This is a genomic window from Tautonia sp. JC769, from assembly GCF_040717455.1.
In the GTDB taxonomy this organism is placed as follows: Bacteria; Planctomycetota; Planctomycetia; order Isosphaerales; family Isosphaeraceae; genus Tautonia.
Genome location: NZ_JBFEFH010000020.1, coordinates 1 through 57,671 on the forward strand (window position 1 = coordinate 1; position 57,671 = coordinate 57,671).

The following is a 57,671-nucleotide window of genomic DNA, read 5'->3' on the forward strand; positions in this document are numbered from 1 at the left end:
GCGTCCCGGGTTCGGCGCGATCGGCTCGGCGGTCGGGTGCTCGTCTCAGTCGTTCCAACCCTCCCAGGTCAGGCGGAGCGTCTCGGGCAGGACGCGACCGGCGGCCTGGTAGCCGTGATAGCTGTCGTCGGTGACGAAATCGACGTCGTAACCGGTCTCCGACAACGCTTCGTGCATCCGGACGTTGGCCTCCCACCAGTTTCCGAAGCGGTTGATCAGGTCGTTGCGGCCATCGTGCAGGACGACCTTGACGAGCGGCTTCCGCTCGGCCTGCCGGACGATCTCCGGATACGCCCCGCCCCCCCGGATGTCCGTGAAGCTGCCGATATGCGAGCAGACCCGGCCGAACAGATCCGGGCGTTCCCAGGCGACCGTGAACGCGCAGATCCCGCCCGACGACGCCCCGCCGATGGCGCGAGACTCCGGGTCGTCTCGCAGGTTGAACTCCGACTCCAGCCGAGGGAGGACCTCATCGGCCAGGAACGTGGCGTAGCGATCGCTCAGGGTGTCGTACTCGATGCTCCGGTTGCGCGAGCCGTCGTCGTTGACCCCCGGATTCAGCAGGGCCAGGATCGTGACGGGCATGTCCCCGTCGGCGATGAGGTTCTCCACCACCGTGCCGACATGTTCTCGCTTGTAGGCGTCTCCGTCCTGGAAGACCATCACGGCGGCCGGCTCGGCACCATCGTAGGCGGCGGGGACATAAATCCAGCCGGTGCGGTCGTTGTCGAAGACCTCGCTCCGGAAGCTGAACTCGCGGAACGTGCCGTAGTCCTGCCCGGGCCGCTTGGACGACTCAAGGGGATAGGCCCACCCCGGCATCTCGATCGACCCGCCGCCGATTCGGTCGCCTCCCAGGGTGAGCTCATAATTGAACTTCTGGTCATTGGCGACCTCCAGCACGATCGCCCACAGGCCGGACTCGCCGATCGGCTTCAGTTCCCGGCCCTGCTGCCTCGTGACCATCCCTTCGAGCCGGGGGGCGGGGTCGGCCTCGCTCGGCGCGGCCGCGACGAACGCGGCCAGCCCCTCGTCATGGAACGCGGCCCCCCGAGCCGGGTCGGCTCCCTCCGGGAGGCGTTCGCGGATGCGGGCGGCCAGCCGCGCGCCCTCGTCGGCCGCGATCGGTCCCTGCAAGGCGTCTCGCAATTCGGCCGCGGTGATCGGGTCGGGATTCAGCAGCATCGCGATCAGGAGGGAGAGGATCATGGGGGGATCTCGCACGCCCACTGGGCGGACAGGTCACGGGCCTCCTCGACGGCGCATGACCAGATACGCCGGGACGCCCGCGAGGATGATGCCGAGCCCGACGATCGACTCGGCGAATGTCTCCTGGAGCATGTTCCCGAGGAGCAAGGCCGCCCCCGCCAGGTAGATCAACGGCGTGATCGGGTAGCCCCACGTCCGGTACGGACGCTTCAGGTCGGGCCTCGTGCGCCGGAGGACGAAGACGGACGCCACGGTCAGGGCATACATGAACGTCGCGCCGAAAATCACGTAGGAGAACAGGACATCATAGAGCGGTGTCTGATTGAGCTTGACCCATGCGTCCCGGAACCAGACCGGCAGGCCGCTCTCCGAGCCCGGCGCCTCGATCACCAGGAAGATGGCGCCGGCGGCCGTCAGGAGCGCCGCCCAGGCGGTCTGGATGATGATCGCGTTGGCCGGGGTGTGGAACCTCGGATGGACGTGGCTGATCGCGTGCGGCAGCAAGCCGTCTCGGGCCATGGCGAAGTACGCCCGGGGCCCGGACAGGGCATTGCCGTTGAGCGCGATGAAGATCGACCCCATCACGACCAGGGCGATGAGCCAGGCGCCGGGGAGGCCGAACAATCGGACGAAGAACGCCCCCGCCACGTTCCGGCCGTCGGGCGGCTGGGCGACGTCGGCCATCGGCAGGACGAGGTGATAGGAGAGCGTCACCCCCAGGTACACGCCGATCAGGGTCAGGGTCCCCAGGATCGCCGCGCGCGGGATGTTCCGCTCGGGCTCCCGGATCTCCTCGGCGAGCGCAGTGATGTTGATCCAGCCGTCGTAGGTCCAGAGCACGCCGACCATCGCCGCCAGCATGGCCCGCATGAGCGACCCGCCCAGGTCGGTCGGCCAGACGGGAGACAGGTTCTCGGCCCGGGCCACCCCCATCACAAACGGCAGCGGGAGCAGGATCATGGCGATCATGGTGCCCACCTTCAGCACCGTGCCGAGGACCTGCACCCCCCCGCCGACCCGGGCACCCAGCACGTTCAGGACCGCCAGCGTCGTCATGGCCAGGATCGCCACGCCCGCTTCCCAACCGGCCTTGGGAATGCCGTCGGGGGGCGGCACCACCTCGCCGAAATAGAGGGCGAATCCGGCCGCCAACGCCGCGACCGAGCCGGATCGGATGACCAGGAATTCGGTCCAGCCGAACAGGAAGCCCGCGAGCTTCCCGAACGCCTCTTTGAGATACACATACGGCCCGCCGGCCTGCGGGAGCATCGCCCCCAACTCGGCGACCGTGAGGGCGCCGGCCAGCGTGAGCAACCCGCCGGCGACCCAGATGGCGATGATCAGGCTGATCGACCCGAGGGTCCCCGCCACCCGCGCCGGCACGATGAAAATGCCCGATCCGATGACCGATCCGACGATCGCGCTGTACGCGGTCGCCGGCCCCAGCACGCGGGGCAAGATCGGGCGGTCGGCCTTCCGAGGATCGGTTGACATCCGGGCGTGCTCTCTAAGGATGGAAATCGGCGGGAGTCGGGAACCAAAAAGTCAGGAAAAACGCACTTCTGTGAGCGGTCGAACGCCTCAGTTCGCGTCCCGGGCGGCGTCGGCCGCTTCGGACATGACGGCGATGGCCGCCTCAATTCGATCGATCAAAATGGGGATCTGTTCGTCCAGGACGTCTTGATCGGTTTCTTCGATCCCCTGTCGGACGCCCGGCAGGGGCCAGCTCGCATAGCCGGTCGTCAGCCCGGGGGCGTAGATCGCGTGGCGAAAGAAGGGCCGGCCGGGGAGCCCCTCCTCGATCAGGAACGCCCGCTCGACGCGCATCAAGGCGTCATTGACGCGGCTCAGGGTCGCTTCATCGGGCCGATCCTGCCGATCGGCCAGCGCGGCCGTGGCCTCGTCGAGTGTCGCGGCCTGCTGTTGGAAGTCTCGGATCGTCCGGCCGAGCCTGGCCAGGCCATCGACCCGGATCGGCGGCTCGTCGGGGTTCGCCAGCGATTTCCGAGCGACCATCTCGCGGAGCCTGTCCAGCTCCTCTTCCAACGCCTCGCCATAGGGCCGGAAGGTCAAGGGGGCGACCTCGGCCGAGGCGGCTCGGAAAAGGATCAGGGTATAGAGCTTTGCCGCGGTGGTGTGCCTCGTGAATCCGGGGTCGCCGAACCGTTCCATCCAGAAGAAGTTGTCATAAATGGAGTGATACACCCCGTAACGACCGCCGAAATCGACGTTCAGGGCGGGAATGCCCAGGTGGTCGAGGAAGGCCGTGTAGTCGGACCCCGAGCCGAGCGGATTGAGCCGAGCGGAGAAGCTCGGCAGCTCGGGCATGGGGTCCTCGGCGTCGAGATCGGGCATGTTCAATCGAGTCGACTTGGCCCACGCCGATCGCTGTTCGTCGAGCCAGACATCCCGCAAGGATCGGCCACTCGACGGCTCGACCACGTCGGCGGCGGCCGACAGCATCAGGTCTCGGAGCGACGGCACGCCGTCCACGTCGAGATTCGGCCCGGAGACGGCCGAATCGACGTTGAGCATCATCAGGGCCCTGGCGTCGAGTTCGTTCCGGTGCTCGTCGGCCCATTCGGTCGAGCCGACGAGGCCGTATTCCTCCGCGTCCCAGCTCGCATAGACGAGGGTGCGCCTCGGCCTCCAGCCGTCCTTGTAAGCCTCGCCCAACGCCCGGCAGGCTTCGAGCGTGGCGGCACTGCCGCTCCCCGGATCGACCGCGCCGTAAGTCCAGGCGTCGCGGTGATTGCCGACCATCACCCAGCGGTCGGGCTCGACTGCCCCCGGCAGGGTGGCGATCACGTTGTGGATCGTCTTGAGGCTGTATTTCGTCCGAACCGCCAACCGAACTTCCACCGGCCCCGGGCCGACGTGATACGCCAGGGGCAGGCCCCCTTGCCACCCTTCGGGGACCTCGGGGCCGGCGAGGGCCTCGAAGATGGGCAGGGCCGCCTCGTAGCTGATCGGCAAGGAAGGGATGGCGGCGAAGTACTCGTCGCGGTCGAGCCCGGTTTCCTCCTCCCAGGCGTCGACCAGATGCGGCAACACCGAATAATTCATGCTGGGATCGTCGAGCGACATCGGCGCCTTGCCCGCCAGCGGGAAGCCGAAATGGCGGTCGAACGGCAAGCGATCGGCCCCCTTGACCGACGGCCCGTGCGGCGTCGAGGGGTCTCCCGGACCGAGCGAGAGGAACTGGACGCTCCCGCGCTGGATGGCTGAGGGGGGCCGGAACGGCCCGTTCGGATAGACGTCGCCTCGGGCGTAGCCGTCGTCGATCGGATCGGAATACATCAACACCCCGATCGCCCCCCGACGCTGGGCGTTCAGGACCTTCAGGCCCCGGAAGATCGCCCCGTAGCGGGCGAGGACGATCTTGCCGGCCACGTCGATCCCCAGGTCCTCCAGCGCCTTGAAATCGGCGACGGTCCCATAATTCGCATAGACGATCTGCCCGGTCACGTCTCCCGAGATCCCGTAGCCGTGGAAGGCGGGCCAGGCGACCGGGCTGCTCGAGTCCTTGTCGAGCGGGTTCGGATCCTCGATCACCTTCAATTCGATCGGTTCGGGGCGGACGATCGAGACCGAGGTCAGGCCGTCGGGTTCGTTCAGCAAGACCTCGTACTCGGCGAACTCGGCGTCCCAGCCCCACTCGCGGAGCGATTCTCGGACAAAAACGGCCGTCTCGTACCCCGCGACGGTCCCGGCCTCGTGCGGTTCCTCGGTCAGGCGTCGCAGGATCGACCGCGCGGAGTCCGGGTTCGGGACCGTCAGCGCCCGGGCCTCCACCCCGGCCAGCGCGTCCGCCTGGGGTGCCGAATACCCCGGAGGGCGAGGGTCGTCGTCCCGGGCGGCAGCGGGGGCTGCCAGGAGCACGAGCAGCGAGACTCGCCGGACGATTCTGGACACCGAGGGGTTCCGATGCATCGGCGCAACGCTCCGAAACGGCGGGGCGACTTGACAGGGCACGCCGCGAGGGGGCATCCTCAGTCCGACGAACCGAGACGCGGCGCCCGTGATTGTGAGCAGGATACGGCCCGCCTCGGACCAACGCCAGACCCTCCGGCCGGATCGTCGGCGCCGGCGATGCTCACGAGCCGGCTGATCCCCCGGCCGATTCCGTCGAGGCTCATGCAGATGTCGATCGTGCCGTTGCTTGCGGGAATCGGGCTGCTTGGCACGCCTGGCTCTCAGGCCTCACCGGCCGAGGGAGAGGTCATTCAGGCCCGCTACGAGGTCGACCTCCTGGGCAGGAGTCGGGTCATCTTCGCCTTGCCCCCCGGCCCCCGGACCATCACGGCCTTCCGGTGGGTGCCGGACCCGGATTCCCCGGATTCCTGGGAATCGGCCCGTCTTCGCCTCGTCTGGGACGGCGACGACCCGGAGCGTGCCGGTGTTGACGTCCCGCTCGGCCAGTTCGCCCGCACCGACGACGATCGCCCCGGATCCTTCGTCAACGACCGAGCAATGCCCTACCGTCGCCTCGGCCGACTGGTGCTCGATGCCGAAGGTCCCGTCCGCGGCTCCCTCCGGCTCGAGACCGTCCCGGAGGCGACCATCCTCGACGATCGGGGCTACCTCAGGGCGACGCTCCGGGCCGAAGCCGACGAGGCGGGACGGGAGCCGCCGTTGAATTCGGAGAACGTCGGGGAGAATCACGAGCGCGAAATCGATCCCGCCGTGCGATACTGGTACGCTCGCGATCCCGGGCCGGTTGCGTCGCGCCGGTAGGTCGTCGATCGTGGTCGGAACGGCCTGGTTTCCCCTTTCCCGCGTCTCCAGTCGTGCGTCGAGGTGTCTCGAAGGCCCCATCGTCCGGCTCGCCCTCCGAGGAGCCGGGGGAGAAGTACTCATGCCGCTCTCCGTCACCGTTGGTGGTGCGAAAGGAACCTTCTCGGATCAGCTCGGGGGCGAGGTGGCTCGGGTGCTCGACCGGGCATTCGGAGCCGAGGGGGACTGGGAAGGGGTGCCCGTGCGCCACTTCGGCGAACTGACGGTCGATCTCCTCGCCGAATTGCACCGCCGAGCCGTCGAGCAACTGGGCGACGATGCCGTGCCGAACCTCTCCGGCATCGTTGGGGCGCGGACCGGCGTGTTCCTCCCAGCCCACGTCCAGGCAATCACGCTCCCCCTCTCGGAACTCGGGCCGCTTCACTGCGCGAGCCTGCCGGGCCTGCGGGACGAACTGGCCGACCTGGCCAACTGCTGGGATCTCCCCCTCGACGACGCCGCCTTGCTCGACCTGCTCCGCGTGGTCGACGACCCGGAAGACGGCCCGGTCTGCGAGCCGATCGAGGTCATCACCTTCGCTCGGCTGGCGCTGGCGGCCAACGAGGCCGTCCGACGCGACTGCCCGCTCTGGCTGCTCGATCGGGTCCCCCTGGCCGTCCCGTGCGGTTGACGGCTCGGCGGATCTCGGTCCCCTCAGAACGCATACCGGACGCCGCAATACGGGAGCGACCGGCGCAAGAGCGACTCGAACTGCGTGACGAGCTCCCGCTTCAGCCCACGCCGATAGCGGACATTGCGGCCGCCGGTTTCGGAGACCTTGGCTTCCTGAAGGTCGGGCACCCAGAGCAACTCCTCGGCCTTCGGATGCCAGCGCAGGTTCACCTCGTGCAGGCCGTCGTGATGGGTCAGGAAGATGACCTCGGCCCGCAATTGCCGACGCGCCCTCGGGCCGATCGCGTCGTCGATCCTCGAGAACAGGTCCGCATAGTCGTCGAGCCAACCCTCGTAGTAGATCACCGGGCTGAAGTTCAGGTGGACCTCGTACCCGGCGGCGACGAACTCGTCGATCGCGGCGATCCGATCGGCGATGCTCGACGTGCGAATGTCCAGGAGCTTTGCCACGATGGGCGGCATCAGGCTGAACCGGATCCGCGTCTTGCCGCACGGGTCGTAGTCGAGCAATGCCCGGTTCACGAATTTCGTGGCGAACGACGCCTTCGCGTTCGGCAGGCGGCGGAACAACGCGACGAGGTCCCGGAGGTTGTCCGAGATCAGGGCATCGACCGAGCAATCCCCGTTCTCGCCGATGTCGTACACCCATTGCCAGGGGTCGACCTGGTTCGGGGAGACCTTTTCACCCTGGCGGATCGCATGGTGCTCGATCGCCCGGCTGATCGCGTCGAGGTTCACGAAGGTGCTGATCGGGTTGGCGTATCCCTTGCGCCTCGGCACATAACAGTAGGAGCAAGCCATCGCGCAACCGTTCGAGAACCCCGGCGCGATGAAGTCGGCCGATCGGCCGTTCGGACGGATTTCCATCCCCTTGCGAACGCCCAGCACCAGCGTCGATTTCTTGATCCGAAGCCAGTCCTCGGCCATCCCTTCATTGCCGTGCAGGCCGGGGATGTTCCAGTGCGACGGCACCACGACCCGCTCGGCCTTCGGGAACCGGTCGAGGATCTCCCGGCCCCTGGGGACATCCGGGACCGACGGTTCCAGATAGATCGTCCCGACCTCGAGGATCGAGGCCGGGACCACGGGCTCGGATCGCGTGGGCATCCTTCGGTTCCTTCATCCTTGAAACCGATTTGGATCGGGGCGCAATGCCGGGCCCAGACCAGACGCCCCGGTCGGCCCCGCCGCCGCGTCTGATTGTAGACAGGCGTCCAGATGTCGTCGAGGCGTCGGCGGTCCTCAGTCGGCATTCGCCCCCCGCCGGGGGAGATTCCGGGGGACCGGGCTCGGTGCCGTGATTGTGACCTCCGGGGAGGCGTTCAGCAGATGAGCACTGCTGTAACCCGACTGGATGGTGTCGAAGTGGACCGGGTGGGAGTGCGGGGGCAGCGGGTTGCTCCGTTGCCGGAAGCGGTGCGCCAGTTCCTCGCTCCTGGAGCGTTCGCGGGCCCGTCGCTTCTGAACCTCCAGCGCCTGCATCATGGCCATCCGGGGACCGCCCCCCCCCACGTTCGCGTAGATCTGCGCCTGCCTCGTGTTGTGCATGGACCAGTAGACGCCGTACAGATTGTCCGGCGTCCGGTAGATCACCTGCTGTTGCATCCCTCGCATCGTGGTCTCGCGATTGGCGAGCATCGACTGGATCATCGCGTTCGTGCGGTTGACCGACTGGATTGCCCCGGTCATTCCCAGGTTCCCACCTCCGGATGATAGGCCCGGCGGGTTCATGGACGAGATCATCCCGTTGGTCCGGACGATCGACCGTTGCGTCGCGCCGAGGTATCGGTCGGCCCCCCCCGCGGTCTGGGCCTCGGCGACCGACGCCGACAGGGCGGGAACCATCAGCGATGCCACGATGATCGGCAGCGTTCGGGCAGTTGTCATGGCGAGTCTCCGGGGAATCGTCCCGATCGGCCAGGACCCGGGCGAAGTGTCGATGCAATCATGATTCTACGACCTGGCGGCACGGGGACGCAAGTCATCTGTGCGTCGGGACGCGATGATGGATCGATCGGGTCGGGCCGAGAAGGGCCCCCGGCGACGTGTTCGATCGCCGAGGGGTCCGAACTCCTCCGCTTGCCGGGCCGGCGGGGATCTGCTACGACACGGGCCGAATCGTGAAGAACGTGCGGATCGAACCTGCAATGCCCGGGCCGGGGGTGATCTCGTGGTCGCGAATCAGATCGATCTGGCCTTCTCCGGCGACCTGACCGACCCCTGGGTCGTCGCGCTCCGAGACGCGATCCGAACCCCTTCGCTCCGGGCCATCGGGGAGGAGCTGCCCGAGCGATGGCCCGCCGGGCCGCCGCCGTCGGTCCTGGTGCTGCACCGGGCGACGCTCTCGGTGGCCGAGGCCGATCGCCTGCGCCGGCTCAGGGACGCTGAACGTGCCCCCCGCGTCATCCTCGTGGCCGGGCCTCATGCGAGGTATCACCAGATCATGGCCTGGTCGGGCCTGGTCGACGTCCTCTTGCCCGAAGCCACCGCCGGCGAGACGATCGCGCGACATCTCGGGCAAGCGAACGCCCCTCGCGTCGCGCCGCAGCGGCCCGTCCCGATCGCGCTGGCCTGTCGTCAGTGGGAGTTGGGCCGCTTGCTCGAAGACGCGCTCGGCCCGGCCGGCTATGCGCCTCGACGTGAGCGGGACGACCCCCTCCTCGGGCCGGAACCCTGGGTCGCGTGGGACGTCCCGGTCCTGGATCCGGACTGGTCGACCCGGCTGGCGATGGCCGCGCAGCGTCGCGGGGTCATCGCCCTGCTCGGGCTGGCCGATCGGCGGACGGTCGCCACGGCCCGGGCCGCGGGGGCCATCGCCTGCCTCGACCTCCCGATCGATCCCGATGACCTGATCTTCGTCCTGGATCGACTGACCGCCGCGAGGCGATCGGTCCCATCGCGGCGCGATTCGTCGCACCCGCACCGCCCTCGGTCGTTCGATCGGCAATCACGCGTCCGGACCCCATGACCTCGGGCCGGACATTTCTCTTGGGGCCTGACACGGGGCGAAAGGACGCTGGCGGCAAGGCGCCGGTTGGGATAGGCTTTGCGAGAGGTTCGCCCGCGGGAGCTCGCCACGCCGATACGCATCACGGAGACGCACTGGAATGACCCCTCGCCTTTCGAGACGATCGCTGTTCGGGGCCGCCTCGGCCCTTGGCCTGACCTGGAGTGGTTCGAGGGCGAACGGGGCCTCGGCCGACGCCCAACCGGCGATCCTCGGCGGGACCCCCGTGCGGACGGCTTCCTTTCCGAGGTGGCCGATCTTCGGGGACGAGGAGATCTCGGCACTCGTCGACGTGCTGCGATCGGGGGCCTGGTATCGGGGCAGTGGCAATCGGGTCGAGCAGTTCGAGTCCGCCTGGGCCGAGCGCCTCGGGAGTCAACACTGCGTGGCCACGGCCAACGGAACGAGCGCGCTGATCACCTCGCTCAATGCGCTCGAGGTCGGGCCGGGAGACGAGGTGATCGTCCCGCCCTATACTTTCGTCGCGACGATCAACGCCGTGTTGATCCAGCATGCGTTGCCTGTCTTTGTTGACGTGGACCCGGAAACCTCGCAGATCGATCCGAGCAAGATCGAGGCGGCCATTACGGAGCGGACCCGGGCCCTGATGCCGGTGCACATCGGCGGCTCGCCGGCCGACATGGACGCGATCATGGCCATCGCCTCGAAGCACGGCCTCCCCGTCATCGAGGACGCCTGCCAGTCGCACCTGGCCGAGTGGCGCGGCAAGAAGGTCGGCACGATCGGCGACCTCGGCTGCTTCAGCTTCCAGGCGAGCAAGAACCTCAACTCGGGCGAGGGGGGGGCCGTGATGACCCAGGACCCTCGCCTGCAGGCCGAGTGCATGAGCTTCCAGAACAACGGGCGATCCGGGCCCGGGATGCCCGGCCTCTTCGCCCGCAACGGCGCCAACCTCCGCCTCACCGAGTTCCAGGGGGCCCTGCTCCTGGCGCAGATGACCCGGCTCGACGCGCAATCGAAGCAACGGGAGCAGAACGCCGCGATCCTCACCGAGCAACTGGACGACATCCCGGGCGTCACCCCCGCCCGGATGTACGAAGGCTGCACCCGGAACGCCTATCACCTTTACATGTTCCGCTACGACCCGGATCAGTTCTCGGGCCTCCCCCGGTCCGGATTCCTCAAGGCGCTCGCGGCCGAGGGGATCCCGGCCTCCGGGGGTTACGGGCCGCTCTACGACGAGCCGTTCCTCCGCCGGGCGCTCGACTCCCGGGGCTTCCGCGCCGTCTACTCCACCCAGCAGCTCGCCGAGTATGAAGATCGGATCGACTGCCCCGGGAATGAGCAACTTTGCCGGGAAGCCGTCTGGTTCACCCAGACGACCCTGCTCGGCGGCCGCGAGGACATGGATCAAATCGCCGCGGCCATCCGCAAGATCCGCGAGCACTCCGGCGCCATCGCCGCCCTCTGATCGACCGACCTGCAGCAGATGCCCGGGGGCCTCGAAACGGGGCGTTGCCCGCCCTCAGCCCGACATCGGGCGGGCAACGCGATCACGAGAACGCGGGGGGATCGACCACCGAATCCACGACGTACGACGAATTCCTGTTGCGATTGATGGTGTCGTCCACGGCCTGGACCACACTCTCGCCGAGCCCTTTCTGGCGGATGCTCTCGATCCTGTCCCGGCAGGCGAACATGGCGTCGACCACGTCCGGATCCCACTGGGTCCCGGCCCCCTGGCGGAAGATGCGGTCGATTTGCTCGGTCGCCAGCCGGCGGCGATACGGCCGGGTGCTCGACATGGCATCGAAGGCGTCCGCCACGGCGAGGATGCGGGCAATCTGCGGGATCTGGTTCCCGGAGAGCCCGTCCGGATAGCCGGATCCGTCGAAGTTCTCGTGGTGATGCGCGACCCCAGGCAGCAGATGATGCAGCTTCTTCAAGTCGGATAAGATCTGCACCCCGATGGTCGGATGGCGCTTGATCTCGCGGAACTCCTCCGGCGTCAGGGGGCCGGGCTTCTGCAAGGTCGCGTCACAGATCCCGATCTTGCCGATGTCGTGCAGCAGGCCGCACAGGTACAGGTCACCCCGCTCGTTGGGCGACAGGCCCAGCTCCTCCCCGAGCAGGGTGGCGATCCGCCCCACGCGCTCCGAATGCCCCAGCGTGTACGGGTCCTTCGCGTCGATGGCCGCCGTCAGCGATCGAATGATGCCGAAGAGCAAGTCTTTCAGCTCGGTGAAATGGCGGGCGTTGATGCGCTGCGTGGCGATCAGGTTGGCGACCGGGCGGAGCAGGTCGGCCTCATCCTGACCGAGAGGCCGCCCGTCGGTCGGGTTGACCGCGACGACCCAGCCGGCCCGCACCCCCTCGGAGTCGGAGGAGATGGCCAGGGCCTGCCGAACGCCCTCGAGGCCGTCCTGGGCGTCGTCCGCCCAGTGGCGTTCCCCCTGGTCGCTCCTGCTGGGGATCAGGGCGCGGAAGCCCTCGGGACTCAGCCCCGCCACGTCTCCGTCGATGACCACCGCCTCCCGGCGGCTCCGGGGGACCCAGGCCACGGCTTCCACCTGGAGCGCCTCGCGCATCGATTCGACCGCCAGGCGCTGGAACCGTTTCGGCGGCTCGGCGATGGACATCTCCCGGGTCAGCCGGTCGGGGATGCGAAACTGAGTTCGTCTCGACCTGAGCGACGACGACTCGGCCTTCCTCGACGATCCCCGCCTCGTGCCGAGCCGCTGGGCCACTTCCCGCCCCCAGGCCAGCAACGCCTGGGCGGGGGTCGCGGGTCCCCAGGTCCGAGTCCCGCCGCGCTCCCCCAGGCTCGTCAGCGCGAAGCCGATCCAGATGGTGAGATCCTTCCCGAACACCTCCTCCATCTCCTCGAGATGCAGGATCAACCAGAGGTGATCGTCGGCCGGGCTGGCGAGCCAGAGCGAGGCCCCTCCCGGTTCGCGATCCAGGTCGATGGCCGTGCCCGCCGCCCGCGACGGATCGGGCCAGCGGACGCCGTCGGAACCTTCCTGCGCCAGCCAGAGGGGTTGGTTGTTCAGGTCGGTGCCGAGCAGGCCGACCGGGGCCGTGAACTCCAGTCGCAACGCACGAGCCAGCCCCTGGGCCTGGTGCTCGGGGCTTTCCACCACCTGCTGAGCGTCCAGGTGGATCGAGAACGGATCGACCGTACTGCCGGCGTGCATGGTTCCTCCTGGATTGCAAGACGATCCCGCCGCCCCGGGCACGCCCTGCCCGGCATTCGGTGACGGTCCAAGGAGAACGCTAGGTCGTGGCCGGACTTCGTGCAACTCGGACCGCGGTTCCCGGCCCCGACGGTCCGGGACGGGGCGAGGAAGCCTCCCGATCGCCCGATCGGGAACCGTGCCCCTGGCCCATCTGCAGGATCCGCCGGTGACCGCGTTGCAACAGACCTCCCCCGACGCCTCGCCGGGCGCCTGATTGATGATTCTGGGAGACATTCGGGGTCATTCTCGAAGCCTCGCGCCCCGATCTCGGCCCGAAGAAACCAGGGGTGTCCTACAGTTCATTCGGGATTCCGCGAAGGTTGGGGGTGTTGAGGGGGCGGCCCGGATTCCCCTCAGGGAATCGGTGCGGTCCGGTCCTCCCCGCCGGCTCGGAGGAGCAACGGAGATGGATGATCGGGGATCGTCGTTTCAGGACGACTCGCTGGAGTTCGACCCGGCCGTGGGCTGGAATCTCCGTCCCGAGTCGTTCACGGAGTCCGACGCATCGCAATCGTCATTCTCGCCCTCCTCCGACCCCCTCCACGCGCCGTCCGATCGGTCCTCGCCGCCCGGAGAGCCGCAGGCGGATCTCGATTACTCCATGCATCTCCGCCCGAGCGACGGGTCGATCCCGACGCCCGACGCGGCCGGGGCCCCGCCGAGGGGGTCGGCGTCTCCGGGGCAGGGGAAGTGGCGCTATCCTCGAACCGGCGAGCACCTGGCCGGCTTTCGGATCGTCGGAGAGCTGGGCCGAGGGGCGTTCGCCCGGGTCTACCTGGCCGAGCAGGAGAACCTGGCCGACCGGCAGGTCGCCCTGAAGGTCTCGAATCAGCCGGTGGGGGAGGAGTCGCAACTGCTGGCCCGATTGCAGCATTCGCATATCGTCCCCATCCACTCGGTGCACGAGGACGCGGCGTCGGGCCTCCACCTCATCTGCATGCCCTATCTGGGCGGGGCGAACCTGGCCCAGGTCCTCGAGGCCGCCGCGGCCGCCTCGGGCCCCGCCTCTCGCGACCCGGGGGGGAGCCTGATCGAGGCCCTCGACCTGGTCTGCGGGCCGCTCCCGTCGCTGCCGGCCAGCCGGATGGAGGGAGGCCACCGGCACCCCTCCCGGGGGTTGTCCGCGTCCAGGATCAAGGCCGCCTCGATCGATCCGGCTCACGCGATCCCCCGGTCGATCGAGGCCGCGGTCGTCCCGCTCTCCCGACTCCGGGCGCTCTGGAACCGCTCGTGGCACTGGATCAATGGCGGGAACCCCGATCTCGACGAGGGGCCTCGCCCGGTCGTCGCGTCCGATCGCGCCCAGCCGGCCCGCCATTTCCTCAGGCATGCCAGCGCCGTCCAGGCCTCCGTCTGGATCGCGGCCCGGCTGGCCGAGGGGCTCGAACACGCCCACTCCCGGGGGCTCCTGCACCGCGACCTCAAGCCGTCGAACATCCTGATCACCGCCGACGGCATGCCCATGATCCTCGACTTCAACCTCTCGGCCATCGCCGATCCGGGGGACGAGGGGAAGCGGGCCCGGATCGGCGGCACCCTGCCCTACATGGCTCCCGAGCATCTCGACGCGTTTCACCCTCGGGGATCGACCCCCGCCTCCGCCGTCGATGAACGCTCCGACCTGTACTCGCTGGGCCTGATCCTCTTCGAGATGGTCGCCGGCCGCCAGCCGTTCCGCGAGCCTCCCGAAGGCCCCCCCATCGCCGAGGTCCTCGACCAGATGATCGTCGAGCGGCTGACGGCACTCCCCTCGGCCCGGGCCATCAATCCCGCGGTCCCCTGGAGCCTCGACGCCCTGCTGCGCAAATGCCTCGATCCGAATCCGAGCAAGAGGTATCAGCACGCCAGCGACCTGGCCGAAGATCTCCGCCGTTTCCTGGAAGACCGCCCGGCCCGCCACGCGCCCGAGCCGAGCCTTCGCGAGCGGTTCAGCAAGCTCATGAGGCGCAACCCCCAGTTGAAAAGCTCGACGACGGTCGGGGCCGTCGCCATGATCCTCCTGGTCTCGATCGCCCTGATGTTCCTGGCCGTCAGGGAACGATGGCAGGGCGACGCCGCCCGCCTGGCCCTGCGGGATTTCGAGAACGACTTCACCCGCTGCCAGATCCTCCTGAATTCCTCGACCGACCCCAGCCTCGTCTCGAACGCCGACCTGAAGCGCGGCCTCCGCCGCGCCCGGATGGCCCTGGCCCGCTACGAGGTCGATCGCCTCGGCCCCGCCTGGGTCGATGGGCCGATGGTCCGGACCCTGCACCCCTTCGATCAGCGGGCGTTGATCGACCAGGTGGTCGAGCTGCTCATGCTCGAGGCGAGGGCCTCGATCGTCGTGGCCCGAGACGGCCCCGAGGCCGACTACGCCGCCGCCCTGATCCGGGCCGTCCAGCGGCTCGACCTGGCCGAGCAGGTCGATCCCCGGCCGCCGTCCACCCTCTTCGCCGAGCGTGCCACCTATGCCGCCGCGCTCGGCCTCGGCGACCAGGCCGAACGCGACCGCCGGCGGGCCGACGCGATCCCCCCGGAAACCGCCCGCGATTACTACCTCAGGGGGACCGCCGCGCTGGCCAATGGGCAGATCGATCAGGCCGAGGCGCTGCTCGACCGGGCCACCGGGCTCGACCCGAGACGCTTCTGGTCCTGGTTCGCGCTCGGGCTGTGCCACTTCGAGCAAGGCCGCTACGACGTGGCCGCCTCCGACTTCGCCATCTGCACGCTCCTCAACGCGCGGTCCGCCCAGGCGTTCGCCAACCGGGGGCTGGCGCTGGCCATGGACGCCCGGCCGGCCGAGGCGCGGAACGCCTACAACGAGGCCGTCTCCCTCGATCCCGACCTGATCCCGGCCCGGGTCAACCGCGCCCTGGTCTGCCTGGAGCTGGAAGATCCGGGCCAGGCCGCGAATGACCTGCAATACGCCATCGAGTCGACCCGCAGCCGCGACCCCGCCCTGCTGGCGACCTGGGCCGAGGCCCTGGCCCGATCCGGCCGCAGGGTCGAGGCCGACCACCGCTTCGGCGAGGCCCTGAAGGACCGCCCCGGCGACCCGGTGATCCTCGTCGCCCGGGGGTTCGTCCGCCTGCCCGGCGCCCCCGAGGCCGCTCGCGACGACTTCGAACGGGCACTCGCGACCGACCCGAGATCCCCCCGCGCCCACCTCGGGCTCGCCCACGTGCTCCGCGCGGACCGTCCGAGCGAGGCCCTGGCGCACCTCGATACCGCCCTCGCGGCCGAGCCGAACCTGGTCGACGCGGTCCAGCTTCGAGCCCTGGTGCGCGCCCGGCTCGGCATGCGATCGGCCGTGGCCGATGTCGATACCCTCCGACGCTTCCCGACGGCCCATCGCCTCTACAATGCGGCCAGTGCCCTGGCCATCCTCTGCGAGGCGACCGAGGACGGCTCGTTGAAGGACGACGCCCTGGCCTTGCTCCGCCGCGCGATCGACGCCGGTTTCGACCCCGGGTTCGCCGCCACCGACCCCGACCTCACCTGCCTTCGACCGCTCCCCGCCTTCCAGAAGCTCGTCCAGCCGCGGTGAGCGGGCGGTCCCGAGCCGGCCCGAGCCGCGGCCGAAGGCGCGACCGGGACCTATTCCTCGGCGTCGACCTCATCGACCGGAAGCCGCCCGGCCCCCTCATCGATCCGGATGTGCAGGCGGAGGGCGTCGACGACCCTGGCGAGACTCTCGCTGCTCATCGCCTCGGGGGCCCGAATCCGGACGACCTTGCCCGCGTCGCTCCCCCAGAGCAACAGGTCGATGCGGACTCCCGGAGCGACGGCCTCGCTTCGCGTCGCTGCTCGGGGCGGGGGGGGCTGCTCGGGCGGATTGGGTTCGTTTCGGACGGGAGGCCGGAGGGCCTCGATGGGCGGCCGGGCCGGGGCGGCGCCCTCCGGCCTGAGCACGCCGTCGTCGCCCAAGGCCCCGGCGAACCGCGCCGACTCCACGAACGCCTCGGCCGCCGCCAGCTTGGCCGAGGCCGTGATCTGGTAGCTGTGATAGAGCAGGTTCGCCAGCCGTTCCGGGTCGGGCATCCGCCGGTCGGCCAGGCGGACGAGCAGGTCGGAATAGAGCGGCGGCGTCTTCAAGGCCTCCCGATAGAGCCGGGGCAGGTCGGCCGGTTCGACCGGGTGGAGGATCGACCGGGAGAGGGGAGAGATGCGGTAGCCCGAGCCTTCGAGCGTCAAAAGGCCGAACTGCCGGGCCGCGCTCAGGCGGGTCGAGAAGGTCCGCGTCTTGATGCTCTCGAAGCCCAGCGAGGCCGCGATCGCCTCGGCCGAGGTGCCGTCGAGCCCCTGGTCATCGACGAACCGGGCCAGTTCGATCGCCTCGGGGAGCGGGGCACCGGGATACCGGGCGCTGCGCTCCCGACGCGCCCGGGCGGCGGGAGTCTCGGGATCGTCACTCACTGGGCACCCCCGACGACTCTCGCCTCGCCAGCACGAAGGCCGCCGCCAGCACGGCCGCCAGGAAGACCAGCACCGCCGCGGCCCAGATCCAGTCTCGCCCCGCCAGCGCCGCCGCGACCGCCAGCGCCGCCGCGGCCAGGAGCAACGGCCGCCACGGTCGGAGCCGGAGACTCAGGCGGAGGATCATCCTCAGGATGCGGAGGCCGTCCCGGAATGCGTTGAGCTTGCTGTGCGTCCCGGCGATCCGGGGGCGATACGGCACCGGATCCTCGACCACCCGCAACCCCCGACCGACGGCCTCTCCGGCCAGCTCGGTCTCAATCTCGAACCCTTCCGATCGCAGCCGCATGGTCCGCATCGCCCGGGGCGAGAAGACGCGGTAGCCGGAGAGCAGATCCGTGGTCCCCGGCCCGACGAGCACCCAGAACCCGACCCCGATCAGCAGATTCCCGAGGCTCCGGACCGGCGACATCGCCCCCGCTTCGGCGATCGGCCGGCGGATGCCGACCGCCATGTCGGCCCGACCCTCTAGGACGGCCGCCAGCAAGGGGCCGACGGCCGAGGCCGGATAGGTGCCGTCGCCGTCGATCATCACCACCGCGTCGCGGTCGGCCAGTGCGGCGAACATCGTGCGCACGACGCAGCCCTTGCCCTGTTCCGGCACCGGGATGACCGTCGCCCCGGCCTCAGCGGCCACGGCGGCGGTCCGGTCGGTCGAGTTGTTGTCGAAGACCGCAATCTCGGCCTCGGGCAGCTCCCGACGCCACTCGGCGACCACGGCGCCGATCGCCGCGTCCTCGTTGTAGCAGGGGATCGCCACGGTCACCCGGGGTGACGTTGACGGCATTGGATCACTCAACGGACTTCCATCGGCCTCGCGCTGGCATTCGTCAAACCTCCCGACCCGGGGTCACGATGCCCCATTGTTCCCCCAACCGCCTCGCGAGGCAACGCGGAGTCAGCCCCCTCGGCGGACATTCCTCCCGTTGTCCTCCCCCGGGCCCGGCCGATATGATTGAGAACCGATCGGCCCGCGTCCGTGTCCGTCACGGAGGCGGGTCGATTCGTTCCGCGTCCGGATGACCTCGTCCGCCGGTCTGCTCCGCAAGGACTCGGCGAATCGCCTCGAATTCCCAAAGGATTGCTCCCCAACGGGCCAAAGGAGATGCGTTCGTGACGAGCCGCCGGGTGATCAGCAACGGGGTGGCCTTCCTGATCGTCTTGACGTTGGTGCACCTGATCATCGATGCGTTCGCCGCGTCGGTCCACCCGCTCTGGCCCGACCTGCAGAAGCGGCTCGGCGGCGGCGCGGCCATGATTCAGGCGGCCTTCCTGTTCTGGAGCCTCACGACCTCGGCCAGCCAGCTCGTCTTCGGCTACTTCGGCGACCGCTACCGAGGGGGCTGGATGCTCTGGGCCGGCCCCCTGGTGGGGATCGCCTGCATGGGGGCGGTCGGCCGGGCCGAGTCGCTGCCGGTCCTCGTCGGGCTGTTGATGCTCGGCGGCCTCGGCGTGGCGGCCTTCCATCCGGAGGCGGCGGCGGCCGTCGGCCACGCCCTGCCCGAGTCGAGGAGCCGGGCCATGTCCCTTTTTGCCACCGGAGGGTTCCTCGGCCAGTCGCTCGGCCCCCTCGGGAGCGGCTGGATGTCGGAGCGGTACGGCCTGTCGTTCCTCGTCTGGAACATCACCTGGGGGCTGGCCCTGGTGGCGATCCTCACCCCCTGGCTCCGGTCGGCCACCGCCTCGATCGGGTCGAGCCAGAACGGGCGAGGGGTCTCGCTCCCCGAGTTGATCCAGGCCAGCGGCAGCCGCCTGGGGACCCTCGCCTGGGTCGGCGTCCTGCGCACCCTCCCCGCGGCCGGGGCCCCGATCGCCCTGGCCTTCCTGCTCGAATCCCGAGGGGCGGGCAACAGCCGGATCGGCCTGGTCCAGGCGGCCTTCTTCGGGGGCATCGGCCTGGGGGGGCTCGTCTGCGCCGCGTTGGTGAGCCGGCACCGGGAACGGATGGTCCTCTGGCTGCTCCCGATGCTGGCGGCCCCGTTGCTCGCCGGCTGCCCGGTGGTGGCCGGCCCGTGGATGGTGGCGGCCTCCGGGGCGCTCGGCCTGATCGTCGGGCTGGGCCTGCCGGTGTTCATCAGCTACGGCCAGCAGCTCGTGCCCGAAGGGCCCCGGATCGCCAGCTCGATCACGATGGGGGTGACGTGGGGCCTCGGCGGCGCCCTCGTGGCCGGGATCATGGCCGTGAGCAATCACCTGGGTCGGCCGGAACTGGCGTTCCTCACCTTCGCGGCCTCCTCGTTACTCGCGGGCCTGGCATGCCTGCGGCTCCCCGAACCGGGCAAGCACCTGTTGAAGGCGTCTCCCGTGGTGCTCGACCCGGCTCGACCGGGGGAGGCCGTCGCCTGATCGATCGGAGCGAGCAGCCTTGATGGACCTCGTCGTCTTCACCGCAATCCTGGCCCTGGTGCTCGTGCTTCCGGCTGTGTTGCTCGTGCAAGTCGGGATCGACTGGATCGGTGATCGGATCGAGGACCACTGGCCCGACCGGACTCGTGCGGCTTCCCTTCGGTTCTGGTTCCGGCTGCTTGCTCCGTGTGTTCTTTCGATCGGCTTGCTCGTCCTGCTGGTCGCCATGACCCTCAACCGCTGACCGCTTCTTCCCCGCTCGAATCCCCCCATTGAGAAGCCATGAACACGCAGGTCGGGACTGTAACGCTGGTCGGCGCCGGCCCTGGTGATCCGGGGCTCCTGACCCAGGCCGGGGCCGAGGCGATCGCCCGGGCCGAGGTGGTCGTCTACGACCACCTGGTCCAGTTGCGATTGCTCGACCTCGCCCCCGCCCACGCCGATCGCGTCTTCGCCGGCAAGCAGCGGGGCCGCTGCCCGGTCCCTCAGGACGAGATCAACGCCATGCTCGTCCGCTTCGCCCGGGAGGGGAAGGCGGTCGTCCGCCTCAAGGGGGGCGACCCCTACGTCTTCGGCCGGGGGGCCGAGGAGGCCGAGCACCTCATCGCCCATGGGGTCCCCTTCCGGGTGATCCCGGGGGTGACGGCCGGGGTGGGCGCGACCTCCTACGCCGGCATCCCCGTCACCCACCGCGACGACACCTCGGCCGTCGCCTTCGTCACCGGCCACAACGAGCCCGGCGACCCGGGCGACCGCATCGACTGGCCCGCCCTGGCCCGGTTCCCCGGCACGATCGTCTTCTACATGGGCCTGCGGCACCACGCGGCGATTTGCGCCACCCTGATCCGCCTCGGCGTGGATTCGTCCACCCCCGCGGCGATCGTCTGCAACGGCGCCACCGCCGCCCAACGCACCGTGGCCGGAACCCTGGCCACGCTGGCCGGAGTCGTCTCCGCGGCCGGGCCGGGCATCGCCTCCCCCGCCTTGCTCGTCGTCGGCCGGGTGGTCGCGCGCCGCGAGCCGCTGGCCTGGTTCGAACGCCTGCCGCTGTTCGGCCGGACCATCGTCGTCACCCGGCCGATCGGCGAATCCGACCCCTCCGCGGCCGACCTCGAAGCCCTCGGCGCCGAGGTCGTGATCGCCCCGACCGTCCGGATCCTCCCGATCGACGACCCCGGGCCGATGGACGACGCCATCGACCGCCTGCCTGCGTTCGACTGGCTCGTCTTCACCTCGGGCAACGGCGTCCGGCACTTCCTCGACCGCCTCGAAGCCCGAGGCCGCGACCTCCGCGCCCTCGGCCACCTGAAGCTCGCCGCCATCGGCCCCGCCACCGCCGAGGCGCTGGCCCGATACCGACTCCGGGCGGACCTCGTCCCCGAGTCCTTCCGCTCCGAAGGACTCGCCGAGGCGTTGGCGCCGCTCGTCTCCGGCAAGCGTGTCCTGCTCGCCCGGGCCGACCGGGGCCGCATGGTCCTCCAGGAGCAGCTCTCGCCGATCGCCCACGTCGAGCAGATCCCCGTCTACCGCAATGCCGACGCCGACGCCTTGACCCCCGACGTGCTCGATCGCCTCGAACGCGGCCCGGTCGACTGGATCACGCTGACCAGCTCGGCCATCACCGCCCGACTGCACGCCTTGCTCTCGGACTCGGCCCGCAAACGGATCGAGACCGGTGCGATTCGACTGGCCAGCATCAGCCCCGTCACCAGCGAGGCCGCCCGCCGCCTCGGCTGGTCCATCGACGCCGAGGCGACCGAGCACACCTGGCCCGGCCTGCTCCGGGCCCTCGTCTCCGCCGAAACGAGCCGGAAGTCCCCCAACTCCGATTGATCGACCGCCCCGGGCAGGCTCAGGGTGCCGAAGGCGTCAGCGCCAGGTCGCCCGGCGTCGAGGTCCAGTCAGCCCCCTGGGGGTGAGGCGTCCCGCCGTCGTCCTGACCGTCCGGCCCGACGGAGTAGAGGACGAACCCCGTTTCCGAGTCGGCGACTCGATAGACGAACGGCCCGCCGGCGAAGGGATCGGTCGGCAATTCGTTCAGGAATTCCGGCACGAGCTGTTCGAGCCGATCGGGCACAGCCGAATGCCGGGCTTCGTAACCTCGAATGGCCAGATCGACGGCCAGGAGTCGCGTCAACGCCGACGCCCGGAGCGAGGCATTCCGGCCCGATTCCAGCGCGGGGAGGAGCAGGCCGTCGAGCCTGCCGCGTACCCCGGGGACGAAGGTCCGGGCGAGCCTCAAGCCCCGAGGGGCGGTCTCGAGGCCCCAGGCCGTCTCCAGGGCGATCGTCTCCTCGATGTCGGGCCGATCGGACTCGAAGGCCATCACCGCCTCGGCGAGCGTCCGGCACTGATTCTCGTCCAGGTCGTCCCTGAGGAGCCGGAGCTGTTCCCGCCCGGTTCCCTCGATCGCGAAGCCGACGAGGGCGTGGATCAGGAGGCCGTTCCGCGTCCCGTTGCGGGACAAGCGGAGGATCGCCAGCGACCGATCGGCCGCCGCGTCGATCTGCCCATCATGCCGCGCGACGATCGCCTCGGCCACCATCAGGCGGGCGAGCATCCGGAGCGCCCCCAGATCCCGCATGTCCGCATCGTCCTGGGTGAAGCGCAGCGGGACGCCGCTCGGCAGTTCGAGCCCCTGGTCCGCGACGACCATCGCCTCTCGATTGGCGAGGACCCAGGCCCGCAACTCCTCAGGTTCGGCCTCGTCGAGCTCGCCATCGTTCGGCGGCGGCCCGTCGATCATGAGGCCCGCCTCGACGAGCCGGTCGAGGCCGTTCGGGTCGGGGATCGGCGGCGGGGCAGGGGGTGCGGGGCGGAGGATTGATGCAATCACGGTCAGGGCGACAGCGACCACGACCACGAGGAGGGGGGCGAGGACCCATCGGATCCGGCGGCGCGATCGGCTCGGCATGGGACGAATCTCCTCGGACCGGACGCCCTCGGCGGGCGGGGTGTTACGGGGGATTCGTCCGCTCGGCCCGGATCTTGAGCGGGGGGAAGGGCGGGTCGCGAGCCGGGGGAGGGCCGATTATCGCAGTTCTCGATAGGTTTCGACCCCCTGCCAGATCACGAAGGCGGCACCCAGGATGAACAGGATGTCCAGGGCGATGAATCGCCCGAAGATGCCGAGGGCCAGATCAAGCACAAAGAGGAGGGCCACCAGCCCCGCGACGATCATCGACGCGAAGCAGAGGATCTTCTCGGTCTCCATGACGGACGCGCTCCAGGCGGACGACGGACGGGAGGAGAGCCCTTTTGCATGACTCTACCATATGCGACGGGGCCACGAGGGGCTTATCATGCCCGGGCGGGGCGCGCCGATCAAGCCGGCGACCTCGGCCGTTGCCCGGAAGATACGCGAAATCAAGAAGCTGGGCCATTCCCGTCGAGCCCCTTGATCTCGATCCGACGCGGCTTGGCGCGCTCGGCCTTCGGCAACGAAATCCGCAACACCCCATGTTTCAATTCGGCTGAAATGCGCGAGCGATCCACTTCATCGCTCAGAATGAAGGTCCGCTGGTAGCAGCCGAACGGGAATTCCTCCAGCAAGACTGACGCCGAATCGGGGGCCGGCCGCCGGGCCTCGGCCCGGAGGGTGAGGAGATTGTCCTCCAGCTCGATCGCCACCGAGTCCTCGACCGCGCCGGGCACGTCGGCCAGGAGCACCAACCCGTCCGGCTCCTCGAAAATGTCGATCAGGGGCGTTTGCACGAAGGTCGGAGGGGTCGCCGCCGCCGGCCGGGCCGCCGCGGCAGGCTCGGCCGCCGGGGCCGAACGGGGTGCATCAGGAGACGCATCGTCCCCCTGCGGGCGGCCGATGGGGACCGGGATCGGGCGCTCTGGGGTCGACATGAACAAGCCTCCGGAGATCGATCGGGAACGAAGAAGGACCGCGACACCTCCGCGCGATTAGCCCGGGGTGGCGACGGCGATCTGCCGGGGCCGGGCCTCGGCATCCTTCGGGAGCGTGACGGTCAGCACGCCGTGGGCGAATTGCGCCGAGGCGGCGGCGGAATCGACCCGCTCGGGGAGCGTCACCGACCGCCCGAAGCGGCCGAACGGCCGTTCCTGCCGCCGGAAACACTCGTCCGACGCCCCCTCGGGCCGGCGCCGCTCCCCCCGGAGCGTCAGCGTCTCGCCGGTGATCGTCAGGTCGATCTCCTGGGGGGCGATCCCCGGCAGCTCGGCCGTCAGGACGTACTGCTCCCCGGTGTCATACAGGTTGATCGCCGGGAAAGGCCGCGCGAATCGCACCCCCAGCGACTCGATGTTCCCGAGGATCCGCCCGACCTCTCGGCGAATCTCCCGGAACGGGTCCCAAGGGCCGGGGCCTTGCCACTGTAAGCCATTCATGCGCGACGCTCCCTCCTCCAGGATCGCGAAACGATTCAGCGATCACTGATGGAAATGAATTCACGCACGTCCCGTGCCGCTGGCGAGGCGTCCGGATGGATTGTGTCGCAACCGATTTCTTGTAAACAGGTTAGGGTTATTGGCTGCGGTCCGCCGGCCATGAGTTAGCACGAGCTGACGGGGGGTGGGCTGCAAAAATGGCAGGCGGGGCGGGGGTGACCCGCCTGGCAACGCGCGGGGTGTCAGATCGGCAGCCCGGGACGCGCCCCGGTGCGTCCCGAGGCTGATTCGAGGGTGAGGTGCTGCCGACCGATTGCGGTGAAGGGATCAGGGCTGATCGGCCGTCTCATCGGTCGCGGTCGACGGCGACGGCGGCGTCGGGGATTCGACCTTCAAGGCCCGGTCGGCGATGTCGTGCCGATACCAGCCGCCCGTGAACCGGATGGCGGCGGCGGCCTGGTAGGCGCGTTCCCGGGCCTGGGCGATGGTGTCGCCGATCGCGGTGACGTTCAGGACCCGACCGCCGTCGGTCACGGTCCGGGGCCCCTGCGGCTCGTTCCGCAGGGTCGTCCCAGCGTGGAAGACCTTCACCCCTTCGACCCGGTCGGCCTCGTCCAGGCCGTTGATCGGCCGGCCGCGGTCGTAGTTCCCCGGATAGCCCTCGGAGGCCATCACCACGGTGATCGCCGGCCTCGGATCCCAGTCGAGCTCGACCGTGTCGAGCCGCTCGTCGACCACGGCATCGAGCGCGTCGAGCAGGTCGGAGCGCAGGCGCATGATGACCGCCTGGATTTCGGGGTCGCCGAACCGGACGTTGAACTCCAGGACCTTCGGCCCTTGCTGGGTGAGCATCAGGCCCGCGTACAGGACCCCCCGGAACGCCTTGCGCGATCGCTTCATGGCGTGGACGATCGGCACGAGGATCTCGCGCTCGACCTCGACCATCAGCTCGGGCGTGACGATCGGGGCGGGGGAGTAGGCCCCCATGCCACCGGTGTTCGGCCCCTCGTCGCCGTCGAACGCCCGCTTGTGGTCCTGGCTCGATTCGAGCGGGATGATCGTCCGGCCGTCGGTCAGGGCCAGCACACTCGCCTCGACGCCGTCGAGCCGCTCCTCGATCAGGACCCGATCCCCGGCCCTGCCGTAGGCGTGCCGGACCATGATCTCGTCGATCGCCGCGAGCGCCTCGCCCAGGTTCCGGCAGACGTACACCCCCTTGCCCGCCGCCAGGCCATCGGCCTTCACGACCAGGCCGATCGGGCGGGTCAGGACGTAGCGACGGGCCTCCTCGATCGTCTTGAACCCCCGACGCTTGCCTCGCTCGTCGAACTCGACCTCGGCCGAGCCGGGCACAATCACCTGACGAGGGTCCAGGATCGCCTCGATCGCCTCGATCGCCTCGGCCGCGGTCCGGCAATGCTGCGTCCCCCGGACGGGAGACTTCCCCTTCGGGCGGAGCGTGAGCGCGACCTCGCGGGACAGGATATACTGTTCGGCGTCCGGGGCCCCCCGGAAGACGCGGAACTCGGCCGTCGGGATCCCGGCCTGCCGCATCAGCTCCTTGGCGAAGATCTTGCTCCCTTCCAGCTCCGCGGCGTCCTTGCGCGGTCCGAAGATGCGCAGACCCTCGCGCTGGAAGGCATCGACCAGGCCGTTGACGAGCGGCTCCTCGGGGCCGACGACCGTCAGGCCGATGTCCCGCGACTTGGCGAACCGGATCAGCTCTTTCGTGTCCTTGGGATCGATCGCCACGTTCTCGGCGTCGCGAGCGGTGCCGGTGTTCCCCGGGGCGCAATAGACGGTTGTCACGCGGGGGGATTGGCCGAGCTTCCAGCAGAGGGCGTGCTCACGACCACCCTTGCCAATGACCAGAACGTTCACGGATCGACTCCCTGCGGCTCTCCGGATCGGCCTGAGGTCAGGCCGACTCATCCTTTTCGTGTTCTCTTCTGTGTGGCTCGAAGCAGATCATTGTACTCGGCGTCGCTCAAATTCGCGGCGCCTTCTTTTTTTTCCAACCCGATGGGAAATCGAACCGAATCGCGACCGAGGTGAGCGTTGGAGACGTGGTTTCGCATCCGTCGATCCGCTAAACTCAAATGATCCGTTGCGACGCGACCGGCCCGAAGCGCCGATCGGCGCTTGTTGAGATTCTCAGACAGACCAGGACGAGAGGAGCGATTTGCCGTGAAGCGCGTTGCTGTGGTCGGGGCCACCGGGGCCGTCGGAGAACGCATGATTCGATTGCTGGAGGAGCGCGCGTTTCCGGTCCAATCGCTCACCTGCCTCGCCTCGGAACGCTCGGCCGGGGCCAACCGGACCGCCCGGTTCCGTGGGCAGGATCTCCCCGTCGAGCCGATCCGCGAGGAGGCGTTCCGCGACATCGACATCGTCCTGTCGAGCGTCCCCGGCTCCGTCTCCCGCCAGTGGAGCCCCATCGCCGCCGCGGCCGGGGCCGTCGTGGTCGACAACTCCAGCGCCTTCCGGATGGACCCCGACGTCCCCCTCGTCGTCCCCGAGGTCAATGCGCACGACATCCCGAAGCACAAGGGGATCATCGCCAACCCCAACTGCTCGACCATCCAGATGGTCGTCGCCCTGAAGCCCCTGCACGACGCCGCGGTCATCCGCCGGGTGGTCGTCAGCACCTATCAATCCGTCTCCGGCGCCGGCCAGAGCGGCCTCGTCGAGCTGGAAGAACAGCTCGAAGCCCTCGTCCAGAAGCGTGACTGGCCCGAGCCGTCGAAGTTCGCCCACCCGATCGCCGGCAACTGCCTGCCTCACATCGACGTCTTCCTCCCCGACGGCTACACCAAGGAGGAGCGGAAGATGATCGACGAGACTCGCAAGATCATGGGAGACGCCTCGATCGAGGTCGTCCCCACCTGCGTCCGCGTCCCAGTGCCCTTCTCGCACAGCGAGTCGATCCTCGTCGAGTTCGACCGCCCGATCACTCCCGACGACGCCCGATCCCTCTGGGCCAAGGCCCCCGGCGTCACCGTGCTCGACAACCCCGAGCACAACCAGTACCCCCTCGCCGCCGACGCCGAAGGCCACGACGACGTCTTCGTCGGCCGCATCCGGCAAGATCCGAGCCGCGCCGATGCCCTTTTGTTCTGGTGCGTGAGCGACAACCTCCGCAAGGGCGCCGCCACGAACGCGGTGCAGATCGCCGAGGAACTGGTGAAGCTCTCCCCCGTCAATTCCTGACCGCCTTTCGGACGGACGATCGGCATGACCTCCCACCCGCTCGACCTCGACGCGGCCTGCTGTCGCCTCGTGCTCAACGACCTGAGCGGGGAGGAGGTGGTTGCCATCGCCGAGCATGCCCTGGACCAAGAACGCTGGTGTGATGAATTCTGCGTCCTCGTTGGCCTGAAGGACCCTTTGATCCGGGAGGTTGAACCAATTTTCGAACGCGGGCTCAGGACGCTTGGTCTGAAACGTCCCAGCGTCGAAGAGGCCCTCATTGGCGTCGGTTGCTGGCGGTCGATGCAGGTCCTTGATGGGACGACCTCTCCCGCCCTTGCTGCCTGGGGTCTTCGGCAACTCGCCATGAAGCACTGGTCCCATTGCGATCCGATCCTCCCGTTCGTCTCGCTCGACGAGGATCGCCAATTGGCTGATTGGGAGGACTGGCACGAGCTCCAGGCGCAGAGTGATCGGGCTATCGTTGAGGAGGCCCAACGATTCCTCCGCGACCATTCGCACGCCTTCCCCCACCCGTGACGATGCGGAACATCAAGTTCACCCTCTGCTACGACGGCGCCGGATTCCACGGCTGGCAGCGCCAGCAGGGGCGGTCCAGGGCGAACTCGAAGCAGCGAGGCGAGCAAGCGTGCATCAGTTGGCGCCGCTTGGCAATTGAGAAGGCGAGTGGTAGTCTTGGCGGGAGTGGAGGCAGCCTTTCATGAAGATACACGTCTCGGAACGCTGGGAGCCCTTTATTCGTTCCCAGATGCAAAGCGGGAAATATGCGTCCGAGGATGATGTGGTGGACGAAGCCCTTGATCTGCTCAGGCAGCGCGAGGCCGAGCAGGCCAGGGAGCGAAGTCGGGTCGAATCCCTGCTCATCCAGGGGCTGGATTCGGGGCCTGCCACGCCGATGACCCCCGACGATTGGGATGAAGTCGAGCGGGAAGGGCAGCGGCTCATCGCCGAGCGCAAGGCGAAACGCCCCCGATGAACGAGGGGATCATCCTCAAGCGGCCGGTCGCTCGCTTCGACCTGGCCGCGTGTTACGCTTACATCGGGGAGCGAAATCCCGATGCCGCCCATCGGTTTCGCCTGGCCGTCGAAACCACCATGGCGATGTTGGCTGCTTCGCCCGGAATCGGTTCTCCTTACGAAGTTGAGAACCCACGCCTGGACGGGCTCCGATGCAGCCAGGTCAAGCGGTTCCGCAATTATCTGATCTTCTACCTGACCATCGAAGGCGGGATCGAGGTCATCCGCGTCCTGCACGCGGCACGAGATATTCGAGCGATTTTGGAATATGAGCATGAGTGAGTGGGAAGTGGGCGAGTTGGTGAATCACCGTGTTCCAGCGGATCGACAACGATCCCTCCGCGACCATTCGCACGCCTTCCCCCACCCGTAACGATGCGGAACATCAAGCTCACCCTCTGCTACGACGGCGCCGGATATCACGGCTGGCAGCGCCAGCCGGGGCATCCCACGATCCAGGGGGAACTCGAATCGGCGATTGAGCAGATCCTCGGCGATCGGCCGACGACCCTGGCCAGCGGCCGGACCGATGCCGGGGTCCACGCGATCGGCCAGGTCGTCACCTTCACGTCCGAGACGACCCTGACCGCCGAGGTCCTCATCCGGGCCATCAACGCCAAGCTCCCGCGATCGATCCGGGTCCTCGATGCCGAGGACGTCCCGCCCGACTTCCACGCGACCCTCAGCGCGACGAGCAAACGCTATCGCTACGTGATCGACAATGCCCGGATCCCGGACCCGTTCCGGCGGCACTATTGCTGGCACGTCGGCCACCCGCTCGACGCCCCCCGGATGCACCGCGCCGCCCAGGCGCTGAAGGGGACGCACGACTTCCGCAGCTTCGAGACCGAGTGGCCGAACCGCCAGACCAGCGTCCGCACGATCTTCGACATCGCGGTCTCGCGTCACGAGCACCTGGTGCATGTCGAGGTCGAGGCCGACGGCTTCCTGTACAATATGGTCCGGGCGATCACCGGCACGCTCGTCCTGATCGGCAGCGGCCGACGCCCCGAAGCCTTCGCCGCCGAGGCCCTCGCCGCGCAGGCTCGCCGAGACGCCGGCCCCACCGCCCCGCCGCAAGGGCTGTTCCTGCTCTATGTCCGGTACGACGGCGAACGTCCCACCACGAACCAGGAGAGGCCCTGACGCCTCGTCTCCATGCGCATCGTCCACGTCATCACGCGCCTGATCCTCGGAGGCGCCCAGGAGAACACCCTCCTGACCGTCGAGGGGTTGCACCACCGCCACGGCGATGACGTGACCCTCATCACCGGCCCCGCCGAGGGCCCCGAGGGGGACCTGTTCGACCGCGCCGAGCGGCAGGGGCTGAAGGTCGAACTGATGCCCGAACTCGTCCGGGCGATCCGACCGGGCACCGACTGGAACGCCTATCAGAAACTCCGCCGGGCGATCCGAAGGCTCCGGCCAGAGGTCGTCCACACCCACAGCTCGAAGGCCGGGATCATCGGCCGGGCCGCCGCCTGGGATGAGAAGGTGCCGCTCGTCGTCCACACGATCCACGGCCTGCCCTTCGGGCCGTCGGAGACGCCCTGGCGCAATCGGCTCTACATCGGCCTGGAGCGCTGGGCGGCGAAGCGGTGCCACGCGATCGTCAGCGTCTGCGACGCCATGACCGAGCAGGCCCTCGCCGCCGGGGTCGGCGTCCCCGAGCAGTTCACGACGGTCTACAGCGGCATGGAGGTCGAGCCGTTCCTCCATCCGCCCCGGCCCCGCGACGAAGTGCGCGGAGAGCTGGGCCTGGCCGATCACGAGGTCGCCTTCGCCACCGTCGCCCGATTGTTCGAGCGCAAGGGGCACGAGGACATCCTCGACATCGCCCCCCTGGTGCTCCGGCAGAATCCGGACGTCCGCTTCGTCTGGATCGGCAGCGGCATCCTCCGCGACCGGCTCGAAGCCGAGGCCGATCGGCTCGGCATCCGCCACGCGATCCGCTTCACCGGCCTCGTGCCGCCGGATCGCATCCCGGAGTTGCTCAACGCCTGCGACGTGGTGTTGCACCCGAGCTATCGGGAAGGGCTGGCGAGGGTCTTGCCCCAGGGCTTGATCGTCGGCCGACCGGCGATCAGCTATGACGTGGACGGCGCGCGAGAGGTCGTCCTGCCGGAGACGGGCATCCTCGTGCCCTTCCTCGACCGCGATCGGCTGGCCTCGGCGATCCTCGACCTGGCCGGGAACGCCGACCGGCGAGCGGCCCTCGGGCGTGAGGGCCGTCGCCGGTTCGCCGATCAGTTCCGGCAGGAGACGATGGTCGATCAGCTCCGTTCACTTTATGCGGAGCGACTCCAGGGTCTCTCGGCCCCGGGCGACGGCCGGCACCGGGCCGCCGTCGGGTGACGTCGTCCCCGGCTTCGGTCGGATGACGACCAGGGTCAACTCCTCGTTCCGGAACCGCTCGACGTTGAACCCCTCGACCTCGCCTCGGATTTCGACGTCCAGCCGGGGGTGATTCCGGAGCATCTCCAGCTCCAGGGGCATCAAGGCCGAAACCAAAGCCCCCGTGCGTCGGGCGAAGTTGTCGGCATCCACCCGGCCCAGCAGTTCCGGGATCGGGTAGCCGATCGAATAGATGATCCCCGGCGGCTTGAACGACGCCAGGACCGGCACGGCCCCCTCGGTCCGCTCGATCTGGTCGAGCGCCTTCGCCACCTTCTGCGGCAGGCGATACGGCTCGACCGACGGCAGGAACCAGGCCCCCATGATCAGCAAGACCACCGCCCACGACCCGACCAGGCTCGCCGCCGCCCGTTCGGTCGCCCCGTTCCGCAGGCGATCGACGGAGTAAAGCGTGCCCAGGCCGATCACCACCGCCGCCGCGAGGCTCGGCCACCGCAGGGCCCCCGGCAGGGCGACCGCGCCCGCCAGGCCGCCGACACTCAGCGCGATCCCGACCCCGGCGAGCAGGCCCAGCGAGGTGCTGCCGAGCGTCCATCGCCTCAGGTTCAGTTCCGACCGCGAGAGGGCGACGATCAGCCACCCCACCGCCAGGGCACAGGCCGGATAGGCGGGCAGGTAATAGTGGATGATCTTCGTCCGCATCACTTCGAGCAGCAGCAGCGGGCCGATGATCCACCCCAGCACAAACGCCGCCTCGGGCATCTGCCTCCGCTGCCGCCAGAGGCCCACCAGGCCGGCCGGCAGCAAGGCCGACCAGGGGTAGAGCAAGGGGAGGGTCAGGACCGCGTAGTAACCCGGGAAGCCGCCGTGCGTCTCGATGGCCTCGGTCGCTCGCTTCACGACGTGGTAGCCCCAGGCCACGCTGAAGAACGACCCGTCGCTGAGGATCCCGATGGCGACATACCAGGGGGCCGCGATCGCCAGGAACAGCAGGAATCCCCAGTTCCTGACGAACCATCGGCCCGTCACCCGGAGCGTCAGCGCGATCATCGTGGCGGGCACCGCCACCAGGCCGGCCAGGCCTCCCCGGGCGATGGCCTCGCGGAACCGCAGGCCCTCATCCAGGCCCGACGCATCGGGCCAGAGCGGCCCGATCAATCGGCGATACCCGGCCGTCGGCCCGCCCCACCACCAGGTCATGATGGCGGCCGAGGTCAGGATGACCGGGCCCGCCGGCCCCTTGGTCAGGACCGAGAGCGCCAGGCACGACCAGAAGGCCGCCGTCAGCCATCGGCTCGGCCGTTGGCTCAGTTCCCAGACCGACCACTGCGCGCCGATCAGCCAGAGCAATAAGGTCGCGTCCGTCGTCGCCAGCTTCGACTCGGCCACCATGATGGGGGCCGTCGCCAGGGCCAGGGCCGCCCATCGGCCTTGCGCCGGCCCGAACAGCCGGCGGCCGAACCCCCAGATCAGGAGGCAACTGGCCGTCCCCGCCAGCGACGAGGCGAGCCGGGCGCCGAACGGATTATCCCCCCCGATCGCCGTGCCGCCGAGCATCAGCCAGTAGATCAGGACAGGCTTGTGATAGCGCGGCTCGGCGTTGAACGTCGGCTGGATCAGGTCGCCGCTCTGGCGCATCTCCCGCGTACAGCCGGCATAGCGCGGCTCGTCACGGTCCCAGAGGCTCGCCCGGCCATTGCCGGCGAGGTTCAGGGTCAACGCCAGGAGACCAATGAGGGCAGCCTCCCGCCAGGGCAGTCGACGACGACCTTCGTGGGGGGCTTCGGCAAGCGTTGCGGGAGCGTCCAACGGTTCCCTCCCTGGGGGTCACTGCGATGCGGGGCGGCGATCGCATCCTTGCTCGGGGTGGACAACCCCGGCCGCCCGATCCCGAGCGGGATCTGGCGGAATTCCAGACCCTTCGGGCTCGTCGCAGGATTTCTATAATCGATCGGCTCGTTCCTGTTGAGCCCGATTTCCCGAAGATTCTCGACCGGCCCCGCGGCCGGGGAGCCCCTCGCCATGTCCCAGGCCGAGACCGAGGCCCAGGCCCTCCTCCGTTCCGGTGCCCTCTACCCCGATCGGGTCGGGCTCCGGCCGCGCGATGACCTCCTCATCTTTTTCGGCGTCAAACACGGCGCATGTTCGCTCTATTTCGGGGACGATCCAAGCTACCACTTCGACCTCGAAGGCCGATGGCTGCGCTGCTACGTCGATCCCAGTCATTTGATTCGACGGCTCGACGGCTCGACCCAGGCGATCGACCGGCCCCGGGTCAATCATCAGATGCTCCTCGATCGCCGGACCCTCGACGGTACCGAGGCCGCCGCCCTCGACGAGTCGATCCGCCGGATGGCCCTCGACCTGATCGACCGGCTCGACTCGGGAGCCGTGTCCCTGGTCCCTCCTCCCGCCCCCGCGCGATCGATCGAGGCCGATCGACTCCGGGCGATGCTCTCCCGAATCACGCGATGGGATGCCGATCGCTGGGCCGAGCACCGCCGATCCTTCGCCGACACCTATGGGCCTCTTCCCATCCTCCCCCCCGACAGCCAGGATGCCCTCGTACTGCAAGCGACCCATCCTTCAGCATCAGGAGACGGGGCCGAAGCCCGATCTCCCGAGGCGTTCGCCGCCCATTGCCGCGCCGTGGCCGACCTGCTGGGGCGAGGGATCGTCCCGTATCGCAACCTGTTCCTGGCCGGCCCCGACGTGTTGCGGCGCCCCCCCGAGGAGGTCGAAGCGTTCCTCCGGATCGCGACCAGCACCTTCCCGCTCGCCGAGTCCCCCGCGCCCGCGAGGCGTTCGGATCTGCCCGTCGATCGCCCGCATCGCGAGGGGATTCACGTCATGCTCGGCGCGGCCGACGGCCCCGTGCCCGATGCCGCCGCCTGGGCCCGATACCAGGGGCTCGGCCTGCGTCGCGTGACCTTCGGCCTGGCATTCGGGGCCGTCTCCGACCCGGCCCTTCCCATCGCCCCTCTCGATGGGCTCCGCCGGCTGATCGCAGAGGCCCGGGCCGCTCGCATTGCCGTAAGCCTCTTGATCTGGCCCGGATCGATCGCCCCCTCGGCCGAGGCTCGGGAACGTGACCAGGCGGCGGCCCTGATCTCATCGCTCGGACTCGGCAAGGGCGACCACGTCTACACCGTCGAGGACGACGAGGCCGCAGGCCCGACCACCGCCCTGCGCGCAGCCCTGGCCCCGCTCCGGCAGACGCTCGGCGTGAAGGTCTTGCCCTACCGCCTGAAGAAGCAGGGCCTCTGAGTCGTGTCTCGGCTCCCCGGTCGATTACTCCATGCCTGCCCCGGCCGGGATCGGCTCCTCCTCGGGGACCTCGGCCGGGTCTCCCGGGGCGGGGACGTCGGCCTCGGCCTTGAGCCGCTGCTGCGTGGGGTCGGGCATCCCTTCGGGCCAGATGTAAAATCCCCCCTTGTGAATGGGAGCAATCTCCCAGGTCCCCCAGATCCCTTTGCCTTCGTTGAAACCCGAATAGAAGACGTCGTGGCGGCCGACGTAGGATTTGACCCAGTGGCACGAGCCGTCTTCCAGCGAGTAACGGCCCCGGACCAAAAACAGGCCGACCCGATCGCGCCCTTCTCCCGACAAAACGCCCTGGCGAAACGTCAGGTGCAGCTCCATCCCGTGACGGCCGGGCAGTTCCTTCTGGAGGAAGAAGCCGACCCAGGGGCCGGACGGGAACCGGGGGTCGGCCTCGGTCGGCGGTATGGGGGTGTCCGTCTCGCTCATGGGATGCCGAACTCCGTTCCGCGATTCCAAGAACACAAAACGCACCGGCGCCTGCGGCGTCACGGGGAGCGATCGTCCCCCGATCGATCGGCCTTCAGGTCCTTGATCCTGACGTTGCGATACCAGGCCCGTGCGCCGTGGTCCTGGAAGGCGACATGACCGACGCGGGGATGGTCCTTGATCGCCGTCAGGAACTTGTGCCGCGAGCCGTCCGGGCGTCGGCCAGGCTCGGTCCACTCCTCGGCGTCCAGGCTCGCGGTCTCGGTGCCGTTGACGGTGATCGCGACCCTCGGGCCTTCGCAGCGGATCTCGACCTCGTTCCACTCCCCGGCCGGTTTCGCCACGTCCGAGGCCGCCGGGACCAGGTCATAGATCGCGCCGAAGCTGTGAATGCCGGTCCCCCCCGGGCCGACCTGGCACTCGAACCCCGTCCTCGGGTTCCGGGACGGCGGGCCGTGGTGCGTCTTCGGGTCGACGAGCCGCACGAAGATGCCCGAGTTGGTCGTCTCGGTGTCCTGCTTCACCTCGCACCGGAGGATGAAATCCTCGAACACGTCCTCGTGATAGACGAACGCCCCGCCGTTGCGGAAGACCTGGAGGGTGCCGTCCTCGATGGGGCCGTCGTACGGGGTCCCGTCGCCGTTGCGCCAGCCTCCAGGAGAGGTCCCGTCGAACAGGACGCGCCAGCCGTCCTCGTCGGACGGAGGGGGTTCGGCGGTCGCGTCGATCGGCGTCAGGTGGAGGGTCACGGCGAGGGCCAGGACGGCCGGCAGCTTCCGATGGGTCATCGAGACGGGCTCCTTCGGTGCGATGCGGAGTCGCTTGCCACTGTACTCGGACCCGCACGCCGGCTCAACGCTCGATTCGGACTCGCCACGCCCCTGGGCCCCCCGAAACGTCCCGGTCGACCCCCTCGATTGCAGACTCGGGGGTCACCCTCGCCCCGATCGGGGTAGAATACGACATGCTCGCGACGGTCGATTTCGTGCTCGCCCCGCGTTGATTGACGCCTTCTTCCTCGCCGATTGGGATGGTCCTGTCGTATGGCTCGCTCGCGATACATTGTGGGGATTGACCTCGGGACCACCAATTGCGCGGTCGCCTTCGTCGACACGAAGGGGAAGGCCCGGCCCTCGGCCGCCATCCAGCCGTTCCCGGTGCCTCAGCTCGTCGCCCCGGGCGAAACCCGGCCGAGGCCGATGCTCCCCTCGTTCCTCTACTTGCCCGCCGGGCCGGAGCTCCCCCCAGGCGCCTCGGACCTCCCCTGGGCGGACGGGCCTCCCCGGATCATCGGCGAGTTCGCCCGATCGCAAGGGGCCCGCGTCCCCGCCCGACTCGTGGCCAGCGCCAAGAGCTGGCTCTGCCACGCCGGGGTCGACCGCGAGGCCGCCATCCTGCCGTGGGGGAGCCCCGAGGACGTCCCCCGCCTCTCTCCCGTCGAGGCCTCCGCCGCCCTGATCGCCCACATCCGGGACGCCTGGGACCACCAGGTCGCCGGCGGCGACGAGGCGTCGAAGCTCCAGGAGCAGGAGATCGTCCTCACCGTCCCCGCCTCCTTCGACGAGGCCGCCCGCGAGCTGACCGTCGAGGCCGCCAAACGCGCCGGGTTGAAACACCTCACCCTGCTCGAAGAACCGCAGGCCGCCTTCTACTGCTGGATCGTCACCCACCAATCCGGCTGGCAGAAGCAGGTGAAGGCGGGCGAGCTGATCCTCGTCTTCGACATCGGCGGCGGCACGACCGACTTCAGCCTGATCACCGTCATCGAGACGCCCACCGGCCCCGGCTTCCGCCGCGTGGCCGTCGGCGACCACCTGCTCCTGGGCGGCGACAACATCGACCTGGCCCTCGCCCACCTGGTCGAGGGGAAGCTCGGCGGCCCTCGCCTCGACGCCGAGCAATGGAGCGCCCTCCGCTTCTCCTGCCGATCGGCCAAGGAGCAGCTCCTTTCCTCCGGAGGCCCCGACCGCGTCCCCGTCACCATCCCCGGCCGAGGCTCCCGCGTCATCGGCGGCAGCCTGAAGTCGGAACTCTCGCGCGACGAGGTCCGCGCCGTCGCCATCGACGGCTTCTTCCCGAGCGTCGATCGCACCACCGAGCCCGACCGTTCCGCCCGTGCCGGCTTCCAGGAGTTCGGACTCCCTTACGTCAGCGATCCGGCCATCCCGAAGCACCTGGCCGCCTTCCTCCGTCGCCACCGAGGTGAGGCGATCCTGCCCGACGGCCACCCCCCCGACGCCGACTCCCGCCCCGCCCGGCCCGACGCCATCCTCTTCAACGGCGGTGCCCTCACACCCCAGGTCGTCCGCGATCGGATCGTCTCGGTCGTCACCTCCTGGTTCCCGGACGAGCCGGACGGGGCCTACGCCCCCCGCGTCCTCTCGAACGACTCGCTCGACCTGGCCGTCGCCCAGGGGGCGGCCTATTACGGGGTCGTCCGGCGCGGCGGCGGCATCCGGATCGGCGGCGGCACGGCCCGGTCCTTCTACATCGGCCTCCAGGCGCAGGACGGCGGGGTCGCACCTCCCTGGCTCTGCACCGTCCCCCGAGACGCCCAGGAAGGGGACGAGTTCCACATCGAGGACCGCAACTTCGAACTCCTCGTCGATCGCCCCGTCCTGTTCCCCCTGGCCAGCAGCTCCGTCCGGCCGCAGGACAAGCCGGGCGACCTCGTGCCGCACGACCCGAATTCGATCCTCGACCTCCCCCCGCTCGCCAGCGTGATGCGGGTCGGCCGCAAGGCGAAGAGCGAGCGCGTGCCCGTCAGCCTGGCCGCGCTCGTCACCGAGATCGGCACCCTCGAACTCTGGTGCCAGGCCCGCACCGACGACCGCCGCTGGAGGCTCCAGATCCAGTTCCGCAACCCCGCCTCCGGCAACGCCCCCGCATCGGACCTCGACGCCGATGCCGAACAGGACATCCTCGAACAATCCCTCGTCGATGCCGCCGTCTCCGCCGTCCGCCTCGCCTTCGAGACCCCCGACCCCCAGGCCGAGCACGGCGCCGCCCGCCTCGTCAAGCGCCTGGAAGAGGTGCTCGACCTCTCCCGGGACGACTGGCCCCCCTCGGCCCTCCGCGCCCTCTGGGAACCGCTCCGCGACCTCGCCGCCGACCGCAAACGCTCCCCCCGCCACGAGCAGCGCTGGCTGAACCTCGCCGGCTACTGCCTCCGCCCCGGCACCGGCTACCCGCTCGACCCGGTCCGCATGAAGGCCCTCTGGCCGACCTTCCACCAGGGGGTCATCCACGCGAAGGACCTGCAATGCTGGGTCGAGTGGTGGGTCCTCTGGCGACGGGTCGCCGCCGGCCTCAATCGCGCCCACCACGACGAGATCTACCGACGCCTTGCCCCCTTCCTCCTCCCCGGCAAGGGGGGGGCCGGACCGGCCTCGAAGAAGCTCAACCGCCCGAAGCCCGAAGGCCACGAGATCGCCGAGATGTGGCGCTGCGCCGCCGCCCTGGAACGGCTCGAGCCCTCCCTCAAGGTCGGCCTCGGCGATGTCCTCTCCAAGGTCGTCGGCCGCCCCCACGCCCCCCGATCGGCCCTCTGGTCCCTCGGCCGCCTCGGCGCCCGGATGCCCCTCTACGGCCCGGCCAATACCGCCGTCTCGAAGGACGTCGCCGAGCGCTGGACCTCCTCCCTCCTTTCCGTCGACCCCTCGTCCGACCGCGAGCGTGACGACCTGATCTTCGCCCTCTCCCAGATCTCCCGCGTCTCCCGCGACCGCGCCCGCGACCTCGACGACACCCTCCGCTCCCAGGTCCTCGACCGTCTCTCCTCCCTCGGCGCCGACGACGAGACCCTGGCCCCCGTGCGCGAGTTCCACGAACTGCGCTCCCGCGCCCAGGGGGTCGCCCTCGGCGACGCCCTCCCCGTCGGCCTCCGCCTGGCCGCCGAGGACGAGCCCGCCTCCTCCGCTTAACCGGGCCTTTCCCCGCGGTGACGGAATTCGAGGCCACGGATGGAACACGGATTCCGAAGATCGGTGACGTGTGCCTCCTTCCGGCCCTCTTGATCTCGATCCCGGATCCGCCGACCCGACCACCCCCAATCCTTTCCTCCTCATCCGTGTTCGATCCGGGTTCCATCCGTGGCTCAAAACCTCCCTCTCTCCTCCTCCGTGGCTCCCGAACGCCCAGCGCCCCCTGGCGACCCCGGCCCCGAATCTGCGTGGGCGAAAGCGGGCCCCCTGCCTACAATAAACCCCCGAATGCCCGCGGCCTGGCCCCGCTTCGCCGATCCATCGAGGGAACGATGCCCGACGCCCCCTCCGCCCGATCGCTCGCCGATCCCCGTGCCCTCACCGACCTCACCCGCCTGATCCAGACCGCCGACGGCTTCCCCGAGGTCCTCGCCGCCCTGAAGAACAACCGCGGGGCCACGATCGACGGCGCCTGGGGCTCGGCCGCCCCGCTGGCCGCCGCCGCGCTGGGCTGGCACACGCCGAAGACGCTGCTCGTCGCGATCCCTCACGTCGGCGACGTGGACGACTTCGCCGACGACCTGAGCACTTTCTCCGGCCTCCCCGTCGCCGTCCTCCCTGCCTGGGAGAAGCCGCCGAGCCAGGCCAAGCCCGGCGATGAAACCCTCGCCAGGCGCCTCCGGATCGCCCGGCAACTGCTCGACGACCCCCCGCGCATCCTCGCCGCCTCGTTCCAGGCATTGATGCAGCCCGTCCCGACCCCCGAGGCCCTCGCCCGGGCCTCTCGGACCCTCCGCGTGGGCGAGACGATCCCGGTGGAGGACCTGATCGCCTGGTTCGTGGAGCGGGGGATGACCCGCGTGGAGGTGGTCGAGGTCGCCGGCGAGTTCAGCCTGCGCGGCGGCATCCTCGACGCCTTCTCCCCCGACCGCGCCGAGCCGGTCCGCGTCGAGTTCTTCGGCGACGACGTCGAGTCGATCCGCCCCTTCGACCCCGAATCCCAGCGCTCGCTCGGCACGCTCGACGCCGTCTCACTCACCGCCCCCGTCGCCTCGGCCGATCACTCCCCCGACGCCCTCGGCCATCTCGCCGATTACCTCCCCGAAGGCTCGTGGGTCGCCCTCGTCGAGCCGGACGACCTGAAAGAGCAGGGGGGGCACTACCTCGGCCGGGTCGAGAATCGCCGCGGCCTGTTCACCGTCAACGGCACCTTCAAGCGCCTCACCGAACGGCCTTCGATTGCCCTCTCGGCCGTCGCCTCTGCCAGCCTCGAAACCACCTGCCGCCTCCGGGTCGAGAGCGTCGAACGCTTCTCGGGCGAACTGTCGAAGGTCAAGGCCGAGCTGGACACCGCCTCCGCCGGCCACCGCGTCCTCATTGCCTGCCACAACGCCGCGGAGGTCGAACGCCTGGGCGAGGTCTTCGCCGACACGGCGCTCGTCCGAGACGGTCGCCTCGACCTGACCGTCGGCCGCGTCCGCTCCGGCTTCCATCTCATCGACGCAGAATTGCTCGTCATCGGCGATCACGAGCTGTTCGACCGCACCGAGGTCCGCCGCGGCACCGGCCGTCGCCGCTACGAAAGCCGGGCGATCGACAGCTTCCTCGACCTGAACGAAGGGGACCTCGTCGTCCACCTCAACCACGGGATCGCCCGCTATCGCGGTTTGCAGCTCGTGGACAAGGAGCGAGAGTCAGGCGGCTATGCCGAGGAACAGCTCGTCCTCGAATTCGCCGAAGGCACGCGGCTCTATATCCCGATCGCCAAGATCGACCTCGTCCAGAAGTACGTCGGCGGCGGCAAGGTCGACCCCCCCCTCTCGAAGATCGGCACCACTTCCTGGGAGAAGCGCAAGAAGCGCGTGGCCGAGGCCGTCGTCGATCTCGCGCAGGATCTGATTGACCTCCAGGCCGAGCGCGCCAGCAAGCCCGGCATCGCGTATCCCGAGGACGACTCCCACTGGCTCACCGAGTTCGAGGCCGCCTTCCCCTACCAGGAGACCCCCGACCAGCTCTCCGCCATCGAGTCCATCAAGCGCGACATGGCCCAGGCCCGGCCGATGGACCGCCTCATCTGCGGCGACGTCGGCTACGGCAAGACCGAGGTCGCCATGCGCGCCGCCTTCAAGGCCGCCGACGCCGGCAAGCAGGTCGCCGTGCTCGTCCCCACCACCGTCCTCGCCGAGCAGCACCACCGCTCGTTCAGCAAGCGGATGGCCGAGTTCCCCTTCCGCATCGAGGTCGTCAACCGCTTCCGCCCCAAGTCCGAGATCAAACAGGTCCTCAAGGACACCGCCGCCGGCCAGGTCGACATCCTCATCGGCACCCATCGACTCGTGCAGAAGGATGTCGCGTTCAAGGATCTGGGTTTGATCGTCATCGACGAGGAGCAGCGTTTCGGCGTCGAGGACAAGGAGTGGCTCAAGTCCCTCCGCGCCACCGTCGACATCCTCACCCTCTCGGCCACCCCCATCCCCCGCACCCTGCACATGGCCCTGCTCGGCATCCGGGACATCTCGAACCTCGAAACCCCTCCCCCCGACCGCAAGGCGATCGAGACCCGGATCACCCGATGGGACGACCAGATGATCCGCCAGGCCATCCAGCGCGAGCTGAACCGCGACGGCCAGATCTACTTCGTCCACAACAAGGTCTACGACATCCAGGCCGTCGCCGACCGCATCCAGCAACTCGTCCCCGACGCCCGGATCATCATCGGCCACGGCCAGATGACCGGCGACCAGCTCGAAAAGGCGATGATGACCTTCGTCCGCCACGAGGCCGACATCCTCGTCGCCACCACCATCATCGAGTCCGGCCTCGACATCCCGAACGCCAACACCATCTTCATCCACGAGGCCGACCGCTACGGCCTGGCCGACCTGCACCAGCTCCGCGGCCGCGTCGGCCGCTTCAAGCATCGTGCGTACGCCTACATGATCCTTGAAGAAGCGAAGGCCGTCACCCCCAACGCCGTCCGCCGCCTCAAGGCGATCGAGGAATTCACCGACCTCGGCGCCGGCTTCAAGATCGCGCTCCGCGACCTCGAAATCCGGGGGGCCGGCAACATCCTCGGCTCCGAGCAGTCCGGCCACATCGAGGCCGTCGGCTATGAACTCTATTGCTCCTTGCTCGAAGGGGCCGTCCGCTCCCTGACCGGCAAGGGGGAACGCCCCCGGTACGATTGCTCGATCGAACTCTCCTGGCGAGCCTACCTCCCGGCCGACTACGTCCCGTCGCACAAGCTCAAGGTCGAGCTCTACCGCCGCGTCGGCCGCCTCCGCAGCCTCGAACGCCTGGCCGATTTCCGGCAGGAGCTGATCGACCGCTTCGGCCCGTTGCCCAAGCCCGCCGAGCACCTGCTCGCCGAGGCCGAGTTGCGCATCCTCGCCGAGCACTGGATGATCGCCCGCCTGCACGTCGAGGACGCCTTCCTCGTCCTCACCTACCGCAACCCGAAGCGCATCGAGGCCCTCGCCAAACGTCATCCCCCCTCGACCGTCCGGATCGCCGACGCCCGGACCGCGTATGTCCCCCTCGACGAGGACCGCTCCCCCGCCGCCGTCGCCTCGCTCGCCCGCCGCCTCCTGGCCACGCCGACCCCGGTCACAAAACCGTCCTCAACCCAATCGGCGGCCCCCAAAACCCCCGCTGTGCCTCCCGCTCCCGTCGCTCCTCCTGATCCTGCCGTTCCGGTCAGCCAGGGGCTGAAGAACCGCACCCGCCGCCGCAAGTCTTGAACCCGCCTCGCTCGATGCCACCCCCCGGCCCCCCCTGGAGGTCGCGCCTCGTCCCGCGAACCTTGGTCGTCGCCGGCTCGTCTGGTGTTCGGAGATTCCAGACATCTCGACGGGACCAACGCTCATGGCCTCCAACAAGAAGCGCCGCAAGCGAGACTCCGTAACCCGACGCATCGAAGGGGCCAAGCCGGCCGCCGCCTCCGACGGCGACCGCCGCCGCCGCCGCGCCTTCGGCTCCCTGGTGGACGACGCGCTCCGCCGAAAGCGAGCATCCCGGGACTGGACGATCGACGAGGGTCCTCCCCCCGGCATCTGACCGAACCGGTTCGGGGGCAAGGAATTCCCCGACGGGCGGGGCGGTTGCGACGCGATCGATCGTGCCGATTGGGGCGGCGGTCACCACTTGACCTTCCGCGGTCGGCTCGATACCGTACCGATCTGGCTTGATCTGGTCTGGGCCGAAGCCCGTCGGGCGTGCCACGCGGCACGCCAAAGGATGGCGAAGGGCGGCCCGGACCACCACGGATGACGATCCGGCCGAGACTCAAGGATGGAGACGACCATGGCGACGCACGACCGTCAGGACGCCAAGGGGCGACGCAGCGGTACGCGAGGCCCGAAAATCCTGCGGTTCGAACCGCTGGAAGGCCGCCAGCTCCTGGCCGCGAATTTCGGGTCGGCCGTGGCCGGGGCACAAGGCCCCGACCTCGTCGCCGTCTCCTTCCGATCCGACTCGACCGGCGACTGGGGAGAGGCCCTCAGCATCAGCGGCACCCTCCGCAATGAGGGGAACGTCGACGCCGCATCCCCCTTCAAGGTCGACGTCTACGTCTCGGCCTCTCCCAATCGGTCGACCGGCGCGGTCCGCATCGGCTCGGTCGAGTTCGAGGGCATGAAGGCCGGCGAGGACGTCGACTTCCAGGAGACGCTCGACCTGCCCCCGGTCGCCGTCCCCGGCATGAGCACCGACGACGCCGTCTACATCGGCATGGTGGTCGACGCCGGCAACGCCGTGGCCGAGACCAATCACGCCAACAACATCGACCGCGGCCTGAACATCGACTCGGCCGTGGTCCGGATCGTCCCCCGGGCGTCGGCCCACCTGGAGGTCCGGTCGGTCGAGTTCGACAGCTCCTCCCTCAACTGGGGCGAGATGGTCCGCGTGACGGCACGGGTCGAGAACACCCACCCGGGCCGGGCGCCGGCCTCGGTGGCCCGCGTCGTCCTCACCCCGCCGAACATCCCCGCCGGGACCGGCCAGGATGTCACCCTGGTGGGCGATTTGGAGGTCCGGGAGCTGCAACCCTATTCCTCCGCCGAGGTCACCGGCTACGTCCGGCTGCCCGACGGCCCGCCGAAGGACTTCCCCGAGTCCGGCGGCTTCATCGCCCGGGTCGTCGCCGACGTCGGACACGACGTCCACCCGGTCTTCTCGCCCCAGGCCCCCCAGGGACGCGGCATCGACTGGCAGGTGCTCACGATCACCCCCACGGCCGACGCCAAGCCGGTCGACCCGAATCTCGCCCGGCCCGACCTGAAGGCCGCCGACGTCCTGACCCCCGGCGCCACCCTGACCTGGGGCGGCTCCTTCCAGGTCGCCGCGACGGTCACCAACCAGGGACCCGCCAGCGCCGGCCCCTTGCACCTGCGATTCCTCCTCGCGGGTCCGAACGGCGAGATGACGAACGCCCTGGTCCTGGGCGACGCCCTCCTGGAAAACGGCCTCGCCGCCGGGGCCTCGCACACGGTCAACCAGACGCTCAAGCTCCCCGGGAAGCTGCCGTTCAACATCCCGCTCGGCGACGGCGTCGGCCGGCTCGTCGTCCAGGTCGACCCCGAGAACTTCGTCGACGAGTCCAACCTGGCCAACAACGTCGCCCTCTCGGTGCCGATGACCCTGAAGCTCCCGGTCCCCCAGGCCCCCGATTCCCACCTGGTCTCCACCCCGACCCCGACGCCCACCCCGACCCCGACGCCCACACCGACGCCGACCCCCACCCCCACCCCCCGGCCGATCCCCAATCGCCCCGCCAACCCCCGGCCGACCCCGATCACCCGGGTCGACCAGCAGCAGCGCATCCAGGAGTTCCGGAACCGCTTGCAGGCGTTCCGCCAGCAACTCGAACAGCGCCGGCAGAATCTGCCTCCCCGCCGCCCCGTGCTGCCCGCCTTCCCCCCGAGACACCCGGGCGGGACCCCTCATCACCAGGCCTGAGCCCACCGTTCCAGGGGCGTCCCCGATCCCGGCGACGCCCCTCGACTCACTTACGGCAACCCGTCATTACCTAAGTTCCACCGATCCCGCAGATTGCGTACGTTCCCAACGGTCGGAATGATACCCCCGATTCGGCATCATGAACTAGGTAAAATGTTGAAGGACGGCAATTTCCTGGCTATGCTTTCACCAGTGCCGCACACCCACGAGACCACCCGCAGTTGACCCCCGGTGCGAGCCTCTGGAGACGGTGTCTCCCGGCTGACTGCTCTGGATCGTGACTGCCGAGTGTCCCAGACGAGATGCACCTGCCGAGAGGAGCCCGCACCATGTTTCAGGAACGCCGGACGCCCGGCTCGATGGAACGGTCGTCCGGGATCGGGGCGGAGACGTCGGTCGAAGCGACCTTCATCCCACACCGGTACGAGCCGAACTACGCCTATCCGCTGCTCGTGCTCCTGCATGGTCGGGGCGGCGACGAACAGCAGCTCGTCGACGCCATGCCGACGATGAGCTGGCGGAACTACGTCGGCCTGGGGCTCCGGGGCCCCGAATCGGTCCATCGCGCCGGGAAGCACGTCGGCTACGACTGGGGGGCCTCGTTCCGCCACCCGCGGCGCAAGCCCGGCCCGCACTGGGAGGAGATCGACCCCGACGCCATGCTCCCCCGCTTCATGACGCACGGGTCGGCCGACTCCTTCGACGCGATCGAGGACACCTTGTTCTCCGCCGTCTGCCGCACCATGCGGGCCTTGCACGTGCATTCCGAGCGGATCTTCCTGGTCGGCAGCGGCGAGGGGGCCGCCGTGGCCTTCCGACTCGGCCTGACCCATCCCGAACGCTTCGCCGGCGTGGTCGCCTTGAATGGCTGGATCCCCCGGGGCTTCCGCCCCCTGGCCCGCTGGGAGGCCTCCCGGTCGCTGCCCATCCTCTCGCTGCACGGGCTCTGGAACGCCCGGGCGCCGATCGGGGACGCGATCCGGGACGACCAGCTCCTGCGCAACGCCGGCCTCCCCCTGACCTCCCGGGTCTACAACGCCGCGCGGACGATCACCCCCGCCATGCTCTCCGACGTCGATTCCTGGCTGATCGACCAATGCACCGCCGGCGCTCACTGATCGTCCGGCCCAGTTGGGAGAGTCACGGGCGTTCCCCTCGGCTCACCTCGCGTTGTAAGATCGATGCCGGAGCAAGGCGTCGTCGCTGGCATCGGCGGAATCGTCCGGCCGTCGAATCGGCGGAGAGGCAGCACGGGGAGCCGTGAATCCCGTTTCCCCTCGGAGCAACTCCCCCGAAACGGGTTGCCGGCCGCCCCGCCCTCGTTGTTTGACCGTGATCACGAGCCGGACCCGGACAGGCGGGGGGCGCGGATGGGGACGTCAGTGGCGTTCGGGTGCCCCGAATGCGGCCGGAAAGTTCGCCTGAAGTCGCGATCCCCGGGGCGTCGGATCCGCTGTCGCGGCTGCGGCACCCTGGTCGAGGTCCCCTTCTTCCCGAGGAACGTCGGACGGCGCCGGTCGAGACGACCGCGATGGCGCCGCTGGACGCCCATCGGCGTGGGCATGGCGGTCGTCGTGCTGATGCCGGTGATGGCCTGGCGCTGGTGGCAGGGGTCGATCCGGGCCGATCGCTCCGAGGCCATCGCCCAGGCCATGGCCCGGATGGACCAAGCCGAGCGGCTCGGCGACCCCTCGGCCGCCTTCCTCGCCGCCGATGCGGCGCTCGCGGTGGCCCGGGAGTCCGCCCTCGAACCGCCGGGCGGGCTCGATCGCCTCATCCGGCGGCGCGACGAGCTGGCAATCGCCGATGTCGCCGCCCAGCTCGACGCACTGCCCGATCGGCCGGCGCGCGAGGCAATGGAGCAGGCCCGAGCGATCGCGGAGCGATCCGCCTCCGACCCGGCCCTGGGCACGCTGATGGGCCGAGCGGGACAGGCCCTCTCCGAGGCCGCCCGGCGATGGACGGATGAGCAACTCGGCCTGGCCCAATCGGCCCTCGCCGCCGGGAATCCGGCCGAGGCCCTCGCGCTCTCGGATCGGTTGGCGGGCGATCTCGATCGGCCCCCGGCCGCCCCGGTCGCCGCCGCCCGGGAACGGCTCCGGGGCTTCGTGGCCGGGCTGGTGCGGTCGAATGGAATCCTCATCGAGCCGATCGAGCTGACCGCCGGGCCGGCGGGATCGCCGGACGACTCGTATCGCTCCGCCCTCCGCCAGGTCATCCGGGATGCCTGCGTCCGACACGGCTATCTCCCCGCTCCCCCCGACTCCCCGCTGGCCGGGCTCTGGGACGAGGCCCCGTTCCGCTTCCGCACCACCCTGACCGAGCAATACGGCGCCTCGTACCTGCAATCGCCCCATCAAACGACCTTGATCCGAACCGAGCTGCAGCTCGATCGATCGGGCCGGACCGCCTGGAGCAACTATTTCGAGGCCAGGACGCGCATCCCGCTCCCCGGCCTCAGCGCCCTGGAATCGAGCCGCATGGAGATCGGCAGCGAGGTCAGCCGCGAGATCGAACATCGCTTCGCGCGCGATGCCAGGGCCGACCTGATCGAGAAGCTCCAGATCAAGCTCGGCAGCCTCCCCCGGCCGGCCTCGCGATGAGCCCCCTCCCGACCGAGGGCCGCGCGCCCGTCGCATCCCGGTCCGATCCCCGACCGGGCCCGACGGGGACCAGCCGATCAATCGCCCCTGAGCACGACGTACAGCGCATCCGCCGGCAGGTCGACCTGCACGGCCCCGTCCCGCCGGGTCACGTCGATTGACCGGGCGGGGACGCCGTTCGCATCGAGGACGACGGCCGAGGTCAGCCCCGGGTTCTGCACCCGGATCGAGGCGTCGGTCCGGGCGATCGCCCAGGGCATCCGGCCGGTGTCCACGATCTCGAACCCCTCGACCTGCCGCTCTCCGCCGTCGGTCGGGAAGGTGGTGGCCCTGGTCGTCCAGCCGGTCGGCAAGGCTTCCGTCCCGACCTGGACGAGGACCGCCCGGCTGCTCGCCAGCGGTGCGTCGTCGAGCGAGACGGCGAGCACGGCCCCGTACGGGTTCTTCGAGGAGATCGTCACATCGCGCAGTGCAAAGGTCCCGACGCGATCGAGGAACCCGACCACTCCCTGGGCCTTCGGCGCATTCAGGCCGCACAACCCCTGGCCGTAGTTGAGCACCACCTCGCCGGTGACGCTGCCCACCCGCTGCCGGTCGCGGACGATCAAGGCGTCGAGGTCGGCCACGTCCGACCGGCTCGGGTCCGCGTCGTACGAGACGACCACCGGCCCGGCCAGGAAGGCGAGCGGATCGACCGCACCCGAGCCCGATTGCTCCACCCGCCGGGCCGAGTCGCCCAGGTCGCGGTTCGGGTCGTAGCTGGGGTCCTCGGCGATGATCGGCGGCTCGCGTCGCCAGAGCTCGCCGAGGCCCCGGTGCTCGACCACCACCGGCTCCCCTTCGCTCACATACCCGAGGCGATAGATCAGGGCCGCGGCCGGGAACTGGCCGAGGACCATCGGCGTGGCGATCTCCCACTTCTTGCGCGAGGCGGCGTTCCACTCGGCCCGGTCCTCGATCGACCACTCCGGCTCGGCGGTCGAGAACCAGACGAAGCCGTCGATCCCGGTCAGGGCCGAGTAGACGCTCGCCAGGAAGGGGGCCTCGGCCTGGTAGCTGAGGGGCGGGACCCACCGGGTCTCGGTCAGCATGGTCGGGAATCCGGCGACCTGCCTGATGTTCGTCGGCAGGCTCCTCGGGTCGAGCAGGGCCGACGTGTTGGCGTAGCGGTCGCCCGCGTTGATCCGCCAGCCGCGATCGGGGCCGAGATGCACCGGGCTGTAATACCGGTTGACCGCGATGACGTCGTTGGCCGTGTACGACCAGCGTTCGACGTCCTCCAGCCGGATCGGGTCGGCCGTCTTCCAGTTGCCGGCGTTGATCAGTTGGCGGCAGCCGAGGTCCTCGCGCAGGTAGCGTTCCATCTCCCGGTTGAAGCCGTACATCGTCTCGCCGAAGAACTGCAACTGGTCGTCGAGCCGGGCCTTGCGCCCCCCGCCCCGCGACTGGGTCCACTCCCAGACGATGTGGATGCCGACGACCCCCCGCGCGAAGTCGTCCTCGGGCATCCGGTCATTCTCCCAGGCCCGGAGGGCGGCATCGAGCGATCCGTACTTCTCCACCAGCCACGATCCGAACTGCTTGCCCAGCACTTCGAGCTGCCGACCCTTGACGTTCTGCATCGTCCAGAAGAGCATCGAGTCCTCATTCTGGAGCTGGATGATCGCCAATGCCGGGTCCTCGGCCAGGGGGATGCCCGTGTACGGATTCGGCGTGGTCAGTAGTTTGCGGAGCCAGGCCTTGTAGGCGTCCTGGAGCGTCGGGTTGAAGAAGAGGAGCCCCTGGGGGCTCTGGTCCTCGGGCCAGCCCTCGATGCCGAATCGGGCCGGCACCTCCTTGAAGTTGGCCGCCCAGTAGGGGCTAAGCGTCGTGTAGATCCCCGCGTCCTTCATGCCCGCGACCAGCTTCCACGCCTGGTCGAGCCCCTCGGGGTCGGCGTCCGAGAGCGTCGCCTCGGGCTGATCCTCGGGCTTCGGCTCCAGGTGGCCGTGGTATCGGACCATGTTCACGCCCCGCTTGGCCAGGAAGCGGGCGTGCTGTTTCACGGTGTCGAGATCCCCCTGGCGTTGCACATAGGTCGTGACGGCCCAGAATCGCGCGGGCGAACCATCCCCCAGGACGAACCCGTCGCCGTCCTCGGTCCGCCCGACGAATCCGTTCTGCCCGGCGACCTCCTCGTTCAACGAGCGGAGATCGAGCAGGGCATCCGCGCGGAACGTGTCCCGCTCGGGCCGGAAGGGCCAGGTGCCCGCCCCGCCGAAGACGTTCACGCCCGAGGCCCCCGGGCGGTCCAGCCCCCGGGGGACGAAGGCCGTCGTCGTGAGCACGAACGCATCGATCGCCCCGTGATGATGCAAGTCGCTTGCGGCCCGGAAGGCCAGCACATGCCGACCGGCCTCGAGCTCCAGGTCGTCGAGGCGGACCCAGGCCACGAATCGCAGGTCGGGCTTCTCGTCGGCGGCCACGTTCACCTGTTGATCGGCCTGCGCGAAGTCGACCGCGTGCCAATCCCCCTCGTCGATCCGGTAATCCAGGCTCGTCTGGACCGGATTGGCCCGCAGCCAGAAGGCATAGCGGCCGTCTTCGGGCACGTCGAGGTCATACTCGGCGGTCCCGGGCCGATCGTCCGAGAAGTGGGAGAGCCAGTCGCCCCCCGAGAGTCGGTCGGCCTTGACCCGGTCGTACCACTGCGGGTGGCGGATCATGGTCGATCGGCTCGGCCGCTCCGCCTCGACCCAGAGCGTCTGCCCTCGATCGTCCGCCGAGAGGGGCTGACCGTGGCCGATCAGGGTCGAGAGCAGCAGGACGGGCACGTAACGCTTCGCCAGGGTCGCCATGATCCAAGACTCTCGGGAAAATGCTCGAAAACCAGTCGGGCGGGAGTTCGCCGGTCCGATCCGCCGATCAGGCCGCACGAGCCGTGCCGGGCCGGGCCCCAATCGCGGCCCGGCCCGACTCCCGCTCGTGCTCGGCGTTCGGTCAGCCCTTCGGCGCGTACTTCGCACCGGAGAGCGAGGCGAGCAGGTCCCTGGTGGCCAGGATCCCTTCCGGCTCGGAGAGGCGGCCCCCCTCGTACTCGATGCCGACGTAGCCATTGTAGCCCGCGTCGGTGACGATCTTCATGATCCGGGGGTAGTCGAGGAAGATCTCATGCCCCTCGTCGTCGAAGTCGAACGACTTGGCCGAGACCCCCTTGGCGAAGGGCATGAGGCGGGCAATCGCCTCGTAGACGTCGATGGCGAACTTGTGCTCCTCGCGGGGCCCCTGGGTGGGGAAGTTGCCGAAGTCGGGCAGGGTGCCGAAGTTGTCCATGCCGACCCCCTTGATCAGGGCGATCAGGGCGTCGGGGTCGCTCGACGGGCCGCCGTGGTTCTCGCAGATGATGTTCAGGCCGACCGACTTCGCGTACTCGGACAGGGCCGAGCAGCCCTCGACGGCGTCGGCCACCTCGGTCGCGCTGTAGTTGTCGCCGGTATTGACGCGGATCGAGTGGCAGCCGAGCGCCTTGGCGGCGTCGACCCACTTCTTGTGGTTCTCGACCGCCTGAGTGCGCTGCTCGGGGTCCTGGTGGCTCAGGCTCCCCTCGCCGTCGATCATGATGAGCAGGCACTCGACCCCCTGGTCGTCGGCCCGCTGCTTCAACTCCTTCAGGTAGGCCTCGTCGCGGGCCTTGTCCTTGAAGAACTGGTTGACGAACTCGACGGCCTCGATGCCGAACTCCTCGCGGGTGTCCCTGGGGAAGTTCAGGTTGGCCTGGGCCGTGTCGCCGCTGGCGAAGTACCGCTTGTGCAGCGACCACTGGGCCAGCGAAATCTTGAACTCGCCGATCGGGCCGGCCTCCGGGGCCCCGCTCAGGTCTTCCGCCAGCAACCGGCCCGGCCGCAGGCCCAGACCGAGGCCGAATGCGGCCCCGCCGACCAGGGCACCTCGAAGCACGTCGCGGCGAGAACGATTCCGAGAATTCATCGGGAGAGACTCCGAAACGGGGCCAGGCGAAGATCACGAAAAGAAATGGGTGCCCGCCGCGTCGCATGGCAATCGGGCCGGGCATGGGTTCGAGTCTAGGGCGGGGCGATCGGGCGGTCAATCGGCCGGAGCGGACCGGGGCAGGCGTGACACGCGGTCGGCTTCGCGGTCTAATCGAGGACCGACGGCGGCCTGGCTGGCCGCCGCTCCCGTCCGATCCCCCCTGTGTTAGGGATTCGTTCCAGATTCCGACTCGGAGACCGACCCCGTGATCGTCTCGACCACCGTGGCCCTGGCCACCCTCCTGTTCGTCGCCCCGGCCGACGAGCACCAACTGAACACCCCCCCCGAAGGGTTCATCGCCCTGTTCAACGGCGAGGACCTGACCCACTGGAAGACCGACAACGACGCCGCCGAGCACTGGACCGTCAAGGACGGCATCCTCCACTACGACGGCAAGGGGGACAGCCTCGTCACCGCCGAGGATTACGGCGACATCGAGCTGTACGTCGATTGGAAGATCGGGCCGAAGGCCGACTCGGGCATCTACCTGCGCGGCAAGCCGCAGGTGCAAATCTGGGACGAGCCGGAGATCGGCTCCGGCGGCCTGTTCAACAACAAGGTCGGCGAGAGCAAGCCGCTCGTGGTCGCCGACAAGCCGATCGGCGAATGGAACACGTTTCACATCATCATGAAGGGGGAGAACGTCACCGTCTTCCTCAACGGCGAGAAGGTCGTCGACGACGTCCCCCTCGAGAACTGGCCCGACTACGACGGCCCGATCCCGGCCGAGGGGACGATCGAGCTGCAGCACCACGGCAACCCCCTGGAGTTCCGCAACATCTACCTCAAGGAACTCGACTGAATCGCCCCGGGGCGGCCGAAGCCCTGGTCCGGCCGCCCCGTGCGTGTCTGTCTCGACGAATCACACCCTTGCTGGAACGAGCGATGCAATACCGGACGTTTGGCCGCACCGGATGGTCCGTCTCCGAGATCGGCTACGGCATGTGGGGCATGGCCGGCTGGGTCGACTCGGACGACGACGAGTCGATGACCAGCCTCCATCGGTCGGTCGAGCTGGGCTGCACCTTCTTCGACACCGCCTGGGGCTACGGCGAGGGGCACAGCGAGCGCCTGCTCGGCCGCCTGGTCAAGGCCCACCCCGACCGCCGGCTCTACGTCGCCACCAAGCTCCCGCCGAAGAACTTCACCTGGCCCTCGCGCCGCGGCTTCACGCTCGACGACTGCTTCCCGCCCGACCACATCCGCGAGTACGCCGAGAAGAGCCTGGCGAACCTCGACCTCCCCCGCATCGACCTGCTCCAGTTCCACGTCTGGGAAGATGCCTGGGCGTCCGACGACCGCTGGCAGCGCGCCATGGACGACCTGAAGCGCGAGGGGCTGGTCGAGGCCGTCGGCGTCAGCGTCAACCGCTGGGAGCCGGCCAACGGCATCGAGGCCCTCAAGACCGGCCTGATCGACGCCGTCCAGGTCATCTACAACGTCTTCGACCAGGCACCCGAGGACGACCTGTTCCCCGTCTGCCGCGAGCGGAACATCGGCGTCATCGCCCGCGTCCCGTTCGACGAGGGGACCCTCACCGGCAACCTCTCCTACGATTCCTCCTGGCCCGAGGGAGACTGGCGGAACACCTACTTCGTGCCCGAGAACCTCCGCGCCAGCGTCGACCGGGCCGAGGCCCTCCGCCCGGTCATCCCCGACGGCATGACCATGCCCGAACTGGCCCTCCGCTGGATCCTCCGCGAGCCGACCGTCTCGACCATCATCCCCGGCATGCGCAAGCTCCGGCACGTCGAGGCGAACATCGCCACCAGCGACGGTGTCCCGCTGGAACCGGCCCTGGCCCAATCGCTCCGGGCCCATCGCTGGGATCGGACCCCGACCTCCTGGTCTCAATGACTCTTGTGACGCGACACGCGGATCGGATGCTGCTGGCCGCACTCCTGGCCTTCACCTTCGGGTTGCGGGCCTGGGACGCCGATCAACCGATCGTCGAGAACTACGTCGGCCGCCAGATCCCGACCGCGATGGTCGCGCGCAACCTCGAACGCGGCTCGGGCTTTCTCCGCCCGCAGCTCGACACCGGCCCCTTCCCGAACCTCTTCCTCGTCGAGCCGCCGATCTACGCCGCCCTCGTCGCCGGCTTGACCCGGGCGACCGGCTGGCCGATCGGCGTCTCCGGCCGCCTCGTGTCCGGCCTGGCGACGACTCTCGGCGCCTGGGGCCTCTACGGCCTGGTGCGTCGTCGGGAAGGGGTGAGGGTTGCCCTGGTGGCGGTGGGAGTATTCGCAATCCTCCCCGTCATGATCCGCTACGGCCGGGCCGTGCAGCCCGACGCCCTCATGCTCGGCACGCAACTGGTGGCCCTGCGCTGCTGGGATGCCTTCGCACACGACGATCGCGTCCGAAGCGGCTGGCTGGCTGCCGGTTGGCTCCTGCTGGCGACCAGCCTGGCGGTGAAAGTCACCTCCGCGTTCATCCTCATCCCGCTCGTCCTGGCGATTTTCGGGTGGCGTTCGCGTGCCTCGCTCAGCCCCCCGGCGCCGGACTTCACTCGCCCCTCGGTCGACCCGAAGACACTCACACATCCCTCTCCCCCGCACGCGGGGGAGAAGGTGGCCGCAGGCCGGGTGAGGGGGCCGTCGGCGAGCTCGCCAAGCCTTGCGACCTCGCCGGAGACCCCTCACCCCGGCCCTCTCCCCGCTCGCGGCGAGAGGGTGATGGAACCATCTCAACCCTCGCCCCCTCCGGGGGAGAGGGTGGCCGCAGGCCGGGTGAGGGGGGCCGCTGCCCCATCACACCGCGACGGCACCACAGCCACCCCACACGGCCCAACACGCCGCCTGGCAATTTGCCTCGCGCTCTCGGCCCTGATCCCGGTCATCCTCTGGTATCTCCATGCGTCGGCCTTGCTGGCCGAAGGCGAAGGCTCCAGGGCCTCGCTCGACAACCGTCGCCTCTGGCTCGACGCCTTGCTGCCGACGACCCTCCTCCGACTCGAAACCTACCGGCCCGCGGCACACTATCTGCTAATCCGATCCTTCACGCCGATCGGCCTGCTCCTTGCAGTCTTCGGGTTGGTCGCGATCCGACCGATCGACCGCCTCTGGCCCATCTGGGGAGCCTCGGCGTCGCTCGCCCTGCTGCTCTTGGCGGGGAAGTGGCATCACGAATACTATTGGATGGTCCTGGCACCCGTCTTGAGCGTCGGCATCGCCCGAAGCCTGATCGCCGTCGCTCGCTCGAAGCTCGGCCGCCTGTGGGCGACGGCCCTCGGTTTGCTCCTCGTCGGGATGGCGGCGATCGGCTCCCGCTCGACCTGGCAGACCCCGTCCGAGTGGCGTGCCCTGGGCTCGGCCGCCGAACAGGTCCGCCGGGTCGTCCCGGCCGATCGCTGGCTCGTGGCCCCGGAAGCCCTCCTGTTCGCCGCCGATCGTCGCGGCTGCCGCCTGGAAATCACCCCCCGATCGGCCCGGCGGGCCGCGGGCGAGTGGGGCGGGCAGCTCGAAAACCCCGACGACCCGCTGGCCCTCGTCGCGTTCTACCAGGGCCGAGGGGCCGCCTTCCTGGCCGACCTCGGCCCCGAGGGCAGTCACGAATCCGCCGGCCCTCGTCGCGCCTCGCTCCGCCGCCTGGCCCGCAAACATTACCGCATTGTGATCGATCGGCCCGACGTGTTCGTGGCCGAGCTTGTGCCGAAGCCGAAGCCGAAGCCGAAAACGAAGATGAAGCCGACGCCGATGCCCGGCCCCGATGGAGCCTCTCATGGCAACTGAGAACGACCCCGTGGTGACCCCTCCGCTCCTGTCCCGATGGAAGCGGGACGGGCGGAAGATCACCTCGCTGACCGCCGCCGACTACACCATGGCCCGCCTGCTCGACGAGGCGGGGATCGACGTCCTGCTCGTGGGCGACTCGCTCGGCACGGTCGTCCAGGGGCACGGCACGACCCTCAAGGTCACGCTCGATCAGATGGTCTACCACGCCGAGATGGTCGCCCGGGCCGCCCGCCGGGCCCTGGTCGTGGCCGACCTGCCGTTCGGCTCCTACCACGAGTCGCCCCGGCAGGCCGTCCGCTCCGCCTGCCGACTGCTGAAGGAGACCGAGTGCCAGGCCGTCAAGCTCGAAGGCGGTCGCCGCATGGCCGCGACCATCCGGCGCTTGGTCGAGGCCGACGTGCCGGTCATGGCCCACATCGGCCTGACCCCGCAATCGGTCCGCCACCTGGGCGGCTACAAGGTCCAGCGCGACGCCGACGCCCTGCTGGCCGACGCCCACGCCGTGGCCGAGGCCGGGGCCTTCGCCCTGGTCATCGAGTGCGTCCCCTCCGAGATCGCCGCGACCATCTCGCAGGCCCTGGCGATCCCGACCATCGGCATCGGCGCCGGGCCCTCGTGCGACGGCCAGGTCCTGGTCACGCACGACCTGCTCGGCCTCTTCGAGGGCTTCCGACCGAAATTCGTCCGCCGCTACGCCGAACTCGCCTCCACGGTCCGCGAGGCGGCCAATCGATACGCCCACGACGTGCAATCCTCGGCCTTCCCCTCCGACGAGGAAGGATTCCGCTGACGAGCGACCCGGGCCGGCCCGACCGGCCGGATCGTTGACCGCCCTGTGTGTCCCGGATAGGGTCGGTGCCTGGTATTGCCTTCTCGACCCCGGGCCTAGAATGGAATCGTTCCCGAGCCTTTGGAGAGGGGAGCGGAGATGCCCCGTCCGACGACGCCTGCCTTGAACATCACGCGAATCGACACCAGGTCCGACGACGCCCGAGAGGCCATCGCCTCCCTCAGGGCCCAGTTGAGCCCCAGGGGAGACGTGGTCAGCCCCCGCGGCCGGGAACTGACCCTCGCCGTCTTCGGCGAGGCCCTGAACCCCCAGCAGGTCGTCGATCGCATCTGCGCCGACGTCCGCGAGCACGGGCTCGACGCGGTGCTCGACTACACCGCCAAGCTCGACCGCAAGCCGCTCGACCGCTCGAATTTCACCGTCTCGGCCGAAGAAATGGCCGACGCCTTCCGCCAGGCCGACCGCGCGTACCTCCGCACCATCCGCCGCGTCCGGGACAACATCCTCGCCTTCCAGTCGGGCATCCTGCTGCGGGACGCGGTGATGACCCCCTCGCCGGGCGTCGAGCTGACCCTCCGCTACCGGCCGATGCGCCGCGTCGGCGTCTGCGTGCCGGGGGGAGCGGCCGCCTATCCCTCGTCGCTGTTGATGACCGTCGTCCCGGCGCAGGCCGCCGGGGTCGAGGAGATCGCCGTCGTCGTCCCCCCCACCGAGTTCGGCGGCTACAACACCGACCTGCTCGCCGCCTGCCACCTGCTCGGCGTCAAGGAAGTCCACCGGATCGGCGGCGCCCAGGCCGTGGCCGCCCTCGCCTACGGCGTCGAGGGGATCCCGCAGGTCGACAAGATCGTCGGACCCGGCAACCTGTTCGTCGCCCTGGCCAAGCAGAAGGTCTACGGCGAGGTCGACATCGACAGCATCGCCGGGCCGAGCGAGGTCGTCCTCATCGCCGACTGGACCGCCGAACCTTCCTTCGTCGCGGCCGACCTCATCAGCCAGGCCGAGCACTCCCCCGGCGCGAGCGTCCTCATCACCTGGGAAGCCGACCTGATCGACCGCGTCGTCGAGGCCCTCGAAGACCAGCTCTCCCGCCTCAGCCGGGGCGACCTGGCCCGCGACAGCCTCGAACAGTTCGGCTCCCTGATCCTCGTCCGCGACGAGGAGGAGGCGATCGAGCTGACCAATCTCATCGCCCCGGAGCACCTGCACGTCTCGACCAGCGACGCCCACCGCCTGGCCGATCGCCTGACGAACGCCGGGGCCATCTTCCTCGGCCACCTGACCCCCGTGGCCGTCGGAGACTACGCCGCCGGCCCCTCGCACGTCCTGCCGACCGGCGGCACCGCCCGATGGGCCTCGGGCCTGGCCTCGAACGACTTCCTCAAGCGCACGAGCCTCATCCACGTCGACCGCCGAGGCCTGGAACGCCTCGCCCCCGACGTCCGCCTGCTCGCCGACAAGGAGGGCCTGACCGCCCACCGCTACAGCGTCGATGTCCGCCTCGGCCCCGAGGAGGGCGAATCGCCCTGATCCCCCTTCCTCGCGGCGTCCCCGGCCCCCCGTCCGGGCCGAACCCCTCGGCCTCGGATCGGGCCGGACTGCCGGGCGAATCCCTTCGCCCGGCTCGAAACCGAGGGCCGAATCCGGGTATCATCTCCCCGATCGGCGGCGACATCGGGCGCGAGAACGCCCCTCGACTCATCGCGATCACTCGGCCGACCAGCCCCCTCTTTCCCCCAGCGACCCACCCCCCAATGACCGCGACCATCCGCCCCGCCTCTCCCGACGACTGCGAGACGATCGTCCAACTCATCCGGGAACTGGCCGACTACGAGCAGTTGCTCGACCACGCCAGGGCGACCCCCGACGACGTCCGCCGCGGACTGTTCGGACCTCGCCCCTTCGCCGAGGCCCTGATCGCCGAGTGGGACGGCGAGCCGGTCGGACTCGCCCTCTTCTTCCACACCTTCTCCACCTTCCGGGGGCAGGCCGGCCTCTACCTGGAAGACCTGTTCGTCCGCCCCTCCCAGCGCGGCCGGGGGATCGGCAAGGCCCTCCTCTCCTCCCTCGCGAAGCTCGCCGTCGACCGCGGGTGCGGCCGCCTGGAGTGGTCGGTCCTCAACTGGAACGAGCCCGCCATCGGGTTCTATCAGGCCATGGGAGCCCGCCCGATGGACGAATGGACCGTCTACCGCATCGACGAGGAACCCCTGCAACGGCTCGCCTCGCACGCCCCGGCCCTGTCGGCCGTCTGATCAGTCCCGCTTCATGTGCTCGACCTTCGATCCCCATTCCTCCCGACCGAGAAGGACCCCCC

The 57,671-nt window shown here is 69.4% G+C and carries 45 protein-coding genes; 27 read left to right on the plus strand and 18 right to left on the minus strand.

The features are described from left to right. Window positions 1-45: 45 nt before the first annotated feature. The 3 genes from AB1L88_RS18410 to AB1L88_RS18420 form a co-directional block, all read right to left on the minus strand. Window positions 46-1,209: an alpha/beta hydrolase-fold protein gene (locus AB1L88_RS18410; RefSeq protein ID WP_367098149.1), complete on the minus strand. Its 1,164-nt coding sequence runs from the start codon at window positions 1,207-1,209 to the stop codon at window positions 46-48. A gap of 33 nt (window positions 1,210-1,242) precedes the next feature. Then, window positions 1,243-2,703 carry an amino acid permease gene (locus tag AB1L88_RS18415; protein ID WP_367098150.1) on the minus strand — a complete coding sequence of 487 codons (1,461 nt, stop codon included), beginning with the start codon at window positions 2,701-2,703 and terminating at the stop codon, window positions 1,243-1,245. Between the two features lie 87 nt (window positions 2,704-2,790). Beyond that, entirely contained in the window at window positions 2,791-5,142 is a 2,352-nt protein-coding gene (locus tag AB1L88_RS18420) for a M28 family metallopeptidase (RefSeq protein WP_367098151.1), read from the minus strand. Window positions 5,143-5,352: 210 nt separating this feature from the next. Here AB1L88_RS18420 and AB1L88_RS18425 point away from each other — a divergent pair, with 210 nt between their 5' ends. Beyond that, the gene (locus tag AB1L88_RS18425) at window positions 5,353-5,946 is read left to right on the plus strand and encodes a hypothetical protein (protein ID WP_367098152.1); all 594 of its coding nucleotides are present in this window, start codon (window positions 5,353-5,355) and stop codon (window positions 5,944-5,946) included. Between the two features lie 121 nt (window positions 5,947-6,067). Beyond that, window positions 6,068-6,616: a hypothetical protein gene (locus AB1L88_RS18430; protein ID WP_367098153.1), complete on the plus strand. Its 549-nt coding sequence runs from the start codon at window positions 6,068-6,070 to the stop codon at window positions 6,614-6,616. A gap of 23 nt (window positions 6,617-6,639) precedes the next feature. Here AB1L88_RS18430 and AB1L88_RS18435 read toward each other — a convergent pair whose 3' ends face one another. Continuing rightward, on the minus strand, window positions 6,640-7,725 hold the full coding sequence (locus AB1L88_RS18435) for a spore photoproduct lyase family protein (protein WP_367098154.1): 1,086 nt from the start codon (window positions 7,723-7,725) through the stop codon (window positions 6,640-6,642). 135 nt (window positions 7,726-7,860) lie between these two features. Further along, window positions 7,861-8,505 carry a hypothetical protein gene (locus tag AB1L88_RS18440; protein WP_367098155.1) on the minus strand — a complete coding sequence of 215 codons (645 nt, stop codon included), beginning with the start codon at window positions 8,503-8,505 and terminating at the stop codon, window positions 7,861-7,863. Window positions 8,506-8,788: 283 nt separating this feature from the next. Between AB1L88_RS18440 and AB1L88_RS18445 the strand changes: the two genes are divergently transcribed. Beyond that, window positions 8,789-9,586, plus strand: a complete 798-nt coding sequence (locus AB1L88_RS18445; RefSeq protein WP_367098156.1) for a hypothetical protein — start codon at window positions 8,789-8,791, stop codon at window positions 9,584-9,586. A gap of 139 nt (window positions 9,587-9,725) precedes the next feature. Further along, a complete protein-coding gene (locus AB1L88_RS18450) occupies window positions 9,726-11,057 on the plus strand; it encodes a DegT/DnrJ/EryC1/StrS family aminotransferase (protein WP_367098157.1) in 1,332 nt (443 codons plus the stop codon). Between the two features lie 82 nt (window positions 11,058-11,139). Here AB1L88_RS18450 and AB1L88_RS18455 read toward each other — a convergent pair whose 3' ends face one another. Then, complete coding sequence (locus AB1L88_RS18455; RefSeq protein WP_367098158.1) at window positions 11,140-12,783, minus strand: HD-GYP domain-containing protein; 1,644 nt, start codon at window positions 12,781-12,783, stop codon at window positions 11,140-11,142. Window positions 12,784-13,231: 448 nt separating this feature from the next. Here AB1L88_RS18455 and AB1L88_RS18460 point away from each other — a divergent pair, with 448 nt between their 5' ends. After that, window positions 13,232-16,354, plus strand: a complete 3,123-nt coding sequence (locus AB1L88_RS18460) for a protein kinase (RefSeq protein ID WP_367098159.1) — start codon at window positions 13,232-13,234, stop codon at window positions 16,352-16,354. 50 nt (window positions 16,355-16,404) lie between these two features. Here the strand turns inward: AB1L88_RS18460 and AB1L88_RS18465 are convergent, their stop codons facing one another. Together AB1L88_RS18465 and AB1L88_RS18470 are read right to left on the minus strand one after the other, a co-directional pair. Then, the gene (locus AB1L88_RS18465; RefSeq protein ID WP_367098160.1) at window positions 16,405-17,223 is read right to left on the minus strand and encodes a hypothetical protein; all 819 of its coding nucleotides are present in this window, start codon (window positions 17,221-17,223) and stop codon (window positions 16,405-16,407) included. Beyond that, window positions 17,216-18,070 carry a glycosyltransferase gene (locus tag AB1L88_RS18470; protein WP_367098161.1) on the minus strand — a complete coding sequence of 285 codons (855 nt, stop codon included), beginning with the start codon at window positions 18,068-18,070 and terminating at the stop codon, window positions 17,216-17,218. The genes AB1L88_RS18465 and AB1L88_RS18470 overlap by 8 nt, the downstream gene beginning before the upstream one ends. Window positions 18,071-18,396: 326 nt before the next feature. Here AB1L88_RS18470 and AB1L88_RS18475 point away from each other — a divergent pair, with 326 nt between their 5' ends. From AB1L88_RS18475 to cobA, 3 genes are read left to right on the plus strand one after another with little or no spacing between them, the layout of a single operon-like run. Continuing rightward, on the plus strand, window positions 18,397-19,629 hold the full coding sequence (locus AB1L88_RS18475) for an MFS transporter (protein WP_367098162.1): 1,233 nt from the start codon (window positions 18,397-18,399) through the stop codon (window positions 19,627-19,629). A 22-nt stretch (window positions 19,630-19,651) separates the two neighbouring features. Beyond that, window positions 19,652-19,873: a hypothetical protein gene (locus AB1L88_RS18480; protein ID WP_367098163.1), complete on the plus strand. Its 222-nt coding sequence runs from the start codon at window positions 19,652-19,654 to the stop codon at window positions 19,871-19,873. A gap of 38 nt (window positions 19,874-19,911) precedes the next feature. Continuing rightward, window positions 19,912-21,462 carry a uroporphyrinogen-III C-methyltransferase gene (cobA, locus tag AB1L88_RS18485; RefSeq protein ID WP_367098164.1) on the plus strand — a complete coding sequence of 517 codons (1,551 nt, stop codon included), beginning with the start codon at window positions 19,912-19,914 and terminating at the stop codon, window positions 21,460-21,462. Window positions 21,463-21,481: 19 nt separating this feature from the next. Here cobA and AB1L88_RS18490 read toward each other — a convergent pair whose 3' ends face one another. The 5 genes from AB1L88_RS18490 to purD all read right to left on the minus strand — a co-directional run bounded on the left by AB1L88_RS18490 (window position 21,482) and on the right by purD (window position 25,866). Beyond that, a complete protein-coding gene (locus AB1L88_RS18490) occupies window positions 21,482-22,543 on the minus strand; it encodes a hypothetical protein (protein WP_367098165.1) in 1,062 nt (353 codons plus the stop codon). A gap of 117 nt (window positions 22,544-22,660) precedes the next feature. Then, window positions 22,661-22,843 carry a hypothetical protein gene (locus AB1L88_RS18495; protein WP_367098166.1) on the minus strand — a complete coding sequence of 61 codons (183 nt, stop codon included), beginning with the start codon at window positions 22,841-22,843 and terminating at the stop codon, window positions 22,661-22,663. Window positions 22,844-22,995: 152 nt separating this feature from the next. Next, the gene (locus AB1L88_RS18500) at window positions 22,996-23,484 is read right to left on the minus strand and encodes an Hsp20/alpha crystallin family protein (protein WP_367098167.1); all 489 of its coding nucleotides are present in this window, start codon (window positions 23,482-23,484) and stop codon (window positions 22,996-22,998) included. 57 nt (window positions 23,485-23,541) lie between these two features. Further along, the gene (locus AB1L88_RS18505) at window positions 23,542-23,985 is read right to left on the minus strand and encodes an Hsp20/alpha crystallin family protein (RefSeq protein WP_367098168.1); all 444 of its coding nucleotides are present in this window, start codon (window positions 23,983-23,985) and stop codon (window positions 23,542-23,544) included. Window positions 23,986-24,312: 327 nt separating this feature from the next. Next, window positions 24,313-25,866: a phosphoribosylamine--glycine ligase gene (purD, locus tag AB1L88_RS18510; protein ID WP_367098169.1), complete on the minus strand. Its 1,554-nt coding sequence runs from the start codon at window positions 25,864-25,866 to the stop codon at window positions 24,313-24,315. A 306-nt stretch (window positions 25,867-26,172) separates the two neighbouring features. Between purD and AB1L88_RS18515 the strand changes: the two genes are divergently transcribed. From AB1L88_RS18515 to AB1L88_RS18540, 6 genes are all read left to right on the plus strand, one after another. Further along, window positions 26,173-27,195 carry an aspartate-semialdehyde dehydrogenase gene (locus AB1L88_RS18515; RefSeq protein ID WP_367098170.1) on the plus strand — a complete coding sequence of 341 codons (1,023 nt, stop codon included), beginning with the start codon at window positions 26,173-26,175 and terminating at the stop codon, window positions 27,193-27,195. Between the two features lie 24 nt (window positions 27,196-27,219). Beyond that, window positions 27,220-27,714 carry a hypothetical protein gene (locus AB1L88_RS18520; RefSeq protein WP_367098171.1) on the plus strand — a complete coding sequence of 165 codons (495 nt, stop codon included), beginning with the start codon at window positions 27,220-27,222 and terminating at the stop codon, window positions 27,712-27,714. Between the two features lie 181 nt (window positions 27,715-27,895). Then, complete coding sequence (locus tag AB1L88_RS18525; RefSeq protein ID WP_367098172.1) at window positions 27,896-28,171, plus strand: type II toxin-antitoxin system ParD family antitoxin; 276 nt, start codon at window positions 27,896-27,898, stop codon at window positions 28,169-28,171. Then, window positions 28,168-28,494: a type II toxin-antitoxin system RelE/ParE family toxin gene (locus tag AB1L88_RS18530; RefSeq protein WP_367098173.1), complete on the plus strand. Its 327-nt coding sequence runs from the start codon at window positions 28,168-28,170 to the stop codon at window positions 28,492-28,494. The genes AB1L88_RS18525 and AB1L88_RS18530 overlap by 4 nt, the downstream gene beginning before the upstream one ends. A gap of 93 nt (window positions 28,495-28,587) precedes the next feature. Beyond that, window positions 28,588-29,358, plus strand: a complete 771-nt coding sequence (gene truA / locus AB1L88_RS18535; RefSeq protein ID WP_367098174.1) for a tRNA pseudouridine(38-40) synthase TruA — start codon at window positions 28,588-28,590, stop codon at window positions 29,356-29,358. 12 nt (window positions 29,359-29,370) lie between these two features. After that, on the plus strand, window positions 29,371-30,567 hold the full coding sequence (locus AB1L88_RS18540) for a glycosyltransferase family 4 protein (protein WP_367098175.1): 1,197 nt from the start codon (window positions 29,371-29,373) through the stop codon (window positions 30,565-30,567). On the opposite strand, the gene AB1L88_RS18545 is transcribed toward AB1L88_RS18540, so the two are convergent. Then, complete coding sequence (locus tag AB1L88_RS18545) at window positions 30,496-32,376, minus strand: glycosyltransferase family 39 protein (RefSeq protein WP_367098176.1); 1,881 nt, start codon at window positions 32,374-32,376, stop codon at window positions 30,496-30,498. The genes AB1L88_RS18540 and AB1L88_RS18545 overlap by 72 nt on opposite strands. Before the next feature lie 213 nt (window positions 32,377-32,589). Here AB1L88_RS18545 and AB1L88_RS18550 point away from each other — a divergent pair, with 213 nt between their 5' ends. Continuing rightward, window positions 32,590-33,834: a hypothetical protein gene (locus AB1L88_RS18550; protein WP_367098177.1), complete on the plus strand. Its 1,245-nt coding sequence runs from the start codon at window positions 32,590-32,592 to the stop codon at window positions 33,832-33,834. A gap of 24 nt (window positions 33,835-33,858) precedes the next feature. On the opposite strand, the gene AB1L88_RS18555 is transcribed toward AB1L88_RS18550, so the two are convergent. Together AB1L88_RS18555 and AB1L88_RS18560 are read right to left on the minus strand one after the other, a co-directional pair. Then, entirely contained in the window at window positions 33,859-34,317 is a 459-nt protein-coding gene (locus AB1L88_RS18555; protein WP_367098178.1) for a hypothetical protein, read from the minus strand. Between the two features lie 59 nt (window positions 34,318-34,376). Beyond that, complete coding sequence (locus AB1L88_RS18560) at window positions 34,377-35,105, minus strand: DUF1080 domain-containing protein (RefSeq protein WP_367098179.1); 729 nt, start codon at window positions 35,103-35,105, stop codon at window positions 34,377-34,379. A 255-nt stretch (window positions 35,106-35,360) separates the two neighbouring features. Here AB1L88_RS18560 and AB1L88_RS18565 point away from each other — a divergent pair, with 255 nt between their 5' ends. From AB1L88_RS18565 to AB1L88_RS18590, 6 genes are all read left to right on the plus strand, one after another. Continuing rightward, entirely contained in the window at window positions 35,361-38,240 is a 2,880-nt protein-coding gene (locus AB1L88_RS18565; protein ID WP_367098180.1) for an Hsp70 family protein, read from the plus strand. Window positions 38,241-38,572: 332 nt separating this feature from the next. Further along, window positions 38,573-41,980 carry a transcription-repair coupling factor gene (mfd, locus tag AB1L88_RS18570; RefSeq protein WP_367098181.1) on the plus strand — a complete coding sequence of 1,136 codons (3,408 nt, stop codon included), beginning with the start codon at window positions 38,573-38,575 and terminating at the stop codon, window positions 41,978-41,980. Window positions 41,981-42,104: 124 nt separating this feature from the next. Next, window positions 42,105-42,296 (plus strand): hypothetical protein, encoded by a 192-nt coding sequence (locus AB1L88_RS18575; RefSeq protein WP_367098182.1) that lies wholly within the window; start codon window positions 42,105-42,107, stop codon window positions 42,294-42,296. Between the two features lie 246 nt (window positions 42,297-42,542). Beyond that, window positions 42,543-44,195, plus strand: a complete 1,653-nt coding sequence (locus tag AB1L88_RS18580; protein ID WP_367098183.1) for a CARDB domain-containing protein — start codon at window positions 42,543-42,545, stop codon at window positions 44,193-44,195. A gap of 329 nt (window positions 44,196-44,524) precedes the next feature. Continuing rightward, window positions 44,525-45,313 carry an esterase gene (locus AB1L88_RS18585; protein WP_367098184.1) on the plus strand — a complete coding sequence of 263 codons (789 nt, stop codon included), beginning with the start codon at window positions 44,525-44,527 and terminating at the stop codon, window positions 45,311-45,313. 252 nt (window positions 45,314-45,565) lie between these two features. Then, the gene (locus AB1L88_RS18590) at window positions 45,566-46,798 is read left to right on the plus strand and encodes a hypothetical protein (RefSeq protein ID WP_367098185.1); all 1,233 of its coding nucleotides are present in this window, start codon (window positions 45,566-45,568) and stop codon (window positions 46,796-46,798) included. Between the two features lie 77 nt (window positions 46,799-46,875). Here the strand turns inward: AB1L88_RS18590 and AB1L88_RS18595 are convergent, their stop codons facing one another. After that, window positions 46,876-49,635, minus strand: a complete 2,760-nt coding sequence (locus tag AB1L88_RS18595; protein ID WP_367098186.1) for a hypothetical protein — start codon at window positions 49,633-49,635, stop codon at window positions 46,876-46,878. A 142-nt stretch (window positions 49,636-49,777) separates the two neighbouring features. Continuing rightward, window positions 49,778-50,764: a sugar phosphate isomerase/epimerase family protein gene (locus AB1L88_RS18600; protein WP_367098187.1), complete on the minus strand. Its 987-nt coding sequence runs from the start codon at window positions 50,762-50,764 to the stop codon at window positions 49,778-49,780. Between the two features lie 268 nt (window positions 50,765-51,032). Here AB1L88_RS18600 and AB1L88_RS18605 point away from each other — a divergent pair, with 268 nt between their 5' ends. The 6 genes from AB1L88_RS18605 (at window position 51,033) to AB1L88_RS18630 (ending at window position 57,609) form a co-directional block, all read left to right on the plus strand. Next, a complete protein-coding gene (locus AB1L88_RS18605; protein WP_367098188.1) occupies window positions 51,033-51,629 on the plus strand; it encodes a DUF1080 domain-containing protein in 597 nt (198 codons plus the stop codon). A gap of 83 nt (window positions 51,630-51,712) precedes the next feature. Then, window positions 51,713-52,684: an aldo/keto reductase gene (locus AB1L88_RS18610; RefSeq protein WP_367098189.1), complete on the plus strand. Its 972-nt coding sequence runs from the start codon at window positions 51,713-51,715 to the stop codon at window positions 52,682-52,684. Then, the gene (locus AB1L88_RS18615) at window positions 52,681-54,561 is read left to right on the plus strand and encodes a glycosyltransferase family 39 protein (protein ID WP_367098190.1); all 1,881 of its coding nucleotides are present in this window, start codon (window positions 52,681-52,683) and stop codon (window positions 54,559-54,561) included. Before AB1L88_RS18610 ends, AB1L88_RS18615 begins: the two co-directional genes overlap by 4 nt. Next, the gene (gene panB / locus AB1L88_RS18620) at window positions 54,551-55,354 is read left to right on the plus strand and encodes a 3-methyl-2-oxobutanoate hydroxymethyltransferase (protein ID WP_367098191.1); all 804 of its coding nucleotides are present in this window, start codon (window positions 54,551-54,553) and stop codon (window positions 55,352-55,354) included. Before AB1L88_RS18615 ends, panB begins: the two co-directional genes overlap by 11 nt. A gap of 138 nt (window positions 55,355-55,492) precedes the next feature. After that, a complete protein-coding gene (hisD, locus tag AB1L88_RS18625) occupies window positions 55,493-56,884 on the plus strand; it encodes a histidinol dehydrogenase (RefSeq protein WP_367098192.1) in 1,392 nt (463 codons plus the stop codon). A gap of 224 nt (window positions 56,885-57,108) precedes the next feature. Further along, entirely contained in the window at window positions 57,109-57,609 is a 501-nt protein-coding gene (locus AB1L88_RS18630) for a GNAT family N-acetyltransferase (RefSeq protein WP_367098193.1), read from the plus strand. The last annotated feature ends 62 nt before the right edge of the window (window positions 57,610-57,671 follow it).

Excerpts from the sequence above, each read along its gene's own strand:
- AB1L88_RS18410 (WP_367098149.1), bottom strand. The coding sequence starts at position 1,209 with ATGATCCTCTCCCTCCTGATCGCGATGCTGCTGAATCCCGACCCGATC.
- AB1L88_RS18415 (WP_367098150.1), bottom strand. The coding sequence starts at position 2,703 with ATGTCAACCGATCCTCGGAAGGCCGACCGCCCGATCTTGCCCCGCGTG.
- AB1L88_RS18420 (WP_367098151.1), bottom strand. The coding sequence starts at position 5,142 with ATGCATCGGAACCCCTCGGTGTCCAGAATCGTCCGGCGAGTCTCGCTG.
- AB1L88_RS18425 (WP_367098152.1), top strand. The coding sequence starts at position 5,353 with ATGTCGATCGTGCCGTTGCTTGCGGGAATCGGGCTGCTTGGCACGCCT.
- AB1L88_RS18430 (WP_367098153.1), top strand. The coding sequence starts at position 6,068 with ATGCCGCTCTCCGTCACCGTTGGTGGTGCGAAAGGAACCTTCTCGGAT.
- AB1L88_RS18435 (WP_367098154.1), bottom strand. The coding sequence starts at position 7,725 with ATGCCCACGCGATCCGAGCCCGTGGTCCCGGCCTCGATCCTCGAGGTC.
- AB1L88_RS18440 (WP_367098155.1), bottom strand. The coding sequence starts at position 8,505 with ATGACAACTGCCCGAACGCTGCCGATCATCGTGGCATCGCTGATGGTT.
- AB1L88_RS18450 (WP_367098157.1), top strand. The coding sequence starts at position 9,726 with ATGACCCCTCGCCTTTCGAGACGATCGCTGTTCGGGGCCGCCTCGGCC.
- AB1L88_RS18455 (WP_367098158.1), bottom strand. The coding sequence starts at position 12,783 with ATGCACGCCGGCAGTACGGTCGATCCGTTCTCGATCCACCTGGACGCT.
- AB1L88_RS18460 (WP_367098159.1), top strand. The coding sequence starts at position 13,232 with ATGGATGATCGGGGATCGTCGTTTCAGGACGACTCGCTGGAGTTCGAC.
- AB1L88_RS18470 (WP_367098161.1), bottom strand. The coding sequence starts at position 18,070 with ATGCCGTCAACGTCACCCCGGGTGACCGTGGCGATCCCCTGCTACAAC.
- AB1L88_RS18480 (WP_367098163.1), top strand. The coding sequence starts at position 19,652 with ATGGACCTCGTCGTCTTCACCGCAATCCTGGCCCTGGTGCTCGTGCTT.
- cobA (WP_367098164.1), top strand. The coding sequence starts at position 19,912 with ATGAACACGCAGGTCGGGACTGTAACGCTGGTCGGCGCCGGCCCTGGT.
- AB1L88_RS18490 (WP_367098165.1), bottom strand. The coding sequence starts at position 22,543 with ATGCCGAGCCGATCGCGCCGCCGGATCCGATGGGTCCTCGCCCCCCTC.
- AB1L88_RS18495 (WP_367098166.1), bottom strand. The coding sequence starts at position 22,843 with ATGGAGACCGAGAAGATCCTCTGCTTCGCGTCGATGATCGTCGCGGGG.
- AB1L88_RS18500 (WP_367098167.1), bottom strand. The coding sequence starts at position 23,484 with ATGTCGACCCCAGAGCGCCCGATCCCGGTCCCCATCGGCCGCCCGCAG.
- AB1L88_RS18505 (WP_367098168.1), bottom strand. The coding sequence starts at position 23,985 with ATGAATGGCTTACAGTGGCAAGGCCCCGGCCCTTGGGACCCGTTCCGG.
- AB1L88_RS18520 (WP_367098171.1), top strand. The coding sequence starts at position 27,220 with ATGACCTCCCACCCGCTCGACCTCGACGCGGCCTGCTGTCGCCTCGTG.
- AB1L88_RS18525 (WP_367098172.1), top strand. The coding sequence starts at position 27,896 with ATGAAGATACACGTCTCGGAACGCTGGGAGCCCTTTATTCGTTCCCAG.
- AB1L88_RS18530 (WP_367098173.1), top strand. The coding sequence starts at position 28,168 with ATGAACGAGGGGATCATCCTCAAGCGGCCGGTCGCTCGCTTCGACCTG.
- truA (WP_367098174.1), top strand. The coding sequence starts at position 28,588 with ATGCGGAACATCAAGCTCACCCTCTGCTACGACGGCGCCGGATATCAC.
- AB1L88_RS18540 (WP_367098175.1), top strand. The coding sequence starts at position 29,371 with ATGCGCATCGTCCACGTCATCACGCGCCTGATCCTCGGAGGCGCCCAG.
- AB1L88_RS18550 (WP_367098177.1), top strand. The coding sequence starts at position 32,590 with ATGTCCCAGGCCGAGACCGAGGCCCAGGCCCTCCTCCGTTCCGGTGCC.
- AB1L88_RS18555 (WP_367098178.1), bottom strand. The coding sequence starts at position 34,317 with ATGAGCGAGACGGACACCCCCATACCGCCGACCGAGGCCGACCCCCGG.
- AB1L88_RS18560 (WP_367098179.1), bottom strand. The coding sequence starts at position 35,105 with ATGACCCATCGGAAGCTGCCGGCCGTCCTGGCCCTCGCCGTGACCCTC.
- AB1L88_RS18565 (WP_367098180.1), top strand. The coding sequence starts at position 35,361 with ATGGCTCGCTCGCGATACATTGTGGGGATTGACCTCGGGACCACCAAT.
- mfd (WP_367098181.1), top strand. The coding sequence starts at position 38,573 with ATGCCCGACGCCCCCTCCGCCCGATCGCTCGCCGATCCCCGTGCCCTC.
- AB1L88_RS18575 (WP_367098182.1), top strand. The coding sequence starts at position 42,105 with ATGGCCTCCAACAAGAAGCGCCGCAAGCGAGACTCCGTAACCCGACGC.
- AB1L88_RS18580 (WP_367098183.1), top strand. The coding sequence starts at position 42,543 with ATGGCGACGCACGACCGTCAGGACGCCAAGGGGCGACGCAGCGGTACG.
- AB1L88_RS18585 (WP_367098184.1), top strand. The coding sequence starts at position 44,525 with ATGTTTCAGGAACGCCGGACGCCCGGCTCGATGGAACGGTCGTCCGGG.
- AB1L88_RS18590 (WP_367098185.1), top strand. The coding sequence starts at position 45,566 with ATGGGGACGTCAGTGGCGTTCGGGTGCCCCGAATGCGGCCGGAAAGTT.
- AB1L88_RS18595 (WP_367098186.1), bottom strand. The coding sequence starts at position 49,635 with ATGGCGACCCTGGCGAAGCGTTACGTGCCCGTCCTGCTGCTCTCGACC.
- AB1L88_RS18600 (WP_367098187.1), bottom strand. The coding sequence starts at position 50,764 with ATGAATTCTCGGAATCGTTCTCGCCGCGACGTGCTTCGAGGTGCCCTG.
- AB1L88_RS18610 (WP_367098189.1), top strand. The coding sequence starts at position 51,713 with ATGCAATACCGGACGTTTGGCCGCACCGGATGGTCCGTCTCCGAGATC.
- AB1L88_RS18615 (WP_367098190.1), top strand. The coding sequence starts at position 52,681 with ATGACTCTTGTGACGCGACACGCGGATCGGATGCTGCTGGCCGCACTC.
- panB (WP_367098191.1), top strand. The coding sequence starts at position 54,551 with ATGGCAACTGAGAACGACCCCGTGGTGACCCCTCCGCTCCTGTCCCGA.
- hisD (WP_367098192.1), top strand. The coding sequence starts at position 55,493 with ATGCCCCGTCCGACGACGCCTGCCTTGAACATCACGCGAATCGACACC.
- AB1L88_RS18630 (WP_367098193.1), top strand. The coding sequence starts at position 57,109 with ATGACCGCGACCATCCGCCCCGCCTCTCCCGACGACTGCGAGACGATC.